Origin of the sequence: Streptomyces sp. NPDC059718, from assembly GCF_042733315.1 — a bacterium.
In the GTDB taxonomy this organism is placed as follows: Bacteria; Actinomycetota; Actinomycetes; order Streptomycetales; family Streptomycetaceae; genus Actinacidiphila.
The window spans coordinates 1-54,788 of record NZ_JBHWGA010000052.1; the positions used below are offsets into that span (position 1 = coordinate 1).

Genomic DNA, 54,788 nt, shown 5'->3' on the forward strand with positions numbered 1-54,788 from the left:
GTCCGCCGCGGACGGCCGGTGTGATCGTGAAGGACGAGGGCGAGGGCGGCAAGCAGCTCGCGGAGTTCCTCGCGAGCCAGAAGTTCATCTGAAGCCCCCTTTCATCGAGTGCGCAGGAGTAGGTAGTCCCATGGGTGAAGTCCTGGTTTATGTCGATCATGTGGATGGTGCGGTCCGCAAGCCGACCCTCGAACTGCTGACGATCGCGCGTCGGTTGGGTGAGCCGGTGGCGGTGGCGCTGGGTGCGGGTGCCGGTGCGACGGCGGGTGTGTTGGGTGGGCATGGTGCGACCCGGGTGCTGGTCAGTGAGGCTGCGGAGTTCGCGCAGTATCTGGTGGTGCCGAAGGTGGATGCGCTGGAGGCGGCCGCGGGCGTGGTGAGTCCGGTGGCGGTGCTGGTGCCGTCTTCGGGTGAGGGCAAGGAGGTCGCGGCGCGGTTGGCGTTGCGGTTGGGGTCGGGGATCGTCACCGACGCGGTGGATGTGGTGGCCGGTGAGCAGGGTCCGGTGGCTACGCAGTCGGCGTTCGCGGCGTCGTTCACGACGAAGTCGCGGGTCACGACCGGTGTGCCGGTGATCACGGTGAAGCCGAATTCGGCGCCGGTGGAGGCTGTTTCGGCGGCGGGTGCGGTGGAGGAGTTGGCGGTGGCCTTCGGTGCGCTGGCCACGGGTACGAGGGTGGTGGCGCGTACGCCGCGGGAGGCGACGGGGCGTCCGGATCTGACCGAGGCGGCGATCGTGGTGTCCGGTGGTCGGGGTGTCAATGGTGCGGAGAACTTCGCGGTGATCGAGGCGCTGGCGGACTCGCTGGGTGCGGCGGTGGGTGCGTCGCGTGCGGCGGTGGATGCGGGTTGGTATCCGCACACCAATCAGGTGGGTCAGACGGGTAAGTCGGTGTCGCCGCAGTTGTACATCGCGGCGGGGATTTCGGGTGCGATCCAGCACCGGGCGGGTATGCAGACCTCGAAGACGATCGTGGCGGTGAACAAGGACCCGGAGGCGCCGATCTTCGAGCTGGTCGACTACGGCGTGGTCGGTGACCTGTTCCAGGTCGTGCCGCAGCTGACCGAGGAGGTCACCGCCCGCAAGGGCTGACCCCGGCACACCAGCCGACCGGCAGCACACACCGGAGCCCCGTGACGCCCCCTGACGGCACCACGGGGCTCCGGCGCGTCCGGCGTCCCCACGGGTCGTTGACGGTGCGACGGAGGGGGCGTTAGCTTCACTTCAACGATTTGTTGAAGACCGGGAGGGTGCCCGATGGCGCAGAACGAGACGGTCCGCACATCGCTCGGCGACGCGGTCCGGCAGGACATCGGCGCCTCGCTCGCCGCCGTCGACGCCGAACTCGCCCGCCGCTACCCCGGGGATCCGGGCACCCGGCAGCCCGTGCACACCGTCTACGTCCCCGCCGACGCCTTCGCCGCCGACACCGTGCGCACCTGGGGCGACCGCGCCCTCGCCGCCCTGGACGAGCACGCCCCCGACGCGGTGCGGCTCGCCGGCGTGCTGGGCCTGCCGCCCGCCCTCGCCGCGCCCGTCCACGACCGCGTACGGGCCAAGCTGCGCCGCGAACCGGTCGAGGACCTGCGGATCGACTTCGAGGACGGCTACGGGCCGCGGCCCGACGCCGAGGAGGACGCGGCAGCCGCCCGCGCCGCCCGGCTCGTGGCCGCCGCCGTCGCGGACGGGACCGCGCCCCCGTACGTCGGCATCCGCGTGAAGTGCATGGAGGCCGCCGTGCGCGACCGCGGCATCCGCACCCTGGACATCTTCCTCACCGGCCTGATGGAGTCCGGCGGGCTGCCCGGTGGCCTGGTGCTGACCCTGCCCAAGGTCACCTTCCCCCAGCAGGTGACGGCGATGGTGCGGCTCGCCGAGGAGTTCGAGACGGCACGCGGACTCCCGGCCGGACGCCTCGGGTTCGAGATCCAGATCGAGACCACGCAGTCCATCCTCGGGCCCGACGGCACGGCCACGGTCGCCCGGCTGATCGACGCCGCCGAAGGCCGCGTCACGGGGCTGCACTACGGGACCTTCGACTACAGCGCCGCGTGCGGGGTCAGCGCGGCGTACCAGTCCATGGACCACCCGGTCGCGGACCACGCCAAGGCCGTCATGCAGGTGGCGGCCGCGGGCACGGGCGTGCGGCTCTCCGACGGCTCCACCAATGTGCTGCCCGTCGGCCCGGGCCCCCAGGTCCACGAGGCCTGGCGGCTCCACTACCGCCTGGTCCGCCGTTCGCTGGCCCGCGCGTACTACCAGGGCTGGGACATGCACCCCGGGCATCTGCCGACACGGTACGCCGCGGTCTACGCCTTCTACCGCGAAGGCCTGGACGGGGCGGCGGCCCGGCTCGCGGCGTACGTCGCCAAGGCCGGCGGCGACGTCATGGACGAACCCGCCACCGCCCGGGCCCTGAGCGGCTACCTGCTGCGTGGACTCGACTGCGGCGCCGTGGACCTCGCGGAGGTCGCCACCGCCACCGGGCTGACCCGCGCCGACCTCGACGCCCTCGCGGGCCGCGGCGGCCCCGCCGTCTGAGGAACCTCCACACGAAGACGTCCGGGCCGGCCCCCGCTGGGGCCGGCCCGGACGTCCCGGAGAGGTGGACGGTCAGACGAGGTCGAACCGGTCGAGGTCCATGACCTTCGCCCACGCCGCGACGAAGTCGTCGGTGAACTTCGCCTTCGCGTCGTCGCTCGCGTAGACCTCCGCGACCGCGCGCAGCTCGGAGTTGGAGCCGAAGACGAGGTCGGCACGGGTGCCGGTCCACTTCACCTCGCCCGTGACGTTGTCACGGCCCTCGAAGGTGGACTGGTCCTCGGAGGTCGCCTTCCACGACGTGCCCAGGTCGAGCAGGTTGACGAAGAAGTCGTTGGTCAGCGACCCGGGGGTCGCGGTGAAGGCGCCGTGCGCCGACTGCCCGTGGTTCGCGCCCAGGACGCGCAGACCGCCGACGAGGACCGTCAGCTCGGGGGCGCTGAGGGTCAGCAGGTTCGCCCGGTCGAGCAGCAGGTACTCGGCCGGCAGGCGGTTGCCCTTGCCGAGGTAGTTGCGGAACCCGTCGGCGGCCGGCTCGAGCGCCGCGAAGGACTCCACGTCGGTCTGGTCCTGCGCGGCGTCCACACGACCCGGCGTGAAGGGCACCTCGACGCGGTGACCGCCGTCCGCAGCGGCCTTCTCGACGGCGGCGGAACCGGCCAGCACGATCAGGTCGGCCAGCGAGATCCGCTTGTCGCCGGACTGCGCCGCGTTGAAGGACTCCTGGACGCCCTCCAGGGTGCGCAGCACCACGGCGAGCTCGTCGGGCTCGTTGACCTCCCAGCCGCGCTGCGGCTCCAGGCGCAGACGGGCGCCGTTGGCGCCACCGCGCTTGTCGCTGCCGCGGAAGGACGAGGCCGACGCCCACGCCGTGGACACCAGCTGCGACACGGTGAGGCCCGAGGCGAGGACCTGCTCCTTGAGGGCGGCGACGTCGGCGGCGTCGACGAGCCCGTGCGTCCGCGCGGGCAGCGGGTCCTGCCACAGCAGGGTCTCGGACGGGACCTCGGAACCGAGGTAGCGCACGACCGGGCCCATGTCGCGGTGGGTCAGCTTGAACCACGCGCGGGCGAAGGCGTCCGCGAACTCGTCCGGGTTCTCCAGGAAGCGACGCGAGATCTGCTCGTAGACCGGGTCGAACCGGAGCGAGAGGTCCGTGGTCAGCATCGTCGGGGCGTGGCTCCTGGAGGTGTCGTGCGCGTCGGGGATGGTGCCCGCGCCGGCACCGTCCTTGGCCACCCACTGGTTGGCGCCGGCGGGGCTGGTCGTCAGCTCCCACTCGTAGCGGAAGAGGTTCTCGAAGAAGCCCATGCCCCACTGGGTCGGCGTGCTGGTCCAGGTGACCTCGAGACCGCTGGTGATCGCGTCGGCGCCCTTGCCGGTGCCGTAGCTGTTCCGCCAGCCGAGGCCCTGCTCCTCCATCGAGGCGGCCTCGGGGTCGGGACCGACGTTGTCCGCGGGGCCCGCGCCGTGGGTCTTGCCGAAGGTGTGCCCGCCGGCGATGAGGGCGACGGTCTCCTCGTCGTTCATCGCCATCCGGCGGAAGGTCTCACGGATGTCGCGGGCCGCGGCGATCGGGTCCGGGTTGCCGTTGGGGCCCTCCGGGTTGACGTAGATCAGGCCCATCTGGACGGCGCCGAGCGGGCTCTCCAGCTGGCGGTCGCCGGTGTAGCGCTGGTCGCCGAGCCAGGTGGACTCGGGGCCCCAGTAGACGTCCTCCTCCGGCTCCCAGACGTCCTCGCGGCCGCCGGCGAAGCCGAAGGTCGCGAAGCCCATCGACTCCAGCGCGACGTTGCCGGTGAGGATCATGAGGTCGGCCCACGAGATGCTCTGGCCGTACTTCTTCTTCACCGGCCACAGCAGGCGGCGGGCCTTGTCGAGGTTGCCGTTGTCCGGCCAGCTGTTGAGCGGGGCGAAGCGCTGCTGGCCGGCGCCGGCGCCGCCGCGGCCGTCGCTGATGCGGTAGGTGCCCGCGCTGTGCCAGGCCATGCGGATCATGAACGGGCCGTAGTGGCCGAAGTCCGCCGGCCACCAGTCCTGAGAGGTCGTCAGGACCTCGAGGACGTCCTGCTTCACGGCGGCGAGGTCGAGGGCCTTGAACGCCTCGGCGTAGTCGAAGTCCTCACCGAGCGGGTTGGCCACCGCCGGGTTCTTGGCGAGGATCTTCAGGTTCAGCCGTTCCGGCCACCACTGCCGGTTTCCACCGCCCTGGGTCGGGTGCGGGGCGCGCCCGTGCGCGACGGGGCAACCGTTCACACCCTCCGTCTTGGCGTCTGTGACGATTGCTTCGTGGTTCTCAGACATGGGAATCCTTCCGGACCTGGCGGATCACGGTGCTCAGGACTGCGGGCCGTCGGACGCGTTCGGGCGGGGGCCGTCGCGGTGAGCGCACGGGGGCCTCACCGGCGGCATGACAGGGAGAGCGGGTCCCGGACCGGCTGCGGCAGTACGACGCGGGCGCCCGTAACTCCCAGGCGGCACCGCGCGGCTGCTCGGCGGTGGTCCCGTCACGTCCCTCTCTTCTGCCGTACTGGAGTCTTCCTGTCCCTTGGCTGGCGCCGGAACCGATCCTACGATGGACGCAGTCCAAGTCAAGAAGAGCGTCAATTCCATAGGCAATCAGAACCCGGACGCGTCCACGGGGTGAATTCCGGACGTCCACCGAGCGGAACGGGTGAGCACACATGAGCGACCTGCTGGAGCGACTGCGCGGGCGCGGCTGGCGCATGACGTCCCAGCGGCGTGTCGTCGCGGAGGTCCTGGACGGCGACCACGTGCACCTCACGGCCGACGAGGTGCACGCCCGCGCGGCGCGGCTGCTGCCCGAGATCTCCCGGGCGACCGTCTACAACACCCTGGGCGAGCTGGTCTCGCTCGGTGAGGTCATAGAGGTCTCCACCGACGGCCGCGCCAAGCGCTACGACCCCAACGCGCACCGTCCGCACCAGCACCTGGTGTGCTCCAGGTGCGGCACCGTCCGCGACGTCCACCCCACCGGCGACCCGCTGGCCGACCTCCCGGCCGGCGAGCGGTTCGGTTTCACGGTCTCCGAGGCCGAGGTCACCTACCGCGGCCTGTGCCCGTCCTGCGCCTGAGCGCGCCACCCGGGAGAGCGGCGGCTACCGGTCCGTGGCAGGGGCGAGTCCCAGGCCCCGCAGCCACAGCATCTGCTCGTACGGCTGGGAGCCGCGTCCGCCGCCGTGGTCGCCGAACCGCCACACCGTGATGTCCTTGGGCCCCGCGTAGCGGTTGTACGCGGCGAACACCGTCGACGGCGGGCAGACGGGGTCCATCAGGCCCACGCTGAACAGCGCCGGCGCGGTGGCGCGCGGGGCGAAGTGGACGCCGTCGAAGTAGTCGAGGGTGCCGAAGAGCCGTTCGGGGTCGATGCGCCGGTGGACGCCGAGGTACTGGGCGAGCTCCGGGTACGGTCCCTCGGTGGCGGTCTCCGCGCTCCGCCGGAAGTGGCAGAGGAACGGCACGTCGACCAGGGCCGCCGCGACCGCGTCCGGGGCCAGCCCGGCCACCGCGAGGGCGAGCCCGCCGCCCTGGCTGCCGCCGGAGACGACGACCCGGCCCGCGTCGACGGCGGGGTGCGCGCGCAGGGCGTCCACGGCGCGTACGCAGTCCGTCATCAGGCGGCGGTAGTAGTAGTGCTCCGGGTCCTCCACGCCGCGGGTCATGAACCCGCCGACGTACTGCGGACCCGGGGCGGGGTCGGGGTCCGGCGTGTCGTGGCCCTGGCCACGGGAGTCGACGACCAGATGGGCGTAGCCCGCGGCGCTCCACAGCAGGTTCTCGTGGTGCAGCCCGCGCCCGCCGCCGTAGCCGATGTACGTGACGACCCCGGGCAGCGGCGCGGCCGCACCGCGGGGCAGCAGCAGCCAGGCCGCGACCGGCTGGCCTCCCCAGCCCGGGAAGCGCACGTCGAGCACCTCGACCGTGGCCAGCGGCGAGTCGACCGCGCGGTACTCGGCCGGGTGGGTGACCGCGTCGCGGGCGGCGGTCAGGGTCTTGGCCCAGAAGGCGTCGAAGTCACCGGGCTCGGCGATCTCCGGGTCGTAGCGGCGCAGTTCGTCCAGCGGCAGGTCGGTGAGCGGCATGGCCGGTATCGAATCGTTTCACGGGGTGGGGTGTCAACGGCCGCCCGACGTGTGCCGGTTGTCCGTCCGTCGTGGGATGGTGTCGTCGTGGAGGAGATCGGCTGGGAACCGGCGCCCCGCTCGCCGGTGACGCGCGCGATGCTCAGGGCGGGTGCCGTCACCGTGCTCGCGGGGCTCGTGGCGGGACCGGGAAGCGCCGTGCCCGTGACGGCGGTTCCGCTGAGCCGTGCCGCGGTGGAGGCGGAGCTCGACGCGGCGGCGGACCAGTCCGGCGTGCACAGGTCGGAGAACACGGTGATGGGCTTGACCGTGACCGCCGACAGGGAGTCCGACCGGCCCAGCGAGCGGTGCATGCTCGCCTGGGCGGCCGCCGAGGGGGCGGGCGAGCGGGAGTACGCCGCCGTGACGGCGGTCCTGCGCGAGCACGGGTGGACGGAACTGCGCCGGGAGAACAGCCCCGGCGGCGGTACGTACGTCAACCTCGCCAAGGGCGGCTGGACGGTGGCGGTCGCGTACGACGGCGGGCCGGGGTCCTTCACCACGCTGACCTTCACCGCCATGGCACATGCCTGCTGACGGTCCGGGCACGGCGCGCCCGCGCCACGCGCTCGGCCACGGTCCCCCCGCGACGGACACCGACCCGCTTGTGCCGGTACTCGCCGGAATCGTCGTGGACGTCGTCCACTGCCTCGACACCTGCGCAGACGACGAGGTCGCCCCCGATGTCGCCGTGAGGACGGCGGAGCACGCCGGGTGGGTGCTCCACAACCTGCCACCCCGTCAGCGCGCCCGGTTCCTGCGGGTGCTCGACGACCTGGCGGCGGCCGAGCCGGACCCGGCGCGGCGCCGCGCCCTGGAGTCCTTCGGCTTCACCTGCGGGCTGGTCGAGGAGGAGCCGTCCTGACCGCCCGCCCGCGCCGTCACGGCACGGGCGGGAGCTCGCCCGAGCCGCGCGGGATCAGGCGGCAGGCGAGCTCGACCCGCTTGGGGGGGCCCGCCGAGCCGTCGAGCCGCTGGAAGAGCAGGCCGGCAGCGGTCCGGCCGAGCTGCCCGGGCTCCTGGGCGACGACGGTGACCGCCGGGCGCAGCAGGTCGGCGAGCTCGAAGTCGTCGAAGCCCACGAGGGCGACCACGCTGGGCCGGTCGGCGAGGACCCGGACCGCGGTCACGGTGATCCGGTTGTTGCCGGCGAACAGGGCGGTGACCGGCTCCGGGCCGCTCAGCATGGACTCCACGGCGGCGCGGACGCGGTCGGGGGCCGTGGGCCCGCAGGAGACCCAGCCCTCGTGCACGGGGAGCCCGGCGGCGGCCATCGCCTCCCGGTATCCCCGCAGACGCTCGGCCGCGGTGTGGATGCGGGGGAGGTCGCCGATGAAGCCGATGCGCCGGTGCCCGTGGGCGATGAGGTGGGCGACGCCCTCGCGGGTGCCTCCGGCGTTGTCGCTGAGGACCACGTCCGCGTCGATGCCGCCCGCGGGGCGGTCCACGAAGACGGTGGCGACGCCGGCCGCGATCTCCGGTTCGAGGTAGCGGTGGTCCTCGCTGGCGGGCACGATGACCAGCCCGTCGACACGCCGGGCGCAGAAGGCGAGCACCAGTTCCTGCTCGCGGTCCGCGTCCTCGGCACTCGATCCGGTGAACAGCAGCGTCGAGTGCGCCCGTGCGAGGTCCTCGACGGCCCGGCTGAGCGGGGAGTAGAAGGGGTCGGCGAGGTCCTCGAGGACCAGCCCGATGCTGGCCGTACGGCCCTTGCGGAGCAGCCGCGCGCTGTCGTTGCGGCGGAATCCGAGGGCGTCGATGGCCGCCTGGACACGCGAGATCGTGTCCTCGGTGACGCCCGGTTCCTCGTTGACGACACGCGATACCGTCTTCAGGCCGACACCGGCCCGGGCCGCGACATCCTTCATGGTGGGACGGGCGGTACGCGGAATATCGGTCACGGCGTGATCCTATGGGCTGGACAACGTTGTCAACAAAGGGCGACACTACGCCCATGCCGTTCGAGAGCTCTGCCGAGTCCATCGTCCCGCCGTCGGGTGCCGCCGGTGCGGGCCCGCTGATCGCCGCCGTGGACATCGGCGGCACCAAGATCGCGGGTGCCCTGGTGGACGCCCGCGGCGAGTTGCTCGTACGCGTGCAGCGCCCGACACCCGCAGACCGGGACGCGGCGACGGTGATGGGATCGCTCGCGGAGGTGCTGGCCGGACTGCGGGAGTCCGCGGGCTGGCCGCGGGTCGTCGCGGTGGGCATCGGCAGCGCCGGGCCGATCGACGCCTCCCGCGGCACGGTGAGCCCGGTCAACATCGCCGGCTGGCGGGACTTCCCCGTCGTCGCCCAGGTGGCTGAACGGGTCGGTGGGCTGCCCGTCGTCCTCACCGGCGACGGCATCGCGATCACCGCGGCGGAGCACTGGCAGGGTGCCGCCCGCGGGCACGACAACGCGCTGTGCATGGTGGTGTCGACCGGCGTCGGCGGCGGTCTCGTCCTCGGCGGCAAGCTCCACCCCGGCCCGACGGGCAACGCCGGGCACATCGGCCACATCAGCGTCGACCTCGACGGGGACGTGTGCCCCTGCGGCAGCCGAGGCTGCGTCGAGCGCCTGGCCAGCGGCCCCAACATCGTGCGGCGCGCCCTGGAGTCCGGCTGGCGTCCGGCCCACGGCGAGGAGTCCGACGCCGCCGCCGTCGCCCGGGCCGCCCGCGAGGGCGACGCCCTCGCCCTCGCCTCGTACGACCGCGCGGCGCAGGCGCTGGCCGCGGGCATCGCCGCGACGGCCACCCTGGTGGAGATCGACGTGGCGGTGATCGGCGGCGGTGTCGCGGGCGCCGGCCCGCTGCTCTTCGAGCCCCTCCGCGCGCACATGCGCCGGTACGCCACGCTGTCGTTCGCCTCGGGCGTGAAGGTCGTTCCCGCCGTGCTCGGCACGGACGCAGGCCTGGTCGGCGCGGCCGCCGCCGCGGCGCAGGCGCTGCGGCTTGAGGCCTTCGCGACCGGCGCCTAGTCCCGGTCGTCGCGGTCCCTCTCCTGGCCTACGGCCGGGGGGGGAGCGAGGTCCGGTGTGCCTCGCGGAGGAGGAGTTTCACCCGTTCGCGCGGGAGCGCGCAGTCGTGCCCACCGCGTCCTGGCGTGCTGCCCTCGCGGACGCCGCGACGCCCGGCCGTCCCCGGCGTGTCGGCGGCCGGGCCGAGGAGCAGGTGCCGGGCGTCATAGCACTTGCCCACCGGGTCAGCGGAGGTTTCGTAGGCCTGGAACAGCGCGGCGGGACGGTTGTCGCGGTGCGTGCCGACGCCGTCCGGGAAATCGTGGATCTCCGAGATCGGCCGGGGCGTGTGGTCGAGCATGCCCCAGAGGGAGGCGCGCTCGTGCGTGACGGTTCCGGGCGGGTCGTACGTGCTTGACGCGGACCGTGCCGAATCAGTCGACCACCTGCTTGCGTGCGAGGGGGATTCGGAGGCGCCCGCCAGGTGGTGGGGTGGCTCCCGTTCAGCGCCTCGGCCCGGCCCCGCGTGGTCGTGGTGGTCGCGGGAGGCGACGACGAGGCCCTCGCGGACCCGGCCCACCGTGCTGCTGCGGCGGCAGTTCATCGCCGGACTGACCCTGGGGGCCAACGAGGGCTGACCACCGTGTTCGCGGGTGCCGAAGCCACCGGTATGCGCCGATGGCCGGGTCTGCGCGTTTGCCGACGCCGATGATCCGGGCAATTCGTAGGGGGCTACCGGGCTACGGAAGAGGGGGCACCGTGATCGTCTGGCTCAACGGCACGTTCGGCGCGGGGAAGACCACTGCGGCACGCGAACTGCTCGAACTGCTGCCGGGCAGCGTGCTCTACGATCCGGAACTCATCGGCAGCGGACTGCGGTTGATGCTCCCGGAGAAGCGGCTGGGCGAGGTCTCCGACTACCAGGAGCTGCCCGCGTGGCGGCGGCTGGTCGTCGACACCGCCGCCGCACTGCTCGCCGAGGTGGGCGGGGGACCGCTCGTGGTGCCGATGACCCTGCTGAGGCAGGAGTACCGGGACGAGATCTTCGGCGGTCTCGCGGCCCGCCGGATCACTGTGCGGCATGTGCTGCTGCACGCTGAGGAAACGGTTCTGCGGGAGCGGATCGACCAGCGCGCCGACATCCCGGGCGACGCCGAGGCCAGCGCGGGGGTCCGCGCCTGGTGTCTGGACCACCTGCCCGCCTACCAGGAGGCACTGCCCTGGCTCACGGCGGACGCCCACATCGTCGACACCGCGGGGCTCACCTCCCGTGCGACGGCCGAGCGGATCGCCGAGGCGATACGGGAGGGCGCGGGCTCCTGCGACATCGTGCAGACCCCGGAGCCCACCGCCGAGACCCTCGCGGCGGGCGTGCTGCTCTTCGACGAGGACGACCGGGTGCTGCTGGTCGACCCGACCTACAAGCCCGGCTGGGAATTCCCCGGCGGGGTCGTCGAGCCCGGTGAGCCGCCCGCCCGGGCCGGCATGCGGGAGGTCGCCGAGGAACTCGGCCTGCGGCTCCCGGCGGTGCCCCGGCTGCTGGTCGTCGACTGGGAACCGCCGCTGCCGCCCGGATACGGCGGTCTGCGGCTGCTCTTCGACGGCGGGCGGCTGCCCGCCGCCGACGCCGAGCGCCTCCTGCTGCCCGGCGCCGAGCTGCGGGGCTGGCGCTTCGCCACGGAGGACGAGGCCGCTTCCATGCTGCCTCCCGTCCGGCACACCCGGCTGTGCTGGGCGCTGCGGGCGCGGGAGCGCGCCACCGTGCTCAACCTGGAGGCGGGCGTGCCGGTGGGCGGCTGAGGGGCGACGGGCGCGTCCCGGCCGCCCACCGGGGCTCAGACGGCCTTGGCGGCGTACTTCTGGAGGAAGAGCGCCTCGGTGAGCGAGAGCTTCTCCAGCTCCTCGGGGGAGACGCTCTCGTTCACCGCGTGGATCTGCGCCTCCGGCTCGCTCAGGCCGATCAGCAGGATCTCCGACTCGGGGTAGAGCGTCGCCAGGGTGTTGCAGAGCGGGATCGAGCCGCCCATGCCGGCGATCTCCATCTGCGTGCCGTACGCGGTGCGCATCGCCTCCGCCATGGAGGCGTACGCCGGGCTGGAGGTGTCCGCGCGGAACGGCTGGCCGCTGCCGACCTGGGTGACCTCCACGCGGGCCCCCCAGGGGGCGGCGGCCTCCAGGTGGGCGATCAGCAGCTTGGCCGCCTGCTGGGCGTCCACGCCCGGCGGGACCCGGAGGCTGACCTTGGCACCCGCGGTGGCCTGCACGGACGGCGTGGCGCCGACCACGGGAGGGGCGTCGATGCCGATGACGGTGACCGACGGGCGGGCCCAGAGGCGGTCGGCGACCGTGCCGGTGCCCATCAGCTCCACGCCGTCGAGCACCTTGGCGTCGGCGCGGAAGTCGCCCTCGTCGTACTGCAGCCCGTCCCAGGCGGCGTCGGCGGTGAGGCCCGCCACGGTGGAGGCACCGGAGTCGTCGTGGAGCGTGTGCAGGATGCGGACCAGGGCGGCCAGCGCGTCCGGTGCGGCACCGCCGAACTGGCCGGAGTGCAGATTGCCCTCCAGGGTGGTCACCTTGACGTCGACCAGCGCCATGCCGCGCAGGGTCGCCGTGACGGTCGGCAGGCCGACGCGGAAGTTGCCGGAGTCGCCGATGACGATCGCGTCCGCGGCGAGCAGTTCGGGGTGCTCCTCCGCGTAGCGCTCAAGACCGCCGGTGCCCTGCTCCTCCGAGCCCTCGGCGATGATCTTCACGCCGACCGGGACCCCGCCGTTCTCGCGCAGCGCGCGCAGGGCGGTGAGGTGCATGATCAGGCCGCCCTTGCAGTCGGCCGCGCCGCGCCCGTACCAGCGGCCGTCGCGCTCGGTGAGCTCGAACGGCGGCGACAGCCAGCCGGCCTCGTCCAGCGGCGGCTGCACGTCGTAGTGCGCGTACAGCAGCACCGTGGGCGCTCCCTCCGGCCCGGGCAGGTAGCCGTACACCGACTGCGTGCCGTCCGGGGTGTCCAGCAGGGCGACGTCCTCGAAGCCCTCGGCGCGCAGCGCGTCGGCGATCCAGGAGGCGGCCCGCTCGCACTCGCTCTTGGGGAACTGCCGCGGATCCGCCACCGAGCGGTACGACACCAGCTCGGCCAGCTCGGTCCTGGCCCGCGGCATCAGTGCGGCGACGGTTGCGGCGAGTGGTGCGGCGGACATGGGCGCTCCTGATGGGTGGGACAGGCCGAACGCGATGTTCGTGGACCGGTGGTCGTGATCGATGGTGCCACAGGCGGCCTCGCTCACCCCGCGGATTAGTATGCGGCTGAGCAGGGGCGACGGCAGTCGGCAGGTCGAACGGGAGCGGGAAGCACACGTGAGCAGCGAGTACCAGGCGCAGGACGGCGGTTCGGCGGAGGACGTCGACGGCATGCCGGTGTGGGACGTCGTCGTGGTGGGTGCCGGGCCGGCCGGGGCCTCGGCGGCCTACGCCGCGGCAAGTGCGGGACGCCGTGTGCTCCTGCTGGAGAAGGCCGAACTGCCGCGTTACAAGACCTGCGGCGGCGGCATCATCGGGCCCTCCCGCGACGCGTTGCCGCCGGGCTTCGAGCTCCCGCTGCGCGACCGGGTGCACGCGGTGACCTTCAGCCTCAACGGCCGGCTCACCCGGACCCGCCGGTCGCGGCAGATGCTCTTCGGGCTGATCAACCGGCCCGAGTTCGACGCCCAGCTGGTGGACGCGGCCGTCGACGCGGGCGCGCGGCTGCGGACCGGGGCCCAGGTCTCCCGGGTCGAACAGCACGGCACCTCCGTCCCCGACCGGCGGACCGTCGCGGTGGTCCTCAACGACGGCGAGACGATCCTCGCCCGCGCGGTGGTCGGCGCCGACGGCTCGGCGAGCCGGATAGGCGCCCACGTCGGCGTCAAGATGGCCCAGGTCGACCTGGGGCTCGAGGCCGAGATCCCGGTGCCCGCGGAGGTCGCCGAGGACTGGGCGGGCCGGGTGCTCATCGACTGGGGCCCGCTGCCCGGCAGTTACGGGTGGGTCTTCCCCAAGGGCGAGACCCTGACCGTCGGCGTCATCTCGGCGCGTGGCGAGGGCGCGGCCACCAAGCGCTACCTGGAGGACTTCATCGGGCGGCTCGGTCTGGCCGGCTTCGAGCCGAGCATCTCCTCCGGCCATCTCACCCGCTGCCGCGCCGACGACTCCCCGCTCTCCCGCGGCCGCGTGCTGGTCTGCGGTGACGCGGCGGGCCTGCTGGAGCCGTGGACCCGCGAGGGCATCTCCTTCGCGCTGCGCTCCGGCCGCCTGGCGGGGGAGTGGGCGGTGCGGATCGCCGAGGCGAGCGACGCGGTGGACGCGCGTCGCCAGGCCCTGAACTACGCGTTCGCCGTCAAGGCCGGCCTCGGGGTCGAGATGGGCGTCGGCCGCCGGATGCTGGGCGTCTTCGAGAAGCGTCCGGGTCTGCTGCACGCGGCTCTCACAACCCTCCCCCCGGCATGGAACGCCTTCGCTAAGATCACCCGCGGTTCCAGCTCGCTCGCCGAGCTGGTCCGTACGCATCCGCTGGCCCGTCGCGCGCTGGAGTCGTTCGACCGTCGTTGACCTCCTGTTGGCACCCTCCCGGGCGTCATAAAGGCGGAGTTGAGGGGCAGAGACGTTATGGGAGGTGTCCTCGTCATGCCCTTGAGGAACGTAGACGGAAGACTGCCGTGGTGGGTGCGTACACTCACCGGGCTCGTCGTGCTCGGCGGACTTCTGTTCCTGGTCGCGCGCGCGGACCTGATACCGGGTCTGCCCAATCCCTTCGCCGAGGAGACCAAGGACCGCAGTGGTCCCGTGGTGCTCAAGGCGATCCAGGACATGAGCCGCTTCGAAGGAGCAAGTGGCCAGTTCCAGGTCGTGGTCGACCTGGAGAAGGACGCCAAGTTCCTTCCCGACGCCGTGCGCGGCAGGCGCACGCTCTACGTGGGGGCCGGCAGTGTCGACGCCTACGTGGACCTCGGTGACGTCGGGCCGAAGGGCGTCACGGTCTCCGAGGACCGTACCTCCGCCGTCCTCACGCTGCCCCACGCCCAACTCGAGCGGGCCTCGCTCGACCCCGACCGTTCCTACGTGGTGGCCCAGGAGCGCGGTTTCTTCGACCGGCTCGGCGACTTCTTCTCCTCCCACCCGGGGGACGAACACCAGGTCCAGCAACTCGCCGCGAAGAAGATCCAGCAGGCGGCCAAGTCCACCGAGCTGACGAAGCGGGCGGAGACCAACACCCGGGCCATGCTGGTACAGCTGCTGACCTCGCTGGGGTTCGAGAAGGTGGAGGTCCGCTTCAGCTGACGGGCCGGAGTTCGGTGATGCGGAAGACCGGGTGCTTGTGGGCTATGGCGCGCAGTTCCTCGTCGGTGGAGTCCGCGCCCACCCCGCCGAAGAACACGCCCACCTCGGCCTTCCAGCGCTTGAGGTAGGCCCGCAGCACCTCGGGCTTGACGTCGTCGCCGACCTCGGTCGCGCTGAACTCCTCGACCTTCTTGCCCAGCAGCAGTTGACCGCCGCCGGCGGCGCGCATGTTGTGCGTCCACTGGACGTGCCCGCGCGGCGCCACGAGGTAGCGCTCCCCGTTCACCACCAGCAGGTTGACCGGGGTGCGCCGCCACTCCCCGCTCTTGCGGCCGCGGACGGCCAGCACGCGGGAGCCCCACACGCTCAGACCGCGGCGGGTCAGCCAGGCCACCGCGCGGTTGAAGACGTTGACCGTGAACCAGCCGGGCTTGATGACGTGCTCGGACATGAGGACTCCTCCGTGACGCGCGGGCCGTGGACCGAGGATGGTCCGTGAGCGGTGCTCTCGCTTGAGAACAGTGTGCACGTCCTGGCGCTCCATGGCAAGAGCACTGCTCTCTTTCTTGGTCGTCGCTCCATTCGTGCGTACACTGATCGCATGAGCGTCATCCGAACGGCCAGGGAACGGGCCCGCGACGAAGTGACCGCGGCCATCAAGGAAGAGGCGCGCCGGCAGCTCGCCGACGAAGGCGCCTCGAGGCTCTCGCTCCGCGCCGTCGCGCGGGAGCTGGGCATGGTCTCCTCCGCGCTCTACCGCTACTTCCCGAGCCGGGACGAGTTGCTCACCGCCCTCATCATCGACGCCTACGACGCGGTGGGCGCCGCCGCCGAGGGGGCCCTGGCCCGCGCGGGCGGCGACCCCGTGGAGCGCTGGAGCGAGGTCTGCCGGGCCGTACGCCGCTGGGCCCTCGGCCATCCGCACGAGTACGCCCTCATCTACGGCTCACCCGTGCCCGGCTACTCCGCGCCGCTCGACACGATCGGCCCCGCGTCCCGGGTCGGGCTGGCACTGATCGCCGTGGCCGAGCAGGCCCACACCGCGGGGGCGCTCGCCGCCTCCCCGACCGACGTCCCGCTGTCGGAGGCCGCCCACGCCGACGCCTGGCGGCTCAGCAAGGACCTCGACCGCGACCTGCCGGCACGGGCGATCCCTTCCCTCGTGGCCGCCTGGGCGCAGCTCTTCGGCCTCGTCAGCTTCGAGGTGTTCGGCCAGTTCAACAACGTGGTCGAGGCGCGCGACGACTTCTTCGACCACGCCGTCGCGGGCCTCGCGCACCAAGCGGGGCTCCGCCGTGAGCGCGTACTCCACGGGGAGTAGAGGCGATCACCCCGCCGACCGGACGCCGACCCGCCGCCCCCCGGTCTAGCGTGGCGGCATGACCGACGACGTGACACGGGGTGGCGGCCCGCCCTGGGGGCCCTGGTGGCGCCACACCGGGCCCGGCCACTCCCGCGGCGGCGGCGAGCGCCCGCGCCACCCGTGGGTCTCGTCGCTGATCATCGCCGTCGTCCAGGTGGTCGGCACCACGGCCGCCGCGCACAACGCGCCCGGCCGGGCCGCCCTCGGCCACTTCGGGTACGCGCTCCTGCTCGCGGGGCCGGTCCTGCTCCTGTGGCGCCACCGCGCGCCCGTCGCGGTCGCCGCCGCCGTATCGGCCGTCACGCTCGCCTACGTCGCCGCCGGTTACCCGTACGGGCCGGTCTTCCTGAGCATCGTCGCCGCCTACTTCACGGCCGTCGCCGCCGGTCGCCGCAGAGCCGTCCTGATCATCGCGGCCGTCCTGTACGCGGCCTACCTGCTCATCACCGTGTGGCTGTACCGCTGGTTGCCGCCCGCCGGGGACGAGGCCGCCTCGTGGGCCCAGGTGTCGGGGGCCGCCGCCTGGCTGCTGGCGATCCTCGCCGTCGCCGAGCTGTGGCGGCTGCGCAGGGAACAGTTCGTCCGCGACCGGCGGGAGCGGGCCGAGGCCGAACGGCGCCGCGCCGACGAGGAGCGGCTGCGCATCGCCCGCGAGCTGCACGACGTGCTCGCCCACAGCATCTCGGTCATCAACGTGCAGGCGGGGGTGGCCCTCGCCCTCATGGACGAGCGCCCCGAGCAGGCCCGGCAGGCACTGACCACCATCAAGGCGGCCAGCAAGGAGGCGCTCGGCGAGGTCCGCCAGGTGCTCGGCACCCTGCGCAGCCCCGGGGAGGCACCCCGCTCGCCCGCACCGGGCCTGGACCGGTTGCCCGAACTGCTCGAACAGGCCGCGGGCGCCGGCCTGGCCGTCGACATCACCCGCGACGGCCGCACCGGCGCCCTGCCACCGGGCGTCGACCTGGCGGCGTTCCGCATCGTCCAGGAGGCGCTGACGAACGTCATCCGCCACTCCGGCTCCCGTACCGCCCGCATCCGCGTCACCCGCCGCCGGGACGCCGTCGAACTGCGGGTCGACGACGACGGCCCCGCCACCTCGACCGCCGACCACACCCCCGACTCCGGTGGCGGCAACGGGCTGCTCGGCATGCGCGAGCGGGCGGCGGCGCTCGGCGGCACGGTCGAGGCCGGCCCCCGAGCCGACGGCGGCTTCCGCGTCCTGGCCCGCCTGCCGTTCGCCGGCGGCGCCGCGGCGCCGCCCGTCCCCGACAAGGAGAACCCATGACCCGGGTCCTGCTCGCCGACGACCAGCTCCTGGTGCGCGCGGGCTTCGCCGCCCTGCTGGACGCCCAGCCCGACATCGAGGTCGTGGGGGAGGCCGCCGACGGCGCCCAGGCGCTGCGCCTGGTCCGCGAACTCACCCCGGACGCGGTGCTGATGGACATCCGCATGCCCGTCATGGACGGACTGGAGGCCACCCGCCTGATCACCGAGGACGCGGCGCTGACCGGGGTCAGGGTCGTCATCCTCACCACGTTCGAGCTCGACGAGTACGTCTTCGAGGCCATCCGGGCGGGCGCCTCGGGCTTCCTGGTCAAGGACACCGAGCCGGAGGAACTGGTGCGTGCCGTACGGGCGGTGGTGGACGGCGACGCGCTGCTGTCGCCCGGCGTGACCCGGCGGCTCATCGCCGAGTTCGCCGCCCGGTCCAAGGAGCCCTCGGCCGCGGCGGAACTCGACCGGCTCACCGAGCGGGAGCGCGAGGTGATGGCCCTGGTCGGGATCGGTCTGTCCAACGAGGAGATCGCGCGCCGCCTGGTGGTGAGCCCGCTCACCGCCAAGACGCACGTCAGCCGCACGATGGTGAAGCTCGGCGCCCGGGACCGGGCCCAGCTCGTCGTCCTCGCCTACGAATCCGGCCTGGTGCGGCCCGGCTGGCTCGGCTGAACCGCAGGGGCCCGCGCGGACCGTGGTGCGCGCGGGCCCCCAGGCTGCGGGCGGGTCAGTCCCGTACCGGGACCTTGCGCTCCTCGCCCACCGGCGTGGCGGTGTCGGAGGAGGCGACCACGAAGCCGTACGACACCCTGCGGCGCAGTCCCGTGAGGGTGATCAGGAGTCCGGCCAGGGCGATCGCGCTGACCACGACCAGCCCGGGGCGGTAGCTGTCGAGCACGGCCTGCGGGGAGGCGGGGCGGCCGTCTCCGGACCCGGCGGTGATCGCCGCGGTCACCACCGCGAGGAAGATGGCGCCGCCCACCTGGAAGGAGGTGTTCAGCAGGCCGGAGACCATGCCCTGCTCCTCGTCGCGCACGCCGTTGGTGGCCTGGATGTTGAGCGACGGGAAGACCAGCGCGCACGCGGCGCCCAGCAGCAGCATCGACGGCAGGATCACCGCGGCGAAACTCGGGGTGAGGTCGACGCGCAGGAAGAGCACGTAGCCCAGGAACAGCAGGGTGAACCCGGTGGCGATCACCCGCGGCGTGCCGAAGCGGTCCACCAGCGGACCGATGCGCGTGGAGGCGAGCGCCACCAGTGCCCCCGCGGGCAGGAAGGCCAGCGCGGTCTGCAGCGCCGACCAGCCCAGCAGCGACTGCATGTACTGGGTGACGAGGAACTGGAAGCCCACGTAGGAGCCGAAGAAGGCGGCGCCGCCCAGGTTGGCGCGGATCTGGTGGGGCGAGCGCAGGACGCCCAGCCGGATGAGGGGGTGGCTGCTGCGGTGCTCGATCACCGCGAAGGCGGCCAGCAGGACGGCGACTGCGGCGAAGGAGAGCAGGGTGCGGGCCGAACTCCAGCCCGCTTCCGGAGCCTGGACGACGGTGAAGACCAGCAGCAGCATCGCCCCGGTGCCGGTCAGGGCGCCGGGCAGGTCGTAACCGCGGCCGGAGTGCCGCTCGCGGGGGCTCGACGGGATCAGGCGGAGGCCGGCCACGAGGGCCAGGACGGCCACGGGCGCGGGCAGCAGCATCGTCCAGCGCCAGCCCACCTCGGTCAGCAGGCCGGACAGGACCAGACCCATGGAGAAGCCGGTCGCGCCGCAGGTGGTGTAGATGCTGAGGGCACGGTTGCGGACCGGGCCCTCGGCGAAGGTCGTGGTGATGATGGACAGTCCCGCCGGGGCGGTGAACGCCGCGCTCAGGCCCTTGACGAAGCGGCTGGCGATGAGCAGTTCACCGGAGTCGACGAGTCCGCCGAACAGGGACGCCACGGCGAACACGGCCAGCGCGACGAGGAAGACCCGGCGCCGGCCGAGCAGGTCGGCGGCACGGCCGCCGAGGAGCAGCAGGCCGCCGTAGCCGAGGATGTAGCCGCTGACGACCCACTGGAGCGACGAGGTGGACAGGTCGAGGTCGTCCGCGATGGACGGGAGGGCCACGCCGACCATCGAGACGTCCAGGGCGTCGAGGAAGAGCGCGGCGCAGAGCACCAGCAGGGTGCCCCACTGCCGGGCGCTCCAGCGCCCGTCGGAACCGGGGACGGCGGTGTGCGGAGAGGTCATGCCGAGGAACACTACATGCACGTGCATCAAATGCAAGTGCATTTAATGTGTGTACATGTAGTGTTGATTTTCTGCTATCATGCGGCCATGACCGGCGTGAAGAGTGAGCATGTGCTCGTGGAGCGGTGGCGGGAGGTCCTCTCCCTGCACGCGCGCACCGCGTGCGAACTCGACCGTGAGCTGAACCCGCACGGACTCGGGGCGAGCGACTTCGAGGTGCTCGACCTGCTCGCCGAGGGCAACCCCGAGGACGGCGGATGCACCTACCGCGTCCAGGAGCTCGCGGACCGCGTGCACCTGAGCCAGAGCGCGCTCTCCCGGCTGGTCGGCCGGCTGGAGAAGGACGGCCTCGTCAGCCGGGGGATCTGCAGCGAGGACCGGCGTGGGGTGCAGGTCGCGCTGACCGAGGCGGGCCGGGTGCGCCACGAGGAGGTCAAGCCCGTGCAGCGCGCCGTCCTGGAGCGGATGCTCGGCCAGGTCTGAGGGTTTCCTGCGTCGCCGGCGTCCTTCCGCTCAGCGGGAGTCGCGCTTCCGGCGGGCGTACAGCTGCTTGCGGACCCTGGCCACGACCGTCCCGTCGTCCGCGACGGTGTCGTTCCCGAATCACACCAGGGCCTTGTCGCCGCCCGCGGTGAGCTCCCTGATCTCCTCGAGCCGGTGCTCGGTCAGCTTGAAGTCGGCGAACACGTCCCCCTTGCCGGGCGAGACGAACTCGATCTCCGCCGCGCGGTCCCACACCAGGTAGTCGCGCCCGAGGCGGTTCATGGCCAGCAGCATCCAGAAGGGGTCGCTCATCGAGAAGAGCGATCCGCCGGAGTGGGTGCCCACGCAATTGCGGTTGAAGCGGTGGAGCCGCAGCCGGACCCGGGTCGAACTCCAGTCGTCGGCGATGTGCGGGACGCGGATGCCGGAGAACAGGTAGGGCGGCCACCAGGTGATCGCGCGGCGCAGGGCGGCGGGCGTGAGGGAACGTCGTGCCATGCGAAGGCGCCGGCACGTGAAGTTATCGGCCGGTAATAGGGGAGCCGCCGCCCTGCGCCGCGCCTGGTGCGTCAGTCGATCGCCGCCGTGCGCCGCCACAGTTCGATCACGGAGTCATCCCCCGTCACCTGCAGCTTCTCGTAGGCCCCCCGGTTCCAGAGGGTGAGGTAGAGCTCCTCGGCGGTGCCGCTCACCGTGCAGTCCGCCTCGCCCGGCGCGGACCGTTCGACGGCCAGGGGGTCGGCCGACATGCGCGCGAGCCAATCGTCCCGCGCGGCGTCGGTGTCGGTCGTGCGCACGCGGAGCGTCCTGGGCGTCCCGCTGCGGACCCGGCTCTTCGGCCGGCCGTGGAAACCGGCGAGCAACTCGTCGATGCCGTCGGCCGCGAACACCGGATCCACCGGGGACGGGGCCCGGCCCAGGGCCAGTTCCGCGTCCACCCGGTGGACCGCCGTCTCGTGAGCCTGGCGCCGCGCCCAGAAGGCCCGCGGGGAGGGGGCCTTGAGGAAGTACCAGCACTCCAGGTCGGCGGGCGCCGCATCGAGGGCAGCGACCAGCAGCCCGTGGCCCTCGCGGAACCAGGGGAGGAGCGAGGCGTCGTCCCTGGGGGCCTCGGCCTCGATGGGCTCCGGCTGCCGCCGTCCCTCCGCGACGTAGCGCGTCGCCCAGCGGTGCACGACCCCTTGATGGCGGACCAGTTCGCGCACGCGCCAGCCGGGGCAGGACGGCACCTCGGCGTCGAGCCCGGCCGCTTCCGCCGCGTCGGCGAGCAGTCCGCCGTCGCGTCGCAGCACCTCGATGAACTCGGCTGTCTCCATGACGCGATTGTGGCAGCCGGCACCGACAGCCGGGCCCGTACCGGCTCAGTGCGCGGGGCGACGCCGGCGGCGGGCCCGCGCCACCAGGCCGGACAACACCGCGTTGAGGACCGCCGACACCACGGCCGCCGCCACTGCCGCCGACCAACCACCCCAGCCGTGGGCGGCGTCAGCCGCCCCGAGACCGCCGATGGCGTCGAAGAGCGACCAGAACATGGGCATCCACGGCAACGTCAGCAGGACGAGCCACACTCCGGACAGCGTCGCGTCCGCGTGCGAGACGAACGCGCTGTCGAGCAGGACCAGGACGAGGACGGCGGCGACCAGGCACAAATAGACGCGCGACACACGCTCCCGGTACACGGACCGGCCGGCGGCCCGGAGCTTACGGGGGATCGGCATGTCTCCTCCGGCTGCTGTGCGGTCCACAGGGCACCGTCCAGCATGGCGCTCCCCGTACGCCGGGGGAACCCGGATGCGACGCGTCAGACTCCGGCGGCCGCGGACGCGTGCCGGGTCGTGTGCGCGACCACGGCGGCCACCGCCGCCAGCGCGGCGACCGTGGTCAGTGCGACCGGCAGCCCGAAGGCGTCGGCGAGGAAGCCGATCGTGGGCGGCCCGAGCAGGAAGCCCGCGTACCCCAGGGTGGAGGCGGTGGCCACACCGCCGGGGCCGCCGAGGGCGCCGGCCCGGCCGATTGCCACGGGGAAGACGTTGGCGAGCCCGAGCCCGGTGAGCGCGAAGCCGGCCAGGACGAGCCAGACCTCGGGGCCGAACGCCCCCAGCAGCATCCCGGCGCAGGCCGTCAGTCCGCCCAGCACCACCGCCCGGGTCGGGCCGAGCCGCAGCAGGAGGGCGGTGCCGGAGAGGCGTCCGACGGTCATCGCGAGGGCGACGGCGGCGTATCCGGTGGCCGCGAGGGCCGGACCGGTGTGCAGGTCCTCCTGAAGGTGGAGCGGACCCCATTCGGCGAGCGCTCCCTCGCCGTAGGCGGTGCACAGCGCGATCAGGCCGAAGACGGCGACCATCCGCCGGGCGCCTGCCTGACGCGTGTCGTGCGCACCCTCCATGGTGACGGCCGAGGGATCCGCGGGCTCCGCGGGACGGGGGACGGCGTGTCTGAGCAGGAGCCGCCCGAGCAGCACCGTGGCCAGGAGCCCGAACACCGCGACGCCGACGAGGTGCTGGACCGGTGTCAGCCGCGCGGCCAGCGGTCCGCCGACGCCCGCCCCGACCAGTCCGCCCAGGCTGTACGCCGCGTGGAAACCGGGCATGATGGGGCGCCGCAGCGCGGCCACCAGGTCGACGGCGACGCTGTTCATCGCGACGTTCATGCCACCGAAGCCCACGCCGAGCAGGAGCAGTACGAGACCGAGGGCGAGGGGGGAGTGGGTGAACGGAGGCAGCGCGACGCCCAGTGACAGGACGGCACCGGTGCCGACGGTCACCTGCCGGGCCCCGAAGCGCCGGCACAGCCGCCCGCTGGGGATCATGGTGGCGACCGCCCCCGCCGACACGCCGAGCAGCGCGAGGCCGAGCGCCCCGGCCGAGGCGCCGACCTGCTCCTTGACGGCGGGGATGCGAACGACCCAGCCGGCGAAGACGAATCCGTCCAGGGCGAAGAACGCGGTCAGGGCGACACGGAGGCGCCGCAAGGGGAGCGGCGGACTTGCGCGATCTTGCCGGGCGAGTACGCTCCGTATTTTGTTTAGGCTCGGCACAAAGTGAGAATAGGACTGTGACCCAGACTCGGACAAGGTTGGAGCGGGGCCGTGGTGCGCTCGGTCCCGCGCTCGCGCTCGTGCACACCGGGCGTGCCCCCACCCGCGCCGTGCTCACCGCCGAACTCGGCGTGACGCGGGCGACCGCGGGGGCCGTCGCCGCCGAGTTGGAGGCACTGCGCCTGATCCGGGTCGACACCCGGCCGGGCGGACCCGCCGGAGCGCAGGGCCGGCCCTCGCACCGGCTCGCCGTCAACCCCGAGGGGCCCGTCGTCCTCGCCGCGCAGATCCACGCCGACGGATTCCGCGCCGCCCTGGTCGGACTCGGCGGCCACATCCTCGCGTCCACTCCGGTCGCCATGACCGTGCCCGCTGATCCCGCCCGGGTCCTCGGCGCCGTGGTCGCGGCCGGCGCGGAGCTGCTGCGCGCCTCCGGCCGGGCGTGCGCGGGCGCCGGTCTCGCCGTGCCCTCCGCCGTCGCCGAGCCGGAAGGCGCCGCGCTCAACCCCCTTCACCTCGCCTGGCCCGCGGGCGCACCCGTCCTGGACATCTTCCGCGAGCAGATCGAGCGGTCGGGCATCATCTCCCCCAACGGGGCGCCGCCGCCGTGCTTCGTCGGCAACGACGTCAACGTCGCCGCGCTCGCCGAGCACCGGCACGGCGCCGGACAGGGAGCCGAGCACCTGCTGGTCGTCGCCACCGGCCACCGCGGCGTGGGTGGTGCGCTCGTCCTGCACGGCAAGCTCCACACCGGCAGTGCCGGACTCGCCCTGGAGGTCGGTCACCTCACCGTCAACCCCGAGGGCCGCCCCTGCCATTGCGGCAGCCGTGGCTGCCTCGACGTCGAAGTGGACCCCCTCGCCTTCCTGGAGTCCGCCGGCCGGATCCCCGGCCCCGAGGGCTCGCTGCCCGACCAGTGCCGCGCCCTGCTCCGTGAGGAGTACGACGACCCCGCGGTGCGGCGCGCCGCCGACAGCCTCATCGACCGCCTCGGCCAGGGACTCGCGGGACTGGTCAACGTCCTCAACCCCGACCGGATCCTGCTCGGCGGCCTGCACCGCTGGCTGCTCGACGCCGACCCGGGACGGCTGCGTGCCGTCGTCGCCGAACGCAGCCTGTGGGGGCGCAGCGGCGGCATTCCGCTGCTCGCCTGCGCCCTGGACCACAACAGCCTCGTCGGGGCCGCGGAACTGGCCTGGCAGCCCGTGCTGGACGACCCGCTCACGGCGCTCGGCGCCTGAGGTCCGTCCCCCGGAGTCGCCGGCACACCGTCAGAACAGCGGCTCCGGAGGCTCGGTGGCCTGCGGCAGTGCCTTCGTGGGCGGGGCCGGCAGGTCCGCCGCCGACGCGGTGAGCGGCCATCCCGGCACCAGGCGCGTGTCGAGCAGCAGGACACCGCCGGCCGGCCCGGCGGTGCGGAGGTAGACGTCGCCCCCGGCCACCGCCACGACGGTGCCGCCCAGGGCGGTGGCCGGGGCGAGCCCGGTCACCGCGGCGGTGGCCTGCGGCGCGTCGGGCTCCAGGCCGAACACCGCCGCGTGGTCGACGGGTTGGAACCCGGTGGCGGTCAGCGTGTCCCGCCAGTCGGGGACCGCGGCCGCCGCCTCGTGGAGGGCCCGCAGCCCGGCCACCCGTGCCGGTGCGGGAGGCAGCGTGGCGCGGGCGGCACGCTTCGCGGACGTCGCCACCCGGTCCGGGATGCCCAGCGCCGTCCCGAGGACCGACTCGGCGCGGCGCGCGGCCATCAGCGGCCCCCGGCCCAGGAACGTGAAGCAGATCGCGGCCTGTTCGAGCAGCCGCGCACTGCCCCGCTCGGCCGCCGTGATGCCGACCTTGCCCAGACCCGGGCCGAACCAGGCCAGGTACACCGCGAAGGCCCGCGGGTCGTCCAGCCGCGTGTCCGCCGCCACGGACCGGGAGCGGTCCAGCGCCGCGCACTGCTCGCACTGGTCGCGGCGGGCCCGCGCGGGAAGTTCCGCGGCCCGCGGGCACGGAGTCCAGCGCCCCGAACGCCACACGCCCATGCACTGCCGCACCGCGCCCGGCTGCACGGCGAGGGCCAGCGGGTCGCCGAGGCGCACGGGACTGCGCCGGTCGCCGTGGCGGGGGTGCCACCAGGTCCACGCCGGGCCCCCGGACACCCATCGCAGACCTGTGCATCGCCACATGATCCGCATGTTAGGCGCAGGCACCGACAGCGGCCGTACTCCCCGGGTGGTACCCGCGGTGCCGCTGGCCGTACGACGACCAGCGGCCGCGCGCGGACCAGTCTCGTAGGGCCGGGAAACCACGGCATCACCAAGGAGACGATTCGCGATGGACGCCAACGCACTGACCTCGCTCGCCGACCACTGGGACGGGGGCCCCGGCCCCTGGATCCTGTTCTTCCCGCTGATCTGGGCCGCCGTCATCGGAGGCGTCGCATTCGTGCTGCGCCGCGCCGCGTGGCGCAGGGGCCTCGGCCGCGGCCCCTGGCACGCCCGGGCCGCGATCGGCGAGCACTCGCCGATCGCCGTACTGGGCCGCCGCTTCGCCGCGGGCGAGATCGACGAGGACGAGTACTGGCGCCGGCTGTCCGTCCTGGACGAGCAGTTCGGCCGCTTCCCCAAGGGCGGGGAGCGATGACCGCCGCCCGCATCGCCGACGCAGTCAAGACCTACGGGGCGGGCGACGCCCAGGTGCGCGCATTGGACGGGGTCACGGTCGGGTTCCCCAGCGGGCGGTTCACCGCGATCATGGGTCCTTCCGGGTCCGGGAAGTCCACCCTCATGCACTGCGCCGCCGGCCTGGACACCCTCACCTCCGGGACCGCCTGGATCGGCGACACCGAGTTGGGGGCGCTCGGCGACCGGCAGTTGACGCTGCTGCGCCGGGAGCGGGTCGGCTTCGTCTTCCAGTCCTTCAACCTGCTGCCGACCCTGACCGTGGCGGAGAACATCACCCTGCCCCAGGACCTGGCCGGTGCCGGGACGGACCGCGAGTGGGTGGACGCCCTGATCGACGTAGTGGGCCTGGGCGACCGGCTGCGGCACCGCCCGAGCGAGCTCTCCGGGGGCCAGCAGCAGCGCGTGGCGGTGGCCAGGGCGCTGGCGGGGCGGCCCGAGGTCGTCTTCGCCGACGAGCCCACCGGCAACCTCGACTCGCGGTCCGGCGAGGAGGTGCTGCGCCTGCTGGGACGGGCCGTCCACGAGATGGGCCGCACGGTCGTCATGGTCACCCACGACCCGGTCGCCGCCGCCCACGCCGACGAGGTCGTCTTCCTCGCCGACGGACGCCTGGTGGACACGATGCCCGACCCGAGCGCGGAGAAGGTCCTCGACCGCATGAAGGCCTTCGACACCGCCCGCGACGCGGGACGCCGCACCGCACCAGGGCAGCGGGTGACGTCATGAGCGCGCCGACCGGGCCGGTCCGCGCGTCCCTGCGGCTGAGCCTGTCCTCCCTGAGGGCCCACAAGCGCCGGTTCGCCGGCACCTTCCTGGCGGTCTTCCTGGGTGTCGCCTTCCTGGCCGGCACCATGGTGATGGGCGACACCCTGCGCGCCAGCTTCGACACGCTCTTTGCGAACGCCAACAGCGGCACCGACGTGGTCGTCCGCAGCGCCGACGTCGTCACCGTCCCCGGGGAGGGACAAGGCACCCGCGAACCCGTCGACAGCGCGCTCGTCGCGCGGCTGCGGGCCGTACCCGGGGTGGCGGCCGTCGCGGCCGACATCGAGGGCGCGGGCCAACTCGTCGGCCGTGACGGCGAGCCCGTCGGCGGTCAGGGCCCGCCGACCCTCGCCGGGAACTGGATCGACGACGCCGGGCTCAACCCGTACGCCCTCGCGGAGGGCCGCGCTCCCAGGGCCGCCGGCGAGGCCGTGGTGAACCGTGCCGCGGCCGAGCAGGGCGGGCTGGGCATCGGCGACACGACCGTGCTGCGCACCCCCGACCCGCTGCGGGTGACGATCGTCGGACTGGTGACCTTCGGCGGCGAGGACGGCATGGGCCAGTCCACCTTCACCGGCCTCACCCGCGCAGACGCCGAGCGCCAACTGATGCCGGGGCCCGGCCGGGCGTCCACGATCAAGGTGCGTGCGGCCTCCGGCGTCGGCCAGGAAGAGCTGGCGAGGCGCGTCGCGGGCGTGCTGCCCCACGGTGTCGAGGCGATCACCGGTCAGCAGGCCACGGACGAGAACCTCGACCAGGTCTCGGGCCGGTTCCTGTCGCTGTTCACGACCCTGCTCACGGTCTTCGCCGGGATAGCCCTGCTCGTGGCGACCTTCAGCATCCACAACACCTTCGCGATCGTCGTCGCCCAGCGCACCCGGGAGAACGCGCTGCTGCGGGCGCTCGGCGCGTCCAGGCGCCAGGTGCTGGGCTCGACCCTCACGGAGGCCGTGGCCGTGGCACTGGCCGCCTCGGCCGCCGGGCTCCTGGGCGGGATCGGCATCGCGGCCGGGCTGCAGGCGCTGTTCCCGGCCGTCGGATTCCCCTTCCCGGACGGGGGACTGGTCGTCGGCGCCACCGCCATGGCCGTACCGCTCGGCGTCGGCCTGCTCGTCTGCACCGGCTCGGCCGTGCTGCCCGCCGTCCGTGCCGGGCGGACGGCGCCGCTCGCCGCGCTGCGCGAGACGGCGGTGGACCACTCCGGTGCCTCGCGCGGACGGGCGGCGCTGGGGGCCGCGCTGGCGGTGGCCGGTGCCGCGACGACCGTCGCGGGCGCGGCGGGCACGCCCGAGGTGTGGCTCACCTCCGTCGGCGCCGCCGTGGTCGTCGTCGCGTTCGTCGTCCTGGGGCCGGTCGCCGCCTCGTACGCGGTGCGCGTCCTGGGAGCCCCGCTCGCGCGGCTGCGCGGTGCCACCGGGGCGCTGGCCAGGCGGAACGCGCTGCGGAGCCCGAAGCGGACGGCGGCCACCGCCACCGCGCTGATGATCGGCGTCGCGGTCGTGTCGCTCTTCACGGTCTTCGGCGCCTCCCTGAAGGCCACCATGGACCGGACCGTCGACCGCTCCTTCGCCGGCGACGTCGCCCTGACCGCTTCGGGCTTCGGTGCGGGTGCGAACGGTCTCAGCCCGGGGCTCGCACCCGCCGTGGCGAAGCTGCCCGAGGTGGCGACGGCGGTCGGGCTCGGCAAGGGTGTCGCCGAAGTCGACGGCGGCGGGCGGCAGCTGACGGTCACCGACCCCGTCGCCCTGACCCGCGTGCTCGACCTCGGTGCCGTCGACGGCTCCCTGAGCGGCCTCGGCCGGGACGGCATCGCCGTCTCCCGCAAGGAAGCGGACCAGCACCACTGGAAGCCGGGCAGCACCATGGTGCTGGCGTTCACCGACGGCACCCGCCGGACCTTCACCGTGCGCGCCGTCTACCCGGAGGCCGGCCTCGGCGGCGACTACATCGTCACCCGCACTGCCTGGGCACCGCACAAGGTGCAGGACGCCGACGACCTCGTCGCCGTCGCCTTCAAGAAGGGCGTCGCCCTCGACGAGGGCCGCACAGCCGTCCAAGGAGTCGCCCGGCAGTACGGCAACCCCGAGGTCCAGACCCGTGAGGAGTACGCGGAATCCGCCGCCTCGGGCGTGGACATCATGCTGACGCTCGTCTACGCACTGCTCGCGCTGGCCGTCCTCATCGCGCTGCTCGGCATCGCCAACACGCTCACCCTCGCGGTGCACGAGCGCACCCGCGAACTCGGGCTGCTGCGCGCGGTCGGGCAGACCAGGGCCCAGCTGCGGGCCATGGTCCGCTGGGAGTCCGTCCTGGTCGCCGCCTTCGGCACGGCCGGCGGGCTGGCGCTCGGGGGGTTCCTCGGCTGGGCACTGGTCAAGGCGTCGGACGGCGCGGGCACGAGCGCCTTCGCGGTGCCGCCCGTCCAGCTCGCGGTCGTCGGGCTGGTCGGGCTGGTCGCCGGAGTCCTGGCCGGATGGCGTCCGGCCCGGCGCGCGGCGCGTCTGGACGTACTGAGGGCCATCGCAGCGGAATGACTCCGCCGACGACGGCCCGGGGGCCACGGCCGCCGTGCCCCTCCGGGGTGCGGCGGCCGCGCGTCAGACCAGCACCGGTTCGGCCGCGGCCGGGACCAGCCGATCGAGCACCGGGGCCCAGGCCTCCGGCGTCTCGGGGAGCACCGGCAGTGTCCGCGGGGCGACCTTGCGGACGACGGCCGCCGACACCTGCTCGGTCATCGCCCTGGACGAGACCGTCGCCTCGGCCCGGAGCGTGAACCACACGACCTTGCCACCGTCGTTGACGGTCTCGGTGCCCCAGCTGTCGCTCATCGACACGACCATGGCGAGGCCGCGGCCGCAGGTGGCCAGGGGCTCGAACTCGCGGACCCGCGGCAGGCGCGGATCGTTGTCCGAGACGGCGACGGTGAGCCAGCCGGAGGCGAAACTCAGCTCGACGGAACAGCGCTTGTCCGGCCGGGCATGCCGGTGGACGTTGCCGAGCAGTTCGGTGATGCCCAGCAGAGTGGGGTCGATCAGGGGGTCCAGCCGCCAGTACCGCAGTTGGGCGGCGACGATGCGGCGTACCTGCTGGATCCGGGACGGCAGTGCCTCAAGTTCCAGGGCACACTGCCGTTTACTGCCTTCTGAGCTGATCACGGCTGCGACTCCCTCCGCGGTGAGGGCGCGCCCCTGTGATCGGGGCATGCCCCGCCCGCATGGTATGGGAACACCTTTGCGGGATTGCTGTGAGTGACTGCTGCAGTGACTCCGTGACGCCACTCAAGGATCACCCCGATGGATGCTTACCGCAACTCCGTGAACGCGGAGAGTGCCGTTCCGCTCGGCTCAGCGGCGCGCGACCCGCTCCCGGGCCGTGCGCAGGGCGTCCAGGAAGCGCCCCGCGGACGCCGCGCCCTGCGTGCGCAGGGTCAGCAGGTAGCCGGTGCCGTTGAGTCGTGTCAGGGTGCGGCGCCGCACCGCGAAACGCGGGGTCAGGGCGTGGACGTCCTCCACCGGGGCGCTGTCGATCTCCCGCCCGCGGCTGGTGAGCAGCACCAGGCGGCCGTCACGGATCAGGACCTGCCCGCCCCGGGTGAGCGACCGCAGCCGCCGTCCGATCCGCACCCCTGTGGCGGTGAACTCCGCTTCGGCCACGGCGCATCCCCTCCTTCGTCCGCTCGAAGTCTGCCCGCTCCGGGGGGCGTGGCACCAGCGTCTGCCTATGATCGGGAGACGGGCGCGAACGGAAGGCGGCGCAGGTGGACAGCAGCGAGAAGGGTGACCGCGAAGACCGTGCGAGGGCGACGGAGGCGATGCCCACCGTCGACGTGGACCGGACCGACCCGGACTACCGGGGGTGGCTGAAAGAGGCCGTGCGCAAGGTCCAGGCGGACGCCAACCGCTCCGCAGACACACACTTGTTGCGCTTCCCGCTCCCCGACGCCTGGGGCATCGACCTCTACCTGAAGGACGAGTCGACTCACCCGACCGGCAGCCTCAAGCACCGTCTCGCCCGTTCGCTGTTCCTCTACGGCCTCTGCAACGGCTGGGTCCGGCCGGGCAAGCCCGTCATCGAGGCCTCGAGCGGTTCGACCGCGGTGTCCGAGGCGTACTTCGCCGCCTTGATCGGCGTGCCGTTCATCGCCGTGATCCCGCGCACCACCAGCTGGGAGAAGCAGCGGCTGATCGAGTTCCACGGCGGCCGGTGCCACCTGGTGGACGACCCGCGGACGGTCTACGAGGTCTCCGCCCGCCTCGCGGAGGAGACCGGCGGCCACTACATGGACCAGTTCACCTACGCCGAGCGCGCCACCGACTGGCGCGGCAACAACAACATCGCCGAGTCGATATACCAGCAGCTGAGCCTGGAACGGAACCCCTGCCCGGCGTGGATCGTGGCCACTGCCGGCACCGGCGGCACCTCGGCCACCATCGCCCGCTACATCCACTACATGCAGTACGAAACCCTGGTGTGCGTCGCGGACCCGGAGAACTCGGTGTTCTTCGACGGCTGGGTGAGCGGCGACGACTCCGTGTGCTGCGACCGCGGTTCACGGATCGAGGGCATCGGCCGCCCGAGGGTGGAGCCCAGCTTCGTGCCCGGTGCCATCGACCGGATGATGAAGGTGCCGGACGCGGCGTCGGTGGCGGCGGTCCGCGCCCTGGAGGCGGCCATCGGGCGCAAGGCCGGGGGATCGACGGGCACCGGCCTGTGGAGCGCCTTCAAGATCGTCTCGGAGATGGTCGCGGCGGGCCGCACGGGCAGTGTCGTCACCTTGCTGTGCGACCCCGGCGACCGGTACCTGGACAAGTACTATTCCGATGCCTGGGTCGCCCAACAGGGCCTGGACGTCGCGCCGTACGCCGTCACCATCGACGCCTTCCTGACGGCGGGGAGCTGGCCGGGCTGACCCGGTCCGTCCGTTCCGTTCTGTTACGTCGTGGTCACCGGGAGTCCGCCGGAGTACCGCCTTCCCTTCCACGGGCGCTCTTAGCGTCCGGATATGACGATCTCTCACGTCGCGCCTCCGGCGGTCGCGCCGCCGTCCCCCGCACCCGGTGCGTCCGCACCGCCGGTGCGCCGGGCGCCGGTACCGCCCGTCCGCGCGCGGCGCCGGCGGATGCCGCCCCCGGCGCGCCTGGTCGTCCAGGCGACCGCCGCGCTGGTGGCCGTCCTCGCCCTGTGCCTCGCCGTGGTCGTCGGGGCCGTCACCGTACGGTCGGACGCCGAGCAGTTGCGCGACACCTCCGCGCACCGCGCCGCCGTCACCGCGGAACTCCGCTTCGCCCTGGCGGACCTGGACGCCCAGCGCGCCAACCAGCTGGTGCCCGGCCACGCGGTCGACGACCCCGAGGTGTCGGTCGGCAACCGCCTCCTCGCGCTCATCACCGCCCAGCAGCGCCGTGCCCAGGCCAGCGACCTCCTCCGGCAGCTCGGGGGCGACGAGGCCCATGCCGCGCAGGTGCGCGGCATCCTCGACCTGCTCGGGCGCTACGACGACGCCAGCGGTCGGGCCGCCTACGTCGACGAGCAGCACCACGAGCGGGCCGCGGGCCACCCGCCGGCGGTCGCCGTCGCCTTCTCCGCCGAGGCGGGCGACATCATGCACAGCCACCTGCTGCCCAAGGTAGCGACCCTGGCGAAGGCCTACGACGCGCAGGCCGCCGCGGCGTCGCGCGCCGCGCAGGACGCCGCCGTGCGCTCGGCCGTGGCCGTGGGGCTCCTGGGCCTGGTCGCCGTCGCCGTACTCCTGTGGTGGCAGCGGGACCTGACCCGCCGTTACCGCCGTGTCCTCAACCCGGCGCTGGCCGCCGCCACGGCCGCGGCGCTCGGGGTCACCCTCGCCGGTGTGTTCTCCTTCACCGGCGCCGCCGCCGACCTCGACGCGGGGACCCGGGACGGACTGCGCCCCTGGTCCCGGCTCACACAGGCCCGCGCGGTCGCCGCGGAGGCCGCCGCCACGCAGAGCCGCTGGCTCGTCAACGGCGCCGAGCCGCAGCAGCGCGCCGAACTCGACGCGCTCAACCGGCGGCTGGACGGCCTGCTCGCCCCCGGCGGCTGGGCCGCGGCGGACGAGCGTCCCGCGTACGCCGACGTCAACGAGCGCTACGGGCACTTCCGCGCCGACGACCGCAAGCTCGTCGAGCTGATGGCCGGCAAGCGGATCGACGAGGCGGCCGTGGTGCTCACGGACGTCGGGCGCGGCGAGGTGGGGTTCGACTTCTGGGACTTCGCGACCACCCTGGACGTCCTCGCGCAGGACCAGCAGGCCGACTTCACCGTGCGTACGGACGCCGCGCGCTCCGCGCTCGACGGCTGGCCCGCCGTTCCCGCGGGCGTCCTCGGCATCGCCGCGGCCCTCGTCGTGGTCGGTGTGCGGCCGCGGCTCGCGGAGTACCGGTGAGCCGGTGGTCCCGGGACCGACGGGGCTTGTGGGGAAACTGCGTTCGGCTATAGAAAGGCCTGTCAGTCCGATCTTGTGAAAGAGCCTCCGGTGACCACCACTCCGCCGCCCCCCGACGACGTCCCCTCCGTGCCCGACGACATCTGGGAGCGGTTCGTACGGGACAGCGAGGCGGAGATCCGCGCGTCGGCGCCCAAGGAACCCTCCGCGCGGGCCCGTATGGTCACCGAGCGACTGCGGCAGCAGGACGCGGAGGCGGCGCGCCGCACCAAGCGCAAAGGGCGCGGCAACCCGCCGCCCGCGCAGCCCGAGGGCTGGCGCACCGGCCCCGCGGTCTACGCGGTCGAGGCGCGCGGCCACCGACGCCGCCGGTGGCTCGGGCTGGTCGGCGTCCTCGTCGCCGTCGGGGTGCTGCTGTTCGCTTTGAACCCGGGCTGGGCGCTGGACGCGATGCGCGGCAGCGCGGCCCCGGACCCTTCGCCGCTCCCCGCGGAGACCGCGCGGCCGACGAGCGCCCCGTCGAAGGAGGCGTTCCCCGGCACGCCCACGCTCGAGGACCCGTTCGCCGGCTCCCCGGCGAAGCAGTACGCCGACGGTGCCGCGGGGATCGTCCCGCCGACGGCGCGGTCGGCCGGCTGGATGACGTCGGCGCAGGTGACGGCCGCCCTCAAGAACGTCAAGGCGTACCTGGTCGACACCAACCTCGACCCCGCGACGCTTCGGGGCGGACGTCCGGACGCCGCCCTGGGGATGCTCGATCCGAGCCAGCGCGACCTGCGCACCCGGTTCGAGACGGCCTTCCGCAAGCCGACCGAGAAGAACGACCCGCTCCGGCTCGCGGTGCGCTTCAAGCCCTCCGAAGTCGCCCTGGCGGGAGACGTGGTCAAGACCCGCGGCCGGATGACCTTCACGAAGGGCAAGGACCGCGCCGTCGTCGTCCACGCCGACTACACCTTTGTGTACCCCCTGGTGCAGGCGGGGTCCGGATCCACCGAGGTCGCCCGGACGATCATCCGCCGCATCCTGGACGTGGAGTTCCCCGACCCGTCCCGCTACCGGGTGACCCCCGGCAAGTTCGCGATCACCCTGTACGTCGACGACGTCGCCAACACGGCCTGCTCCGTCCACGACGGCTGGCTCCACCCGCAGTTCGCCTCTGACGCCTCGCCGGGTGACGACCCCGGTCGGTCGGGGCCCACCGTGGACCCCTACGACCGCAGCAGGGACCTCAAGGCCGAGCGGACGGGGTCGGAGGGCTGCGGCACCGTCTCCCGTAGCTGAGGCCCCGGCCCCGCCGGGAGGCCCGTTCAGGAGGCCAGCCGGCGGTCCAGCGAGCGGACCGCGGAACGGAACGACAGGCCGAGGCCCGGGCGGGACAGGAGCAGGAAGGTGCGCAGGGGCGGGGAGCCGTCGGCGGCGAAGGTCCAGCGCACGTGGGTGCCGCCGGCCGGGGTGGGGGAGAGCGCCCATTCCTCAAGCAGGGCGCGCAGGCCCGGGGCGTTCGTGGCGTCGACGCGGTAGGCGAAGCGCCGCGGGGGCTCGTCGGCGAGGACGGTCTCCTGGAAACGCACTCCTCCCCGGAGCCCGATCGCGCGGCCCGTGGCGGTCGGCACGGCGGCCGTGACGGCGCCGAACCACGCCGTCCAGCTCTCGGTGTCCTTGGCGAGTGCGGCGTGCACGGTGTCGGGCGGCGCCGTGACCTCGGCGGCGAAGACGAGACGGAGCGGCGCCGAGGCGAGGAAGCCCAGGTCCACCTGACGTGTGGGACGCAGTCGGCGGGTCATGGGCCGTACGGTAGTTGATGCCCCGTCAGTTGTCTGCGGGACTCTCGCGCAGGGCGCCGCCCGGCTCGGCGTCCCCGGGCTCGCCGGCGACGATCAGGTCCGACAGGTGCTCGGCGATCTCCGCCCTGAGCACCTCGGGGATGCCCGCGTCGGTGACGAGGGTGTCCACGTCCTCCAGGGTGGCGAAGGAGCTCAGGCCCACGGTGCCCCACTTGGTGTGGTCGGCGATGACGACCACCCGGCGTGCGGAGCGGACGAAGCGCCGGTTGGTCTCCGCCTCGGCGAGGTTGGGGGTGGACAGGCCGGCCTCGACCGAGATGCCGTGGACGCCGAGGAAGAGCAGGTCGAAGTGGAGCGAGCCGATCGCCCGGTCCGCGACGGGGCCGACGAGGGAGTCCGAGGGGGTGCGCACGCCGCCGGTGAGGACGACGGTCGCGGCGCCCTCGCGGCCGCCGCCCGCGCCGCGGGCCGCGGAGTGGAAGACGTCGGCGACGCGGACGGAGTTGGTGACCACGGTGAGGTCGGGCACGTCGAGGAGGTGCTGGGCCAGGGCGTACGTCGTCGTGCCGCCGGTGAGCGCGATGGCGCTGCCGGGGGTGACCAGGCGGGCGGCGGCGCGGGCGATGGCCTCCTTGGCCCCGAGCTCGAGGCCCGCCTTCGCCTCGAAGCCCGGCTCGTGGCTGCTGGCGGGGGCGACCGGCACGGCGCCGCCGTGGACCTTCTCGACCACGCCCTGACGGGCGAGCGCGTCGAGGTCGCGGCGGACGGTCATGTCCGACACGTTCAGCTTCCGGGTCAGCTCGTTGACCCGGACCCCGCCGCGGCGCCGGACCTCGTCCAGGATCAGCGCACGCCGCTGTTCCGCGAGCAGGTTCTGGTTGTCGCTCACCCGAGGTCCCGTCCCATCCTCTGATGTGATCCCGATGCTGCCCGGACCGGCAGTCTCGCCATCCTTCCACGACCGCCCCCGCCGGACGGGGGGCGAAGGGCGCGGGGTGACCGGTCCCACACGTACCGCGCGTGACACGTTCGGGTGGCATTCGTGAACACCTCTGTCCAGTACTGGTACGTGTGCCCGATTCTGAATACGCGCGATGCCGTACGCGCGTCACGGGGAAAGTACGGGGAGGCGATCGCGATGCGGTCGGATACGGTACGGACGGAACTGGCGCTGGAGTTGCTGGTCCACGGCGTCGGCGGGACGACGCCGCAGACGATGCTCAACGACCCGCGCATCACGCGCGTCTGCGGTGACGACACCGCCGGGATCTACCGGCGTGCCGACGACGCCGACGCGGAGCGGCACCCGCAGGAGTACGGCGAGGGCCCGGTGCCCGACGCCTACTCCTGGTGCAATCTGACGTCCGGGGACGGCAGTCGTGCGCTGTGGCTGCTCCTGCTGCCCTTCATGGTGGCCAACCTGGCCCACTGGATGCGGCCGCCGGTCTCCCGGCCGCGCCTGGACCGGGCGTACGACGTGCTGGTGCGGCTGCTGGCGCTGTCGCTGACGGTGCTGCTGGTGGCGGCGGCCTGCGAGGTCGCGATGGACCTGGTGGCCTGGCAGTGCGCGGGCAACGCGGCCTGCGCGGGCGGGAAGAGCTGGCTCTCGTTCCTCGCCGCCGGCGAGCCGGGGCGCCGGATCGCCGCCGGGGCCGCGCTGCCCGTCGGGCTGACCCTGCTGCTGTGGTGGCTCTCCCGGCGCACCTGGTACGCCTACGAGTCCCAGCGGCCCCTGCCGGGCCCGCATCCGGGCGAGCGGGAGGGGCCGGACGTCACGCCGCTGGCCCGGCGCGGCTTCTGGTACGGGCGGCGGCTGGTCGCCAGGCTCCGTGCGGCCCATACGGCGGCCGGGCTGCTCACGGTCGCGGTCGCCTTGGTCGTCCCCCCGCTCGAACGGGACATGGACGTCGGCGGGATCCGGATACTCGCCGCGGTCGGCTGGCTGCTGACGGGCGCCCTGGCCGGGTTGACGGTCGCGGCGATCGCCGTGACCTGCGGCATGGGACGCAGCGAGCACGCGCCGGACGAGGCCCTGGATCCACGGCTCGCCCGGGCGATGCTCGGCGGGACGGCCGCCGCGCTGCTGGCCACGGCCGGATACGCCTGCTGGCACCGGCCGGGATGGGACGCCGGCGGGCGGCTGCCCGCAGGGGAGGCCTTCGGCTGGCTCGCCCTGGCACAGGGGCTGTTGCTCGTGGTGCTGGCGTGCGTCGCCCGTCTGATGCACCGCTCCGGCGGCGGGCGGGCGGAGCTGCGGGGTCTTGGGGGACCGGCGGTGGCCCTGCTCGCGTGCTCGCTCGGCGGGGTGCTCACCGGAGGGATCGCCCAGCGGGTCGCGGACTGGCTGGACCGCGGTGCCACGCCGGGCAGCGGGGGCAGCGCCGTCGCCGGGCCGCCCGTGCTGCTGTCCTGGCAGGCATCGGCGATCCCGGTGCTGCTGCTGGTGCTGGCCGTGGTGGTCGTCGTGCGCGGCAGGAGGCTGCTGCGCCGGACCCGGGCGCTGGTGCCGGAGGTGGAGTCCGACTATCCGGGGGAGGAGCACGAGCCGGCGCGCAGCCGCCAGATCGCCCTGGCCCGGGCCAGGGCCGAACTCACCGATCAGGCCGCCCTGTTCATCGGGGTCATCGGGACGGTGGCCTTCCTGCTGGGCGGGGGGGCGCTCGCCGGGGCCTGGCTGAGCGGTGCCGTTCCCGGGCGGGCCGGGGCCGACCCGCCCGGATGGGTGCGCACGGTCGCGGAGACCGCCCAGGCCCTGGGCTCCTGGCTGGTCGGCGCCGGGGTGGTGGCCCTGATCGCGCTCGGCCGCAGGGCCTACCGCGACGCCGGGGCACGCCGCACCGTCGGCATCCTCTGGGACGTCGGCACCTTCTGGCCGCGCGCCGCGCACCCCTTCGCCCCGCCCTGCTACGCCGAGCGCGCGGTGCCGGACCTGACCTGGCGCATGACGACCTGGACGCGGGCGAACCACGGCCGGATCATCCTCTCCGGGCACTCCCAGGGGAGCGTCCTGGCCGCGGCGGCGGTCTGGCAGCTGGATCCGGCGACGCGGGCGCGGATCGCCCTGCTCACCTACGGCTCGCCGCTGGGCCGGTTGTACGGGCGCTGGTTCCCCGCCTACTTCGGGCCCCCCGCGCTGACCTCGCTCCACGGCGAGCTGCACGCCTGGCGCAATCTGTGGCGGCGTACGGATCCGATCGGCGGTCCGGTGCACCTCGACGAGCCCGGGCCGCCGGTCGACCGTGCGCCGCTGCCCGATCCTGCGGCGTACGGCCGGACGGAGGAACACCCACTGCCCGCGCCCCTGCTGACCCACTTCGACTACCAGGCCGACCCGGCCTTCGCGGCCGAGCGCGGTGCGCTGCTCCGCTGGCTGTACCGCAACGTGGAGGGAGTGCTGCCCGGGCAGGGTCAGGGCAGTGGGGGGAGGTCCTCCGGGTAGAGCAACTGCAGCTCCTCGTGGCTGGGCTCGCTGATCCGGGCGAGCCGGCCCGCGTGGCGCTCGACCATGGCCTCGAAGGTCTGCCGCGCGGTGCGGCCGTTGCCGAAGGCCGGGCCCTTGGGGATCGCGATGAAGTACTTGTAGAGCGTCTCGCCGGTGTCCTCGGAGAGCTGGTACTCGTGCTCCTCGGCCTGGGCCCGCACGATCCGCAGCAGCTCGACCGGGGTGTAGTCGTCGAAGGTGATGGTCCGCGAGAAGCGGGAGGCGACACCGGGGTTGGCGGACAGGAAGTGCTCCATCTCCGCGGTGTAGCCCGCGACGATCACCACGACGGCCTCGCGGTGGTCCTCCATCAGCTTCACCAGGGTGTCGATGGCCTCCCGGCCGAAGTCCCGGCCGGAGTCCTCGGGGGCCAGGGCGTACGCCTCGTCGATGAAGAGCACCCCGCCACGGGCGCGTTCGAAGGCCTCCTGGGTGCGGATGGCGGTCGAGCCGATGTGCTCGCCCACCAGGTCGACGCGGGCCACCTCCACCAGGTGGCCGCGCTCCAGCACGCCGAGGGTGGCCAGGATCTCGCCGTAGAGCCGGGCGACGGTCGTCTTGCCCGTGCCGGGGGAGCCGGTGAAGACCAGATGGCGGCGCGGGGAGGGGGCCTTGAGGCCGGCCTCACGGCGTCTGCGGCCCACCGCGATCAGGTCGATCAGGGAGCGCACCTCGCGCTTGACGTTGTCCAGGCCCACCAGCGCGTCGAGTTCGGCCAGCACCTCGTCCGAGGGACGGGCGTCCCCGGCCGTGGCCGGCGCGGGAACGGCCGTGGGCCCGGCGGTGCTGGTCGGCGTCACGGGCAGTCCGCCGAGCAGCCCGAACGACGTGGGCGCGGGCTGCCGCTCGCCCGCTGGAGCCGGCACACGCGACGACGACTCCGGCACGGTGCGGCGCTCACCGCTCTGGTCCCCGGTGCAGTCCTCCGTCACCGGGCCCGGCTCCGCGAACTCGTAACCGCCGCGCGCACAGCGCTCCGTGCGGCAGCGGGTGAGCGTGGAGCGGCAGCCGTCGATGATGTGGAAGCCGTAGCCCCGGCTGCCCGTGACCCGGCAGCCCGTGAAGGTCCCGCGGCCGCCCGCGGAGACGTAGAACCCGGCCTCGGCCGGGTTGGTCACGACACACCGTTCCAGCGTGGGATCGGCCCCCTTGGTGACGATGACCCCGGTCGCCGTGTCGTCGATGGTGCAGGCGGACAGCGTGCCGCCGCTGCCGTGGTCGCGGAACCAGGCACCGGTGGAAGCCTCGCGGATGCGGCAGTCGTCGAGCTGCACGGTGGCGCCGTCGCTGACCGAGACCGCGGTGTTGCGGACCTGCGAGATGTCGCTGTCGACCATGTCGGCGCGCGAGCCCCGGTCGAGCACGAACAGGGCGTCGGGCACGTCGTGCAGGCGGCAGGAGTCGAGGACGGCGGCCGCCCCGTCGCTGACCCAGACCGCCGGGTAGTCGCCCTGGCTGTCGTGGATCTCGCACTGGTTGGCGTCCACCCGGGTGCCCGGGTCCCACACCGACAGGCCGTTGCGGCCGAAGCGCCGCACCGTGGTGCGGGTGAGGGTGAGCACCGAACGGGAGCGCAGGTCCACGGCGTTCTCGGGGATGTCGTGGATGTCGCAGTCGGAGAGGGTCAGGACGGCGTCGGTGTCCAGGGTGATGCCGTCGCCGGTGGTGCGGTGCACCTGGCACTCGGTGAGATGGCCGGCCGCGCGTGAGGCGACCTGTACGCCGGTGCCCTTGACCTCGTACACCTCGCAGCCGACCGCCTCGGCCACGGTGCCCTCACCGGTGAGGGCGAGTCCCGCGCCGGACGCGTTGCGGACCCGGCAGCGTTCCAGCCGCGGGGAGGCCCCGCCGCGTACGGAGATGCCGGTCTGGCCCGCGGCCACGACCTCGCAGTCCTCGAACAGCCCGCCCGCGGCCTCCAGGATGCTGATCCCGAGTCCGGCCGGGTTGTCGACGGTGCAGCGGCGCACGGTCGGCCGCGCCCCGTCGCGGACCTCTATGCCCACCGCGGACCGGGTGCTGACCCGCAGTCCGGTGAGTTCGGGTGCGGCGCCCTCGACCAGCAGGGCGGCGGCGGAGGTGTCCTGCCCCTCGACGGAGAGGTCCTGGACCGTCGCCGCGGCCCGTACGGTCAGCGCGACACCGGCCGGCGGGGCGATGCGGACGGAGCCCGGCCCCTCGGCGGCGCGGAGCGTTATGGCCTTCTCCACGACGAGGTTCTCCCGGTAGGTCCCGGGGTTGACCGAGAGCACGTCGCCCTCGGCGGCCGCCTCCAGGGCCGCGGCGAGGCTCTCGTACTCTCCCGTGCGGCGGCGCCACCGCGAGCTGTTGGTGTGCGTCACCTGAACCACGCCCTGTGCCATGGAGATGCTCTGCCCCGTCCTCTTGCACTGCGCCGACCTGGGGGCCTCAACGGTAGCGCGCGCCGGGCGCGCGCCAGCACCCGATGCTGATGGATCACCTGATGGAACCGGGTGGATGAGGCCGATTGCGGATGATCCGTGGCACCGGCGTACGTATCCGGCGTGGTCAGCCGCCCGCCCCGGCGCGGCCCCAGCTCTGCCCGGCCGCGGCCCACTCGCGCTCCCACTCCGCGAGCCGTCGGCGCATCAACTGCCACATGAGCACCTGGCGCCCCATCAACCCCAGCCCGCTCGCGGCGAGGAAGGTGCCGATCCCGGCGAGCATCGCATGCGTGGTGGCGGACCGGGCGTCCAGGGGCGCGGGCACGGGCACGGCACCGGACTTGTCGGTCCACATCGTGAGGTGGTCGCCCTTGTCGTGGGCGGCGGCCACGCGCACCTGGGCGGTGTGGACCTGCCCGTCCGGAGCGGTCCAGCGGACCACGGCGTCACGGCGTTCCTCGCGGACGTGACCGGACTCGGGGTCGGGGTCGGCGGCCTCGCGCGGCCCGGCCTTGAGCACCACGGCCCCGACCTCGATGCGGGTGGCGTGCTCGACGCCGACGGTGTGCTGGAGGGAGTGGTCCACGGCCAGCCCGGCGACCAGCCCCGCGGCCGGCGCCCCCAGGACGATGGCGCAGCCCGCCGCGACCCCCGCGCAGGCCTCGAACACGTCGGAACGGCGGCGCAGGCTGTTCTTCCGCCAACGCCACCACCGCACGTGCGTGGCCGCCATCGGGCCGCACCCCCTTCACCGTCCAAGTACCGCACACGGCACGGCACATGCGCGGCATGGACCGGGCGGGAGGGGGGCCATCTCACGCCGGCACCCGTCCGGTGCCCGGACCGTGCCGCGGTCTCGGGACGCGTTCACTCCCTACACGACAACGCGTCTCCCACCCGGAGTGTTCCGGGTCGTACGGGCACGAGATTCTGTCCGAAAACCAGTCTGCCCCCGAATCTGCGGTGGCGCGCGAGGGTGCGCAGGGGTTCCCGGCCACGGGCCGCGGTGCGCTGGTCCGTCGTCGTCACCACGCAACGCCCACAGGGCTTCACGACGCGGAATTCCACTTCCCCGATGCGGATCCGGGTCCAGGTGTCCTCGGCCCAGGGATCGGTCCCCGCGATGACGGCGTTGGGACGGAAGCGGTCCATCGGAAGGGGGCCTTCGCCGGGGTGGTCGCCCGCGGCGATCAGCGCGTTGAGGGCGGACAGCGAGGCCTCGGTCGTCACGAGCAGGGGGAAGCCGTCGGCGAAGCTGACGGTCTCACCGGGGCGCGCGTAGTCCGGGTCGATCGGGCGGCGGCGGGCCGGGTCGTCGAGGTGGACGAGGGTGACCTCCGTGTCCAGGTACGTGCTGAACCAGGCGGCGGCCGCGTCTCCCGCGGGCACGGCCTCCACCTTGTCGCCCCATATGTGCACCGGGACCGTCGTGGACGGTCCCGGTGCGTCGATGTCCAGCACCGGCATCCCCGGGGCGGTGAGCAGCAGCCCACCACCGGGGGACGACTCCGCGCGTGCCAGGGCCAGCCGGGGCTGCTCCCGCTGCGTGACGCATCGTCCCGCAGCGTCGGCGAGCATCCACCGGCGGTCTCCGGCGAGCCCCCACGGCTCCACCAGTGCCTCGGACAACCGCTGTCCACCGAGCGACTTGACGGGGTGGACGTGCAGTGAGCTGAGGCGTGGTGTCGGCGTCGGAGTCGTCATTCCGCCATCGTGCCAGGCGGCGCGGTCACCCGTCGGCGGGGACCGGGCCGCCCGCCGGCGTCAGCCGGAGTAGTAGCCCTGGCCGAGGTTGCGCCGCTGGTACGGCTGCTCGTCGTAGCCGCTGGGCGCCACGGGGCGCGGCGGCACCGGACGCGGCGCGGCGGCGGGGCGCACCTGCTCGTAGCCGGCCGGGCCCTGGTACTGCTGCGGGGCCTGCTGCGCCTGGTACCCGCCGTTGAAGGCGGCGGGCCGGGGCGCGGTGGCCTGCTGCGGGATGTAGGGCGCCGGCGCCTGCTGCAGCTGGGGCTGCTGGTAGCCGGGCGCCGAGTAGCCGGAGTACGACGGCGTGCTCGGCGCGGTGGAGTACTGCGAGGGGCCGGGGGGCAGCGCGGGGAGCGCGGCCGGCAGGGCCGGGAGATTGCTGCCGGTGTCGTACGCGGACGGTACGCGGATCGGCGCGATCTGAGGGGTGCCCCGCTCTGCGACCAGGCTGTCGTAGATGGGGGTGTCGGGGAAGAACGGCGACGTGTAGTAGCCACCGCCGTAAGAACCGCGGGGGGAGGTCATAGCCCATAAGTTAAGCCCACGATGTGCTGGTTGGGGAGACCGATTAGCAGGTCATTTCATGTGCAGCGAGTGACGGCTGAGCCCTATTGCGAGCGAATCGGAGGAAATCGGTCCGTGGCCGCCGTTCGGATCGCGTAAAGGCGCTGGGCCTGGGGCGTTACCGCTCGTCACGCGGGAACACGGGCGCGGGGAAGCACCCGGCCGGGTGGTGCCGGAGGGTGACGGGACCGGCACTCTCGCGCACCAACAAGTCACCCGGACGAAGGAGGAACGCGGCGTTTCCGTGACTCCGGCGAACTTCGTCCCGGGAGGCCCCCGATATGCCACAGTGGGCCATGCGCGTCGCCATGCTTTTCGGGCAGAACCGGCCGGCGCGGCCGGAGGAATGGCACAAGGCCGCTGCGACCGTCGCCGACGTGGTCGACGTGGTGGCCGTCCGCGAGTTGACCCTGCCCGCCGTCCGCGGGCTCCCCTACGCCGGCCGCGACCCCGAGCGGCCGCACCACTACCAGGTCGCCGTCCCCCACGGCGGCGCCGTGGCACGCCGGGCCACCGCGGGCCGCGTCGAGGGCGTGCTGCGCCACGAAGCGGCCGAGTGCGGCCGGTTCGACCTCATCCACGGGCATGTGCCCGGCGCGGAGGAACTGCTGCCCCGGCTCGCACGGACCGCGGGGCTGCCCTACGTGCTGAGCGAGGACGACCCGTCCCTGTTCGGCCACCCCACGCGCCCGCTCCCCGGTCTTCCCGCGCGGCGCTCCCGCGCGCGGATCTACCGCGAGGCCGCCGCCGTCCTCGCGGTCAGCGACGCACTGCTGCTGCGGCTCGGCGAGCTACGCCTGCCGGGCCGGCACCGCCTCGTCCCGCACCCCGTCGGCCCCGAGGCGCTGCCGCCGGTGCCCGCGCGCACCCGGATCAGCCAGGACCCGGTGCGGGTGGCGGCCGCCGGGCGCTTCGAGGCGCACGAGGGCTGGGAGGTGCTGGTGCGCGCCTTCGCCGGCGCCCGGGTCAAGGACCCGCGGCTGCGGCTGGACGTCATCGCCGAAGGGTCCGCCGAACTCCCCGGCGACGTGCGCGAGCTGATACGCAAGTGCGGAGTGGCCCACTTCGTCACGGTGCGCCGGGCCCGCGGCCGCGCCGAGGCGCTGCACACCGTCGCGCACGCCGACCTCTTCCTCGTGGCGAGTCACGTGGAGAGCTTCTGCGTGCGCGCCCTGGACGCGCTCTGCTGCGGCACCCCCGTCGTCGGCACCCGCACCGGCGCGCTCCCCGAACTCGTCGGGCACGACGGTGGGGTGCTCGTCCCACCCGGTGACGCCCCCGCACTCGGCCGGGCGCTGGTGGAGGCCGCCGCCCGGCTGTCCGCGCGCCGTCCCGCGGTCCTCGCCGACCGCACCCGGCGCCGCTACGGCACGGCAGCCGTCGGCGCGCGGCTCGCCGTCGTCTACGCCGAGGCGTCGTCGGGCCGCGGCCGCGCATAGGTGCGGCCCTTCCACGCGGCCCCACGGCCCCGGCCGTGCTGCACCGCCGAGTCGAGCGTCATCAGCAGGTAGAGGACGGCCGTGAACGGCAGCAGCAGCGCCGGCCACGGCGGCAGCCGGTAGTAGCGGAGCATCGGCAGGTAGGTGCCGCACATCAGGGCCCACGCCGCCGCGCCCGCCGCGCACAGCGAGCGGTCACCGGCGACCGCCCCGCCGATCGTGGCGAGCGGCGGGAGCACGTACACCAGCAGCAGGCCGAGCACCGTGCCCGCGAGGAGGACCGCGCTGTGCCGCAGCTGCGCGTACGCGCTGCGCGAGACCATCCGCCACAGCTCGGTGAGGCCGGGGTAGGGGCGGACGCTGTCGACCTCCTCGGCCAGGCCCAGCCAGATCCGCCCGCCGGTCCGCTTGACGGCTCGGGCCAGCGCCACGTCGTCGATCACCGCGTGCCGGATCGTGTCCGGCACGCCCGCCCGCTCCACCGCCGTGCGGCGGATCAGCACGCATCCGCCGGCGGCCGCGGCGGTCCTGGCACGCGGCCGGTTCACCCGGCGGAACGGGTACAGCTGCGCGAAGAAGTAGACGAAGGCGGGGACGATCAGCCGCTCCCAGGTCGTGGCGACCCGCAGCCGGGCCATCTGCGACACCATGTCCAGGTCGCCTGCCTGCGCCGCGGCCACCAGGTGGCGCAGCGATTCGGGGCCGTGCGCGATGTCGGCGTCCGTGAGCAGCAGGAACTCCGGTCCGCCGGACACGGTGGCCACCTCGATGCCGTGCCGCACCGCCCACAGCTTCCCCGTCCAGCCCTCCGGGACGGGCCCCGGCGCGACCACGCGCAGCGGCAGCCCGTCCGTCCGGCGCGCCAGCGCACGGGCCAGTTCCCCGGTGCCGTCGCTGCTGCCGTCGTCCACCAGGACCACCTCGGCGCGTCCCGGGTAGCGCTGCGCCAGGACGCTCGGCAGGCTCCGCGGCAGCACCTCCGCCTCGTCCCGCGCCGGGACGACCACCGCCACGTCCGGCCACTCCCGGGGCTCCGCCGCGACGGCAGGCAGCCGCACGTCCGTCCGCCAGAACGACCCCTGCGCCAGCAGCAGCCACACCCACGACAGCAACGACACCATGGTCACCCACGTCAGCCACGTCACCCCCGCAGTCTGCCGCCGTCGCCCTCCCGCGTGCGTCATTTCCCCCAGTACGGCCGCAGAGCGGGCCGACAATCGCATCGCGTAGGGTTGTCCCCCGTGAAGATCGCGCTGATGGACTCCGGTATCGGCCTGCTCGCCGCGGCCGCGGCCATCCGCCGGCTGCGGCCCGACGCGGACCTGGTGCTCTCCAGCGACCCCGATGGCATGCCCTGGGGTCCGCGCACCCCCGAGGACGTCACCGCGCACGCCCTGGCCTGCGCCCTCGCCGCCGCCGAGCACCGCCCGGAAGCGCTGATCGTGGCCTGCAACACCGCCTCGGTGCACGCCCTGCCCGCGCTGCGCGCGGCGCTCGAACCCGGCATCCCGGTCGTCGGCACCGTCCCGGCGATCAAGCCCGCCGCGGCCGGGGCCCGCAAGGTCGCGATCTGGGCGACCCCGGCGACCACCGGGAGCCCCTACCAGCGCGGGCTCATCGAGGAATTCGGCAACGGCGCGGAGATCACCGAGGTGCCGTGTCCCGGCCTCGCCGACTCCGTCGACCGGGCCGACGAGGCCGCCACCGCCACCGCCATCGCCGCCGCGGCCGCGCTCACCCCCTCCGACGTGGAGGCGGTCGTCCTCGGCTGCACCCACTACGAGCTGGTCGCCGACCGCATCCGGGCCGCCCTGGCCGGTCCCGCCCGGCTGTACGGCTCGGCGGACGCCGTCGCCGCCCAGACACTGCGGCGGATCGGCGCCGGGCCGCGCCCGGACACGGCGTCCACCGGCAGCCTCGCGGTGATCCTCAGCGGACGGGCGGGCGCCGTCACGCCCGAGGCGCTGGCCTACGCCGAGGGCCGCTCCCTCGACGCCGGAGTGACCCCGGCCGCGGCCGAGGCGCGCTGACCCCGCTCGGACGCGCCCCCGGGCGCCCCCTCATTTCCCCTCCGTGGAACGGTGCCAACTCGCCGTGGGATGAGTAGGCTGCGGACTATGACGGACGCGCAGCGTGACGACGCGCGTACATCCCAGGTGTGGACCGGCCACGCGAGCAACCGCTTCCAGTGGCTGCTGGCGGCCGCGGGAGCGGCCTGCATGGCGCTCGGCATCGAGCTCGCCGTGGCCTCGCCCTACACCTCGGGCACGGTGCCGCTGGTCATGTCGGTCGTGGGTTGCATCGCGGCGGGGCTGCTGGTGCTGTTCGGAACGGTCGCGTTCACGCACGTCCGCGTGAACGTGGACCGCGAGGGGCTCCAGGTGCTCTGCGGCCACATCGGCGTGCCCCGCCGGCGGTTCCGGTGGGAGGAGATCAACGACGCGCACCTCGCTCCCGTCGTCAGCCCCCGCCACTGGGGCGGCTGGGGCTACCGCTGGCGGCCGGAACAGGGCACCGCGGTCGTGGTCCGCCGCGGGCCCGGTGTCGTCATCGACCTCGGCAACGGCCGGCACTTCACCGTCACCGTGGACGACGCCGAGGGCGCCGTCCGGGCCATCCGCAGCCGGCTGAGCCTGCGCCCGTAGCCGCCGGGCGGAGGCCGCGCCCGTAGCCACCGAAGGCCCGGGCGTGGCCCCTCACGGCCGGCGCGCGGTCACGACCAGCGCGCCGTCACCCGTCCGGTTCCCGCGGCGCACGTCAGGAGCACGCCCAGCCCGGTGCGCTCGGCCGACGTGGCGCCCTCGGCCCCGTCCGCGTCGTCGGCGCCGACGAGCAGTACGTTCCACGGCGTGGCCGGCGGGCGCTCGCCACGGGCCTCGACCGTGACCGTGTCACCCGTACGGCGTACCCGGAAGACGGCGGCCGCCGTGCCGTCCGGAGCCGGAACGGTGGTGATCGTCTCGCCGCCGTCGGCCGGGGCGTGCACCCGCAGGGTGACGCCGTCGGCCCAGTCGTACTCCGGGCCCTCCTCGAAGGCACCGAACGGCACGACCGAGCCGGGCCTCGCCAGCAGCGGGAGCGTGTCGAAACCGTGGCTCTCGCGCCGCCAGCCCGGCCCCTCGACGCGCTCGCCGGTCAGCAGGTGCGTCCAGGTGCCGGCCGGGACGTAGTACTCGACCTCGCCGTCCGCGCTGAGGACCGGAGCGACCAGCACGTCGTCGCCGAGCATGTACTGCCGGTCGAGGTGGTGGCAGGCCGGGTCGTCGGGGAACTCCAGCACCATCGCCCGCATCATCGGGGTGCCCTGGTCACGGGCCTGCAGTGCGGCCCGGTACAGGTACGGCATGAGGCGGTTCTTCAGCCGGGTGAAGTCGCGGGTGACGGCGACGGCCTCGTCGCCGAACTCCCAGGGCACGCGGTACGACCTGCTGCCGTGCAGCCGGCTGTGCGAGGAGAGCAGGCCGAACTGCACCCAGCGCTTGAACACCGCCGGGTCCGGCGTCCCCTCGAAGCCGCCGATGTCGTGGCTCCAGAAGCCGAAGCCCGACAGGCCGAGCGACAGACCGCCGCGCAGGCTGTCCGCCATCGCCGTGAACGTCGACTCGCAGTCGCCGCCCCAGTGCACCGGGAACTGCTGCCCGCCCGCGGTCGCCGAGCGGGCGAAGAGCACCGCCTCGCCCTCGCCGCGCTCCTCGCGCAGCAGGTCGAAGACGACCTGGTTGTACAGCTGCGCGTAGTAGTTGTGCATGCGCTCAGGGTCGGAGCCGTCGTGCCACACCACGTCGACCGGGATGCGCTCGCCGAAGTCGGTCTTGAAGACGTCGACACCCTGCCGCAGCAGCGCGCGCAGCTTCTCCGCGTACCAGGCGCGGGCCGCGGGGTTGGTGAAGTCGACCAGCGCCATCCCCGGCTGCCACAGGTCCCACTGCCACACGTCGCCGTTCGGCCGCGTGACGAGGAAGCCCTCCCGCATGCCCTCCGCGAAGAGCGCGGACTTCTGCGCGATGTACGGGTTGATCCAGGCGGAGACGCGCAGCCCGCGCTCCTTGAGACGGGCGAGCATGCCCTCCGGGTCGGGGAAGACCTCCGCGTCCCAGGTGAAGTCGCTCCACTGGTACTCGCGCATCCAGAAGCAGTCGAAGTGGAAGACGCTCAGCGGGATCCCCCGGTCCGCCATCCCCTGCACGAAGTGGCTGACGGTCGCCTCGTCGTAGGAGGTGGTGAAGGAGGTCGACAGCCACAGGCCGAACGACCAGGCCGGCGGCAGCGCGGGGCGGCCGGTGAGGGCCGTGTAGCGGGCCAGGATCTCCTTCGGGGTGGACCCGTGGACGACGAAGTACTCCAGCGACTGGTCCTCGACGCTGAACTGCACCTGGTCGACCACCTCGGAGCCGACCTCGTACGAGACCTTGCCGGGGTGGTTGACGAAGACGCCGTAGCCGCGGTTGGTGAGGTGGAACGGGACGTTCTTGTAGGCCTGCTCGCTGATCGTGCCGCCGTCCGCCTGCCAGATGTCCACGGTCTGGCCGTTCTTCACGAACGGGGTGAAGCGCTCGCCCAGGCCGTACACCAGCTCGCCTACCCCGAGGGACAGCTGGGCCACCATGAAGTGCCGGTCGTCCGCGTCGGTGACGAAGCCCGTGCCGCGGGCCCCTGCCGAGGTGAGGACGCGGCCGCCCGCGGTGAAGTCCAGCCGCCACGGCGCGGAGGTGTCGACGCGCAGCGTCAGTCCGCCCGAGGTCAGCTCGAGCACCGAGCCGTCGCGGGTGGTCTTCCCCGTCCCGCCGTCCCCGGCGCCGGCCAGGCCGAACTCCGGGCCGCGGCGGGCCTTCCCGGCGTGGTGGGTGGTGCGCACGCCGATCACGCCCTCGGCGGGGGACCAGCACTCGACCGTCAGCAGCGGGCTGTTGAGCGTGTCGCCGCGCTGCCGCACCGGCTTCACCGGCGCGTGGAGGACGATCCGGTCGTCCGCGACCGAGGCGTCGGCGACGGAGGTCGCGTACTTCGCCGTGACGCCCGGGCGCATCATCCAGAAGCCGTCGGTGAACTTCACGACCGCTCCTGCCGTCCCGCCCGGTGGGCGCCGATCAGGTCCCGGTACCAGCCGTAACTGGCCTTGGGCGTGCGCTTGGCGCCGTTGTCGTAGTCGATGTGCACGATGCCGAAGCGCTGGCCGTAGCCCCGGGCCCACTCGAAGTTGTCCAGCAGCGACCAGACGTAGTAGCCGCGCACGTCCACGCCCGCGTCCATCGCGGCGACGAGCGCGTGGAGGTGGTCGCGGAGGTAGGTCACGCGGTCGGCGTCGTCGACACGGCCGTCGGGGGAGAGGACGTCGGCCTCCGCCGAGCCGTTCTCCGTGATGAAGGCGGGCGGCAGCGACGGGTAGCGCTCCTTGAGCTCCAGCAGCAGCGCCGTGAAGGACTCGGGCACGACGGGCCAGCCCATGGTGGTGTGCCGCGTCCCGTACGGGTCGGTCTCCCGCACACCGATGTCGACGGCGGTACGGCGGGCCGGGTCGGACTCGCGGTGCGGGGCGTCGGTGACGGTGAGGGGGCGGTAGAAGTTGAGGCCCACGAAGTCCAGCGGGGCTGCGATGACCTCGAGGTCGCCCTCGCGGCGGTACGAGCCGTCGGCGAGCGCGCCCCAGGTCTCGGCCTCGCCGGTGGGGTAGCGGCCCGAGAACAGCGGCTCGGTCCACGTGTCGTTGTGCAGCGTCACGGCCCGGCGCAGCGCGGCCTGGTCCGCGGCGGAGTCGCTCGCCGCCTCGATGCGGTCGAGGTTGAGGGTGATGCCGACCTCGCGGGCGCCCGCCTCGCGCAGGGCGCGCACGGCCAGGCCGTGGGCGAGCAGCAGGTGGTGGGCGGCGGCCAGTGCGCCGGTGCCCTCCTGTGCGCCGGGGGCGTGCCGGCCCTCGGCGTAGCCGACGAACGCCGAGCAGTAGGGCTCGTTGAGGGTGATCCAGCGCTCGACGCGGTCCCCGAGCCGCTCGGCGACGGCGGCCGTGTACGCGGCGAAGGCCTCGGCCGTCGCGCGGTTGCGCCAGCCGCCCTCGTCCTCCAGGGCCTGCGGGAGGTCCCAGTGGTAGAGGGTCACGGCGGGGGAGATGCCGGCGGCGAGCAGGTCGTCGGTGAGGCGGTCGTAGAAGTCCAGGCCCTTGCCGTTGACCGCGCCGCGGCCCTGCGGGACGACGCGCGGCCAGGCGACGGAGAAGCGGTAGGAGTCGACGCCCAGGTCGGAGAGGAGGCGTACGTCCTCGGCGTGCCGGTGGTAGTGGTCGCAGGCCACGTCACCGGTGGCGCCCTCGGCGGTGCGGCCAGGGGTGTGGCTGAAGGTGTCCCAGATGGACGGCCCGCGGCCGTCCTCGTCGTGGGCACCCTCGATCTGGTACGCGGCGGTGGCGGCGCCGAAACGGAAACCGGGCGGGAAGACCGGGAAATCGGTGGGCATGGGGGAGTGCTCCCTGGCTGGGTGAGTGGCGGGTACGTGGAACGGGACGGTGGGAACGGCGGACGGAGGGCGCCGGGTTCAGGTGCCGGGTTCAGGTGCCGGCCGTGCGCGGGCGGGGCGGGGCGATCAGCGGGCCCGGCACGAGCACCGGGGGGATCAGCCGGTGTCCCGGCGGCGTGGGGGACGTGCCCTGCGCGCGGGCGGCGATGGCCTCCACGGCGAGCCGTGTCACCTCGGCGGACATCTCGGGGACGGGCAGTTCGATGCGCGGCAGGTCCTGACCGCCCACGTCGTCGGGGAGGTTGCCGACCGCCACGACCGCCAGGTCCTCGGGCACCCGCAGCCCCTCCGCCGCCACGGCGGCGAGGATGTGCGGGAGCGCCGCCACGTGCTGCACCACCAGGGCGGTCGGCGGGCGCTCGCCGTGCAGCAGGGTGCCGATGCGCCGCGCGAGCCGCGCCATGTCCCCGGTCGACTGGTGCACGCGCACGTCGGCCCCGGTCTCCGGCGCCGCGCGGCGGGCACCGGCCACGCCCCGGATCGCGTAGCCGCGCCGGGCCTGGATCTCGCGCTCGGTGGTGGCCAGGTACGCGATGTCCCGGTGGCCGGCGGCGGCGACCTCGTGGACGGCGAGGGCGGCGGCCGCCTCCCAGTCCAGATCGGTCCACGGCAGCGCGGCGTCGTCGGCGGACCGCCCCAGCAGCGCCGTGGGGAAGCCGAGTTCGAGCATGGCCGCGATGCGCGGATCCTCCATCTCGACGGCCATCAGGATCGCGGCGTCCGCCTGGCCGCCGCGCGCGATGCGGCGCAGCCCGGGCACGCCTTCCCGCGCGGTCATGAGCAGGACGTCGTAACCGTGGGCGCGGGCCGCGTCGCTGATGTAGATGGCGAATTGGCCGTCGACCGCCCGGTAGCCGCCCGCCACGCGGGGGAAGGCCAGCGCCAGCACGTTGGTGCGCGCGCTGCGCAGCGTGCGGGCGCTCGCGCGCGGGTGGTAGCCGAGCTCGTCGATCGCCTGCCGCACGGTGCGGCGGGTGTCCTCGGAGATCTTGCGCGAGCCGCTCAGAACGTACGACACGGTGCTCGGCGCGACCCCGGCGCGCTCGGCGACGTCCTTGATCGTGGTCATGCGGCTCCTTCGCGACCCGTGTGCCGGGCTGTCGAATCGATTCGTCGAATCGATTCACCACTACGGAGCACGATGCTATGTCGGTCCCCCGGGGTGAGGCAATGGCCCCTGGCCCGTCGTGCCGGTGTGTGACGCATGCCGCGAGCCGGGTAGGGCCGGTGCGGGCGGCACCGACGGGCCGCCGGGAGGGGGTCCCGTGTGGACGAGGCAACAGCGGCACTGCTGGGCGCCGCGTTCGGCGCGTTCGGTTCGGTGGTCACCGGCGGCTTCGCCTGGACGGCGATGCGCCGGCAGCTCGTACGGCAGAGGGACCTCGACGACCGGCGTTGGCGGCGGCAGAACCGCCGCGACGCCTACGTGACGTTCATGGCCGCCTGCCGTGCCGCCACCCAGGAACTCGCCTCGGCGGCCGACCATCGCGCCGCCCACCCCGACGACCCCGTGGACAACCTGGTGGCGGCCTGGCAGACCCTCGTCCCGATGGACGCCGCACTCGCCGCGGTCCGGTTGGAGGCACCGCACGCGGTCATGGAGGCCGCCGGAGAGCTCGCTCACGCCGCCGGCGCGCTGTGCCACGCCGCCTACCCGTTGCGATCCGGCAGCGGCGTCGACGACATCCGTGCGGCTGTCCGTCCGGCCATGGACGGGTTCGCCGCTGCCAACCGGCGGTTCGCCGACCTCGCCCGGGCGGACGTGACGCGGGCGGCGGGGTGAGCCGGAGGCTCATGTGCCGCCGGGGTCCGGGGTTCCGCCGAGGGGGCGGGAGGTGGCGAGGCCGGCGAGGAGGCCGGCGGCGGCGGTGACGACGGGGTAGCTGAGGACGTGGTCGACGGCGGACTGCATGGCGAGGCCGGTCAGGGCGGCCGCGGCGGTCAGGACGACGGGGGTCGGGCGCGGGGAGCGCTGGAGGGCCCAGAGCAGCCAGACGTAGGAGGCGGCGAGGAGGGCGACGCCGGGCAGTCCCTGCTCGGCCGCCAGTTGCAGGGGTGCCGATTGCGGCGTGCCCCCGCCGGGCGCCGAGGGAGCCGGTCCGGCGCCCGCCTCGGCGAAGCGGCCCGGGCCGATCCCGCGTACGGGATGGTCCCGGGCGGTCTCCAGGGCGTCGTGCCACAGCCGGACCCGGGCCGGGGTGAGCTGCCCGGACAGCGAGGCCGACAGCCCCGGCGGCAGGGCGTCGACGGCGACCGCGCAGGTGCCGCCGACCGCCACGACGAGGGCCAGGGCCAGGCCCGCGAGACCGACCGCGCGGCGCGTGCGGTCGGCGGCCAGCGAGCACAGGACCACCCCGAGGCACGCTGCGAACCCCGCGACGGAGCCGACGGCCAGCGCGAACCCGGCCGCCGTGGCGCCGAGCAGGCGCAGGCCCAGCCGGAGCGGTCGGGAACGCGCGGCCCAGGCGGCGCAGCAGGCGGCGCCGGTGGCGAGCACCATCAGCGCGGCGTCGGCGTTCGCGTAACCGAGCGGTGGGGTGTCCGGGCCACCGGACAGGCGACCGGGGAGGGCGACCACCAGGACGACCGCGGTGAGTGCCGCCACGGCGGGGACGGCCACCGGACGCAGCGCGCCGCCGACGCGGCCTGCCGCGTATCCGGCGGTGACCGCCAGGACGGCCAGGAGCACGCCTTCCGGACGGGCCGGGCGGCCCGCCGCGGCGACCAGCGACCACACCGCGCAGCCGGCGAGGACCAGCGCGCCGACCGCGTCCGTCCATCCGGAGCGCGGGCGTTCCGCCGGGCCGTCGCCGGCGCCCCCGACGCCTGACCGCGTGCCACCGGTTCGCGTGTCCATCAGCGCACCCCCTGACCCCCGGGGAACCCCCCGGCCCCGGGGGTCACCGTAACCGCTGGGGGCTCGGGATGTGGAGATCCCGTGCGCGAACGGCAAGTGCCGCGCCCGCGGGCCTGATCCACGGGAGGGCCCGGCCGAGGACGTAGGCTCGGGGTCGTGCCGATTCCCGAATTCCTCCGCGAGCTGCGGGCCCTCGTCGGCCACCGGCAGCTGCTCCTGCCCGGTGTCACGGCGGTCGTCCTCGACGACGACGACCGCGTCCTGCTGAACCGGCGGGCGGACAACGGACGCTGGTCCCTCATCGGCGGCATCGCCGAACCCGGCGAGCAACCCGCCGAGACCGCCGTCCGCGAGGTGCTGGAGGAGACCGGCGTGCGCGCGGTCGTGGAGCGCGTCGTCCTCGTCCAGACGATCGACCCGGTCCTCTACCCCAACGGGGACCGCTGCCAGTACGTGGACATCACCTTCCTCTGCCGGGCCGTCGGCGGGCGGGCCCGGGTCGCGGACGACGAGTCGCTGGAGGTCGGCTGGTTCGAGGTGGACGGTCTGCCCGACCTCGGCAACCACGGGCGGCTGCGCCTCAAGCATGCGCTGTCCGACGGCCCGACCTGGTTCGAGCCCACGGGGCCGCCGCAGGAGTGAGTGTGCGCCGCCCCCACGGGCGGTGTCACGAGTGTGGGCGGCGCGCACATCGGTCGGGGCCCACGCGCTGCCTAGCCTGCAGTGCATGACGCCCACGCCCCCCGTGCCCCGTCCCGCAGCAGGCCCCGTCCCGCCGTCCGGGCCGCCGGACCTGGACGGACGCACCGCGCTCGTCACCGGCGCCGCCGGCGGCATCGGCCGCGCGTGCGTCC

52 protein-coding genes and 1 pseudogene (1 of these 53 running past the window's edge) are annotated in these 54,788 nt (G+C 73.9%); 28 read left to right on the plus strand and 25 right to left on the minus strand.

Going from position 1 to position 54,788, the window contains the following annotated elements; all coding sequences use genetic code 11:
- The 3 genes and pseudogenes from ACFV3E_RS38235 to ACFV3E_RS38245 form a co-directional block, all read left to right on the plus strand.
- Window positions 1-92 (plus strand): annotated as a pseudogene (locus ACFV3E_RS38235) (electron transfer flavoprotein subunit beta); the annotation flags it as partial.
- A gap of 38 nt (window positions 93-130) precedes the next feature.
- The gene (locus ACFV3E_RS38240) at window positions 131-1,093 is read left to right on the plus strand and encodes an electron transfer flavoprotein subunit alpha/FixB family protein (protein WP_500539846.1); all 963 of its coding nucleotides are present in this window, start codon (window positions 131-133) and stop codon (window positions 1,091-1,093) included.
- A 165-nt stretch (window positions 1,094-1,258) separates the two neighbouring features.
- Window positions 1,259-2,542, plus strand: coding sequence for a DUF6986 family protein (locus ACFV3E_RS38245; protein WP_500539848.1), 1,284 nt, complete (start codon window positions 1,259-1,261; stop codon window positions 2,540-2,542).
- A 72-nt stretch (window positions 2,543-2,614) separates the two neighbouring features.
- Here ACFV3E_RS38245 and katG read toward each other — a convergent pair whose 3' ends face one another.
- Window positions 2,615-4,846, minus strand: a complete 2,232-nt coding sequence (katG, locus tag ACFV3E_RS38250; protein ID WP_500539850.1) for a catalase/peroxidase HPI — start codon at window positions 4,844-4,846, stop codon at window positions 2,615-2,617.
- Between the two features lie 380 nt (window positions 4,847-5,226).
- Here katG and ACFV3E_RS38255 point away from each other — a divergent pair, with 380 nt between their 5' ends.
- The gene (locus ACFV3E_RS38255; protein ID WP_500370619.1) at window positions 5,227-5,637 is read left to right on the plus strand and encodes a Fur family transcriptional regulator; all 411 of its coding nucleotides are present in this window, start codon (window positions 5,227-5,229) and stop codon (window positions 5,635-5,637) included.
- Window positions 5,638-5,661: 24 nt separating this feature from the next.
- Here the strand turns inward: ACFV3E_RS38255 and ACFV3E_RS38260 are convergent, their stop codons facing one another.
- Window positions 5,662-6,645, minus strand: a complete 984-nt coding sequence (locus ACFV3E_RS38260; RefSeq protein WP_500539852.1) for an acetylxylan esterase — start codon at window positions 6,643-6,645, stop codon at window positions 5,662-5,664.
- An 87-nt stretch (window positions 6,646-6,732) separates the two neighbouring features.
- Here ACFV3E_RS38260 and ACFV3E_RS38265 point away from each other — a divergent pair, with 87 nt between their 5' ends.
- Entirely contained in the window at window positions 6,733-7,221 is a 489-nt protein-coding gene (locus ACFV3E_RS38265) for a hypothetical protein (protein WP_500539854.1), read from the plus strand.
- On the plus strand, window positions 7,211-7,549 hold the full coding sequence (locus tag ACFV3E_RS38270; RefSeq protein WP_500539856.1) for a hypothetical protein: 339 nt from the start codon (window positions 7,211-7,213) through the stop codon (window positions 7,547-7,549). The genes ACFV3E_RS38265 and ACFV3E_RS38270 overlap by 11 nt, the downstream gene beginning before the upstream one ends.
- Window positions 7,550-7,565: 16 nt before the next feature.
- Here the strand turns inward: ACFV3E_RS38270 and ACFV3E_RS38275 are convergent, their stop codons facing one another.
- Window positions 7,566-8,552, minus strand: a complete 987-nt coding sequence (locus tag ACFV3E_RS38275) for a LacI family DNA-binding transcriptional regulator (protein ID WP_500324494.1) — start codon at window positions 8,550-8,552, stop codon at window positions 7,566-7,568.
- An 86-nt stretch (window positions 8,553-8,638) separates the two neighbouring features.
- Between ACFV3E_RS38275 and ACFV3E_RS38280 the strand changes: the two genes are divergently transcribed.
- The gene (locus ACFV3E_RS38280; protein WP_500539858.1) at window positions 8,639-9,646 is read left to right on the plus strand and encodes an ROK family protein; all 1,008 of its coding nucleotides are present in this window, start codon (window positions 8,639-8,641) and stop codon (window positions 9,644-9,646) included.
- Between the two features lie 28 nt (window positions 9,647-9,674).
- Here the strand turns inward: ACFV3E_RS38280 and ACFV3E_RS38285 are convergent, their stop codons facing one another.
- The gene (locus ACFV3E_RS38285; RefSeq protein ID WP_500539860.1) at window positions 9,675-9,986 is read right to left on the minus strand and encodes a GNAT family protein; all 312 of its coding nucleotides are present in this window, start codon (window positions 9,984-9,986) and stop codon (window positions 9,675-9,677) included.
- A gap of 398 nt (window positions 9,987-10,384) precedes the next feature.
- Between ACFV3E_RS38285 and ACFV3E_RS38290 the strand changes: the two genes are divergently transcribed.
- On the plus strand, window positions 10,385-11,425 hold the full coding sequence (locus ACFV3E_RS38290; protein ID WP_500539862.1) for an NUDIX hydrolase: 1,041 nt from the start codon (window positions 10,385-10,387) through the stop codon (window positions 11,423-11,425).
- Window positions 11,426-11,460: 35 nt separating this feature from the next.
- Here the strand turns inward: ACFV3E_RS38290 and ACFV3E_RS38295 are convergent, their stop codons facing one another.
- Complete coding sequence (locus tag ACFV3E_RS38295) at window positions 11,461-12,819, minus strand: dipeptidase (RefSeq protein WP_500370627.1); 1,359 nt, start codon at window positions 12,817-12,819, stop codon at window positions 11,461-11,463.
- A gap of 211 nt (window positions 12,820-13,030) precedes the next feature.
- On the opposite strand from ACFV3E_RS38295, the gene ACFV3E_RS38300 reads away from it, so the two are divergent.
- Both ACFV3E_RS38300 and ACFV3E_RS38305 read left to right on the plus strand, forming a co-directional pair.
- Window positions 13,031-14,206, plus strand: coding sequence for a geranylgeranyl reductase family protein (locus tag ACFV3E_RS38300; protein ID WP_500372805.1), 1,176 nt, complete (start codon window positions 13,031-13,033; stop codon window positions 14,204-14,206).
- A gap of 114 nt (window positions 14,207-14,320) precedes the next feature.
- Entirely contained in the window at window positions 14,321-14,935 is a 615-nt protein-coding gene (locus ACFV3E_RS38305) for a DUF4230 domain-containing protein (RefSeq protein ID WP_500539864.1), read from the plus strand.
- Here the strand turns inward: ACFV3E_RS38305 and ACFV3E_RS38310 are convergent.
- The gene (locus ACFV3E_RS38310; protein ID WP_500324356.1) at window positions 14,928-15,386 is read right to left on the minus strand and encodes a nitroreductase/quinone reductase family protein; all 459 of its coding nucleotides are present in this window, start codon (window positions 15,384-15,386) and stop codon (window positions 14,928-14,930) included. The genes ACFV3E_RS38305 and ACFV3E_RS38310 overlap by 8 nt on opposite strands.
- Before the next feature lie 150 nt (window positions 15,387-15,536).
- Here ACFV3E_RS38310 and ACFV3E_RS38315 point away from each other — a divergent pair, with 150 nt between their 5' ends.
- The 3 genes from ACFV3E_RS38315 to ACFV3E_RS38325 are packed head-to-tail and all read left to right on the plus strand — an operon-like array spanning window position 15,537 to window position 18,245.
- Window positions 15,537-16,256, plus strand: coding sequence for a TetR/AcrR family transcriptional regulator (locus ACFV3E_RS38315; RefSeq protein ID WP_500539866.1), 720 nt, complete (start codon window positions 15,537-15,539; stop codon window positions 16,254-16,256).
- A gap of 58 nt (window positions 16,257-16,314) precedes the next feature.
- Complete coding sequence (locus tag ACFV3E_RS38320; RefSeq protein ID WP_500539868.1) at window positions 16,315-17,583, plus strand: sensor histidine kinase; 1,269 nt, start codon at window positions 16,315-16,317, stop codon at window positions 17,581-17,583.
- Window positions 17,580-18,245, plus strand: coding sequence for a response regulator (locus ACFV3E_RS38325; RefSeq protein ID WP_500539870.1), 666 nt, complete (start codon window positions 17,580-17,582; stop codon window positions 18,243-18,245). Before ACFV3E_RS38320 ends, ACFV3E_RS38325 begins: the two co-directional genes overlap by 4 nt.
- 55 nt (window positions 18,246-18,300) lie before the next feature.
- Here the strand turns inward: ACFV3E_RS38325 and ACFV3E_RS38330 are convergent, their stop codons facing one another.
- Complete coding sequence (locus ACFV3E_RS38330; RefSeq protein ID WP_500539872.1) at window positions 18,301-19,797, minus strand: MFS transporter; 1,497 nt, start codon at window positions 19,795-19,797, stop codon at window positions 18,301-18,303.
- 87 nt (window positions 19,798-19,884) lie between these two features.
- On the opposite strand from ACFV3E_RS38330, the gene ACFV3E_RS38335 reads away from it, so the two are divergent.
- Complete coding sequence (locus tag ACFV3E_RS38335; protein WP_500539874.1) at window positions 19,885-20,280, plus strand: MarR family winged helix-turn-helix transcriptional regulator; 396 nt, start codon at window positions 19,885-19,887, stop codon at window positions 20,278-20,280.
- Window positions 20,281-20,400: 120 nt separating this feature from the next.
- Here the strand turns inward: ACFV3E_RS38335 and ACFV3E_RS38340 are convergent, their stop codons facing one another.
- From ACFV3E_RS38340 to ACFV3E_RS38355, 4 genes are all read right to left on the minus strand, one after another.
- Window positions 20,401-20,778, minus strand: coding sequence for a DUF4442 domain-containing protein (locus ACFV3E_RS38340; protein ID WP_500539876.1), 378 nt, complete (start codon window positions 20,776-20,778; stop codon window positions 20,401-20,403).
- A 71-nt stretch (window positions 20,779-20,849) separates the two neighbouring features.
- Window positions 20,850-21,596, minus strand: a complete 747-nt coding sequence (locus ACFV3E_RS38345; RefSeq protein WP_500539878.1) for a maleylpyruvate isomerase family mycothiol-dependent enzyme — start codon at window positions 21,594-21,596, stop codon at window positions 20,850-20,852.
- 45 nt (window positions 21,597-21,641) lie between these two features.
- Window positions 21,642-21,998, minus strand: a complete 357-nt coding sequence (locus ACFV3E_RS38350) for an SCO4225 family membrane protein (protein WP_500539880.1) — start codon at window positions 21,996-21,998, stop codon at window positions 21,642-21,644.
- Between the two features lie 83 nt (window positions 21,999-22,081).
- On the minus strand, window positions 22,082-23,317 hold the full coding sequence (locus ACFV3E_RS38355) for an MFS transporter (protein ID WP_500539882.1): 1,236 nt from the start codon (window positions 23,315-23,317) through the stop codon (window positions 22,082-22,084).
- A 17-nt stretch (window positions 23,318-23,334) separates the two neighbouring features.
- On the opposite strand from ACFV3E_RS38355, the gene ACFV3E_RS38360 reads away from it, so the two are divergent.
- A complete protein-coding gene (locus ACFV3E_RS38360; protein ID WP_500370639.1) occupies window positions 23,335-24,558 on the plus strand; it encodes an ROK family protein in 1,224 nt (407 codons plus the stop codon).
- 30 nt (window positions 24,559-24,588) lie between these two features.
- Here ACFV3E_RS38360 and ACFV3E_RS38365 read toward each other — a convergent pair whose 3' ends face one another.
- Complete coding sequence (locus ACFV3E_RS38365) at window positions 24,589-25,485, minus strand: DUF2797 domain-containing protein (protein WP_500539884.1); 897 nt, start codon at window positions 25,483-25,485, stop codon at window positions 24,589-24,591.
- Window positions 25,486-25,633: 148 nt separating this feature from the next.
- Between ACFV3E_RS38365 and ACFV3E_RS38370 the strand changes: the two genes are divergently transcribed.
- Genes ACFV3E_RS38370 through ACFV3E_RS38380 form a run of 3 tightly spaced genes read left to right on the plus strand, consistent with a single transcriptional unit; the run spans window position 25,634 to window position 29,282 of the window.
- Complete coding sequence (locus tag ACFV3E_RS38370) at window positions 25,634-25,942, plus strand: SHOCT domain-containing protein (RefSeq protein WP_499510696.1); 309 nt, start codon at window positions 25,634-25,636, stop codon at window positions 25,940-25,942.
- Complete coding sequence (locus tag ACFV3E_RS38375) at window positions 25,939-26,709, plus strand: ABC transporter ATP-binding protein (RefSeq protein WP_500539886.1); 771 nt, start codon at window positions 25,939-25,941, stop codon at window positions 26,707-26,709. The genes ACFV3E_RS38370 and ACFV3E_RS38375 overlap by 4 nt, the downstream gene beginning before the upstream one ends.
- A complete protein-coding gene (locus ACFV3E_RS38380; RefSeq protein ID WP_500539888.1) occupies window positions 26,706-29,282 on the plus strand; it encodes an ABC transporter permease in 2,577 nt (858 codons plus the stop codon). The genes ACFV3E_RS38375 and ACFV3E_RS38380 overlap by 4 nt, the downstream gene beginning before the upstream one ends.
- Window positions 29,283-29,345: 63 nt before the next feature.
- On the opposite strand, the gene ACFV3E_RS38385 is transcribed toward ACFV3E_RS38380, so the two are convergent.
- Both ACFV3E_RS38385 and ACFV3E_RS38390 read right to left on the minus strand, forming a co-directional pair.
- On the minus strand, window positions 29,346-29,903 hold the full coding sequence (locus tag ACFV3E_RS38385) for an ATP-binding protein (RefSeq protein ID WP_500370644.1): 558 nt from the start codon (window positions 29,901-29,903) through the stop codon (window positions 29,346-29,348).
- A 189-nt stretch (window positions 29,904-30,092) separates the two neighbouring features.
- On the minus strand, window positions 30,093-30,401 hold the full coding sequence (locus tag ACFV3E_RS38390) for a hypothetical protein (protein WP_500324342.1): 309 nt from the start codon (window positions 30,399-30,401) through the stop codon (window positions 30,093-30,095).
- A gap of 158 nt (window positions 30,402-30,559) precedes the next feature.
- On the opposite strand from ACFV3E_RS38390, the gene ACFV3E_RS38395 reads away from it, so the two are divergent.
- From ACFV3E_RS38395 to ACFV3E_RS38405, 3 genes are all read left to right on the plus strand, one after another.
- Window positions 30,560-31,657, plus strand: a complete 1,098-nt coding sequence (locus ACFV3E_RS38395; protein WP_500539941.1) for a PLP-dependent cysteine synthase family protein — start codon at window positions 30,560-30,562, stop codon at window positions 31,655-31,657.
- A 93-nt stretch (window positions 31,658-31,750) separates the two neighbouring features.
- Window positions 31,751-33,151, plus strand: a complete 1,401-nt coding sequence (locus ACFV3E_RS38400) for a GlnX family signal transduction membrane protein (RefSeq protein ID WP_500539890.1) — start codon at window positions 31,751-31,753, stop codon at window positions 33,149-33,151.
- Between the two features lie 90 nt (window positions 33,152-33,241).
- Complete coding sequence (locus tag ACFV3E_RS38405) at window positions 33,242-34,432, plus strand: hypothetical protein (RefSeq protein ID WP_500539892.1); 1,191 nt, start codon at window positions 33,242-33,244, stop codon at window positions 34,430-34,432.
- Window positions 34,433-34,458: 26 nt separating this feature from the next.
- Here ACFV3E_RS38405 and ACFV3E_RS38410 read toward each other — a convergent pair whose 3' ends face one another.
- On the minus strand, window positions 34,459-34,935 hold the full coding sequence (locus tag ACFV3E_RS38410; protein ID WP_500539894.1) for an SRPBCC family protein: 477 nt from the start codon (window positions 34,933-34,935) through the stop codon (window positions 34,459-34,461).
- Between the two features lie 25 nt (window positions 34,936-34,960).
- On the minus strand, window positions 34,961-35,824 hold the full coding sequence (locus ACFV3E_RS38415) for a DeoR/GlpR family DNA-binding transcription regulator (RefSeq protein ID WP_500539896.1): 864 nt from the start codon (window positions 35,822-35,824) through the stop codon (window positions 34,961-34,963).
- 249 nt (window positions 35,825-36,073) lie between these two features.
- Here ACFV3E_RS38415 and ACFV3E_RS38420 point away from each other — a divergent pair, with 249 nt between their 5' ends.
- Entirely contained in the window at window positions 36,074-38,374 is a 2,301-nt protein-coding gene (locus ACFV3E_RS38420) for a hypothetical protein (protein ID WP_500539898.1), read from the plus strand.
- Here ACFV3E_RS38420 and ACFV3E_RS38425 read toward each other — a convergent pair.
- From ACFV3E_RS38425 to ACFV3E_RS38440, 4 genes are all read right to left on the minus strand, one after another.
- Window positions 38,344-40,779, minus strand: coding sequence for a right-handed parallel beta-helix repeat-containing protein (locus ACFV3E_RS38425; protein ID WP_500539900.1), 2,436 nt, complete (start codon window positions 40,777-40,779; stop codon window positions 38,344-38,346). The genes ACFV3E_RS38420 and ACFV3E_RS38425 overlap by 31 nt on opposite strands.
- A 166-nt stretch (window positions 40,780-40,945) precedes the next feature.
- Window positions 40,946-41,554, minus strand: a complete 609-nt coding sequence (locus ACFV3E_RS38430) for an Rv1733c family protein (protein ID WP_500539902.1) — start codon at window positions 41,552-41,554, stop codon at window positions 40,946-40,948.
- Window positions 41,555-41,688: 134 nt separating this feature from the next.
- On the minus strand, window positions 41,689-42,525 hold the full coding sequence (locus ACFV3E_RS38435; RefSeq protein WP_500539904.1) for an MOSC domain-containing protein: 837 nt from the start codon (window positions 42,523-42,525) through the stop codon (window positions 41,689-41,691).
- A gap of 60 nt (window positions 42,526-42,585) precedes the next feature.
- On the minus strand, window positions 42,586-43,092 hold the full coding sequence (locus ACFV3E_RS38440; protein WP_500539906.1) for a DUF6643 family protein: 507 nt from the start codon (window positions 43,090-43,092) through the stop codon (window positions 42,586-42,588).
- A 320-nt stretch (window positions 43,093-43,412) separates the two neighbouring features.
- On the opposite strand from ACFV3E_RS38440, the gene ACFV3E_RS38445 reads away from it, so the two are divergent.
- Window positions 43,413-44,570 carry a glycosyltransferase family 4 protein gene (locus tag ACFV3E_RS38445; RefSeq protein ID WP_500539908.1) on the plus strand — a complete coding sequence of 386 codons (1,158 nt, stop codon included), beginning with the start codon at window positions 43,413-43,415 and terminating at the stop codon, window positions 44,568-44,570.
- Here the strand turns inward: ACFV3E_RS38445 and ACFV3E_RS38450 are convergent.
- Window positions 44,534-45,691, minus strand: a complete 1,158-nt coding sequence (locus ACFV3E_RS38450) for a glycosyltransferase (protein WP_500539943.1) — start codon at window positions 45,689-45,691, stop codon at window positions 44,534-44,536. The two genes, ACFV3E_RS38445 and ACFV3E_RS38450, sit on opposite strands and share 37 nt — an antisense overlap.
- 120 nt (window positions 45,692-45,811) lie before the next feature.
- Between ACFV3E_RS38450 and ACFV3E_RS38455 the strand changes: the two genes are divergently transcribed.
- Together ACFV3E_RS38455 and ACFV3E_RS38460 are read left to right on the plus strand one after the other, a co-directional pair.
- Window positions 45,812-46,600 carry a glutamate racemase gene (locus tag ACFV3E_RS38455; protein ID WP_500539910.1) on the plus strand — a complete coding sequence of 263 codons (789 nt, stop codon included), beginning with the start codon at window positions 45,812-45,814 and terminating at the stop codon, window positions 46,598-46,600.
- An 87-nt stretch (window positions 46,601-46,687) separates the two neighbouring features.
- Window positions 46,688-47,215 carry a hypothetical protein gene (locus ACFV3E_RS38460; RefSeq protein WP_499510680.1) on the plus strand — a complete coding sequence of 176 codons (528 nt, stop codon included), beginning with the start codon at window positions 46,688-46,690 and terminating at the stop codon, window positions 47,213-47,215.
- A 68-nt stretch (window positions 47,216-47,283) separates the two neighbouring features.
- Here the strand turns inward: ACFV3E_RS38460 and yicI are convergent, their stop codons facing one another.
- The 3 genes from yicI to ACFV3E_RS38475 all read right to left on the minus strand — a co-directional run bounded on the left by yicI (window position 47,284) and on the right by ACFV3E_RS38475 (window position 52,146).
- Entirely contained in the window at window positions 47,284-49,623 is a 2,340-nt protein-coding gene (gene yicI, locus ACFV3E_RS38465; protein ID WP_500539911.1) for an alpha-xylosidase, read from the minus strand.
- Complete coding sequence (locus tag ACFV3E_RS38470) at window positions 49,620-51,017, minus strand: GH1 family beta-glucosidase (RefSeq protein ID WP_500539913.1); 1,398 nt, start codon at window positions 51,015-51,017, stop codon at window positions 49,620-49,622. The genes yicI and ACFV3E_RS38470 overlap by 4 nt, the downstream gene beginning before the upstream one ends.
- 91 nt (window positions 51,018-51,108) lie before the next feature.
- Window positions 51,109-52,146 carry a LacI family DNA-binding transcriptional regulator gene (locus tag ACFV3E_RS38475; protein ID WP_500539915.1) on the minus strand — a complete coding sequence of 346 codons (1,038 nt, stop codon included), beginning with the start codon at window positions 52,144-52,146 and terminating at the stop codon, window positions 51,109-51,111.
- A 198-nt stretch (window positions 52,147-52,344) separates the two neighbouring features.
- Between ACFV3E_RS38475 and ACFV3E_RS38480 the strand changes: the two genes are divergently transcribed.
- Window positions 52,345-52,860: a hypothetical protein gene (locus ACFV3E_RS38480; protein ID WP_500539917.1), complete on the plus strand. Its 516-nt coding sequence runs from the start codon at window positions 52,345-52,347 to the stop codon at window positions 52,858-52,860.
- A 9-nt stretch (window positions 52,861-52,869) separates the two neighbouring features.
- On the opposite strand, the gene ACFV3E_RS38485 is transcribed toward ACFV3E_RS38480, so the two are convergent.
- Window positions 52,870-53,934, minus strand: a complete 1,065-nt coding sequence (locus tag ACFV3E_RS38485) for an O-antigen ligase family protein (RefSeq protein WP_500539919.1) — start codon at window positions 53,932-53,934, stop codon at window positions 52,870-52,872.
- 156 nt (window positions 53,935-54,090) lie between these two features.
- On the opposite strand from ACFV3E_RS38485, the gene ACFV3E_RS38490 reads away from it, so the two are divergent.
- Complete coding sequence (locus ACFV3E_RS38490; RefSeq protein ID WP_500539921.1) at window positions 54,091-54,576, plus strand: NUDIX hydrolase; 486 nt, start codon at window positions 54,091-54,093, stop codon at window positions 54,574-54,576.
- An 85-nt stretch (window positions 54,577-54,661) separates the two neighbouring features.
- On the plus strand, window positions 54,662-54,788 hold the 5' end (the start) of the coding sequence (locus ACFV3E_RS38495) for a 3-hydroxybutyrate dehydrogenase (RefSeq protein WP_500539923.1). 698 nt of this gene lie beyond the right edge of the window; the window shows 127 of its 825 coding nt (coding positions 1-127); the start codon lies at window positions 54,662-54,664; its stop codon lies off the right edge, out of view.

What these genes read in the sequence shown, in the direction of transcription:
- ACFV3E_RS38430 (WP_500539902.1), bottom strand. Translation starts at nt 41,554, where the DNA reads ATGGCGGCCACGCACGTGCGGTGGTGGCGTTGGCGGAAGAACAGCCTG.
- ACFV3E_RS38410 (WP_500539894.1), bottom strand. Translation starts at nt 34,935, where the DNA reads ATGACCCGCCGACTGCGTCCCACACGTCAGGTGGACCTGGGCTTCCTC.
- ACFV3E_RS38285 (WP_500539860.1), bottom strand. Translation starts at nt 9,986, where the DNA reads ATGCTCGACCACACGCCCCGGCCGATCTCGGAGATCCACGATTTCCCG.
- ACFV3E_RS38315 (WP_500539866.1), top strand. Translation starts at nt 15,537, where the DNA reads ATGAGCGTCATCCGAACGGCCAGGGAACGGGCCCGCGACGAAGTGACC.
- ACFV3E_RS38400 (WP_500539890.1), top strand. Translation starts at nt 31,751, where the DNA reads ATGACGATCTCTCACGTCGCGCCTCCGGCGGTCGCGCCGCCGTCCCCC.
- ACFV3E_RS38340 (WP_500539876.1), bottom strand. Translation starts at nt 20,778, where the DNA reads ATGGCACGACGTTCCCTCACGCCCGCCGCCCTGCGCCGCGCGATCACC.
- ACFV3E_RS38380 (WP_500539888.1), top strand. Translation starts at nt 26,706, where the DNA reads ATGAGCGCGCCGACCGGGCCGGTCCGCGCGTCCCTGCGGCTGAGCCTG.
- ACFV3E_RS38395 (WP_500539941.1), top strand. Translation starts at nt 30,560, where the DNA reads ATGCCCACCGTCGACGTGGACCGGACCGACCCGGACTACCGGGGGTGG.
- ACFV3E_RS38375 (WP_500539886.1), top strand. Translation starts at nt 25,939, where the DNA reads ATGACCGCCGCCCGCATCGCCGACGCAGTCAAGACCTACGGGGCGGGC.
- ACFV3E_RS38260 (WP_500539852.1), bottom strand. Translation starts at nt 6,645, where the DNA reads ATGCCGCTCACCGACCTGCCGCTGGACGAACTGCGCCGCTACGACCCG.
- ACFV3E_RS38460 (WP_499510680.1), top strand. Translation starts at nt 46,688, where the DNA reads ATGACGGACGCGCAGCGTGACGACGCGCGTACATCCCAGGTGTGGACC.
- ACFV3E_RS38475 (WP_500539915.1), bottom strand. Translation starts at nt 52,146, where the DNA reads ATGACCACGATCAAGGACGTCGCCGAGCGCGCCGGGGTCGCGCCGAGC.
- ACFV3E_RS38345 (WP_500539878.1), bottom strand. Translation starts at nt 21,596, where the DNA reads ATGGAGACAGCCGAGTTCATCGAGGTGCTGCGACGCGACGGCGGACTG.
- ACFV3E_RS38425 (WP_500539900.1), bottom strand. Translation starts at nt 40,779, where the DNA reads ATGGCACAGGGCGTGGTTCAGGTGACGCACACCAACAGCTCGCGGTGG.
- ACFV3E_RS38450 (WP_500539943.1), bottom strand. Translation starts at nt 45,691, where the DNA reads ATGGTGTCGTTGCTGTCGTGGGTGTGGCTGCTGCTGGCGCAGGGGTCG.
- ACFV3E_RS38440 (WP_500539906.1), bottom strand. Translation starts at nt 43,092, where the DNA reads ATGACCTCCCCCCGCGGTTCTTACGGCGGTGGCTACTACACGTCGCCG.
- ACFV3E_RS38245 (WP_500539848.1), top strand. Translation starts at nt 1,259, where the DNA reads ATGGCGCAGAACGAGACGGTCCGCACATCGCTCGGCGACGCGGTCCGG.
- ACFV3E_RS38275 (WP_500324494.1), bottom strand. Translation starts at nt 8,552, where the DNA reads ATGAAGGATGTCGCGGCCCGGGCCGGTGTCGGCCTGAAGACGGTATCG.
- katG (WP_500539850.1), bottom strand. Translation starts at nt 4,846, where the DNA reads ATGTCTGAGAACCACGAAGCAATCGTCACAGACGCCAAGACGGAGGGT.
- ACFV3E_RS38320 (WP_500539868.1), top strand. Translation starts at nt 16,315, where the DNA reads ATGACCGACGACGTGACACGGGGTGGCGGCCCGCCCTGGGGGCCCTGG.
- ACFV3E_RS38485 (WP_500539919.1), bottom strand. Translation starts at nt 53,934, where the DNA reads ATGGACACGCGAACCGGTGGCACGCGGTCAGGCGTCGGGGGCGCCGGC.
- ACFV3E_RS38310 (WP_500324356.1), bottom strand. Translation starts at nt 15,386, where the DNA reads ATGTCCGAGCACGTCATCAAGCCCGGCTGGTTCACGGTCAACGTCTTC.
- ACFV3E_RS38330 (WP_500539872.1), bottom strand. Translation starts at nt 19,797, where the DNA reads ATGACCTCTCCGCACACCGCCGTCCCCGGTTCCGACGGGCGCTGGAGC.
- ACFV3E_RS38240 (WP_500539846.1), top strand. Translation starts at nt 131, where the DNA reads ATGGGTGAAGTCCTGGTTTATGTCGATCATGTGGATGGTGCGGTCCGC.
- ACFV3E_RS38445 (WP_500539908.1), top strand. Translation starts at nt 43,413, where the DNA reads ATGCCACAGTGGGCCATGCGCGTCGCCATGCTTTTCGGGCAGAACCGG.
- ACFV3E_RS38325 (WP_500539870.1), top strand. Translation starts at nt 17,580, where the DNA reads ATGACCCGGGTCCTGCTCGCCGACGACCAGCTCCTGGTGCGCGCGGGC.
- ACFV3E_RS38470 (WP_500539913.1), bottom strand. Translation starts at nt 51,017, where the DNA reads ATGCCCACCGATTTCCCGGTCTTCCCGCCCGGTTTCCGTTTCGGCGCC.
- ACFV3E_RS38295 (WP_500370627.1), bottom strand. Translation starts at nt 12,819, where the DNA reads ATGTCCGCCGCACCACTCGCCGCAACCGTCGCCGCACTGATGCCGCGG.
- ACFV3E_RS38435 (WP_500539904.1), bottom strand. Translation starts at nt 42,525, where the DNA reads ATGACGACTCCGACGCCGACACCACGCCTCAGCTCACTGCACGTCCAC.
- ACFV3E_RS38365 (WP_500539884.1), bottom strand. Translation starts at nt 25,485, where the DNA reads ATGTGGCGATGCACAGGTCTGCGATGGGTGTCCGGGGGCCCGGCGTGG.
- ACFV3E_RS38255 (WP_500370619.1), top strand. Translation starts at nt 5,227, where the DNA reads ATGAGCGACCTGCTGGAGCGACTGCGCGGGCGCGGCTGGCGCATGACG.
- ACFV3E_RS38280 (WP_500539858.1), top strand. Translation starts at nt 8,639, where the DNA reads ATGCCGTTCGAGAGCTCTGCCGAGTCCATCGTCCCGCCGTCGGGTGCC.
- ACFV3E_RS38370 (WP_499510696.1), top strand. Translation starts at nt 25,634, where the DNA reads ATGGACGCCAACGCACTGACCTCGCTCGCCGACCACTGGGACGGGGGC.
- ACFV3E_RS38335 (WP_500539874.1), top strand. Translation starts at nt 19,885, where the DNA reads ATGACCGGCGTGAAGAGTGAGCATGTGCTCGTGGAGCGGTGGCGGGAG.
- ACFV3E_RS38270 (WP_500539856.1), top strand. Translation starts at nt 7,211, where the DNA reads ATGCCTGCTGACGGTCCGGGCACGGCGCGCCCGCGCCACGCGCTCGGC.
- ACFV3E_RS38420 (WP_500539898.1), top strand. Translation starts at nt 36,074, where the DNA reads ATGCGGTCGGATACGGTACGGACGGAACTGGCGCTGGAGTTGCTGGTC.
- ACFV3E_RS38300 (WP_500372805.1), top strand. Translation starts at nt 13,031, where the DNA reads ATGCCGGTGTGGGACGTCGTCGTGGTGGGTGCCGGGCCGGCCGGGGCC.
- ACFV3E_RS38350 (WP_500539880.1), bottom strand. Translation starts at nt 21,998, where the DNA reads ATGCCGATCCCCCGTAAGCTCCGGGCCGCCGGCCGGTCCGTGTACCGG.